Annotated in this window: 47 protein-coding genes, 3 tRNA genes and 1 pseudogene; 10 read left to right on the top strand and 41 right to left on the bottom strand. The window is 58.8% G+C overall.

Annotated elements, in window-relative coordinates; genetic code table 11:
- Nucleotides 1-192: 192 nt before the first annotated feature.
- Nucleotides 193-390 carry a preprotein translocase subunit SecE gene (gene secE, locus ACTRWG_RS09275; protein WP_008554326.1) on the bottom strand — a complete coding sequence of 66 codons (198 nt, stop codon included), beginning with the start codon at nt 388-390 and terminating at the stop codon, nt 193-195.
- Between the two features lie 204 nt (nt 391-594).
- Between secE and ACTRWG_RS09270 the strand changes: the two genes are divergently transcribed.
- Entirely contained in the window at nt 595-2,745 is a 2,151-nt protein-coding gene (locus ACTRWG_RS09270) for a tetratricopeptide repeat protein (protein WP_027236241.1), read from the top strand.
- 59 nt (nt 2,746-2,804) lie between these two features.
- Here the strand turns inward: ACTRWG_RS09270 and ACTRWG_RS09265 are convergent.
- Nucleotides 2,805-2,880 (bottom strand) — tRNA-Trp (locus ACTRWG_RS09265).
- Nucleotides 2,881-3,056: 176 nt separating this feature from the next.
- Between ACTRWG_RS09265 and ACTRWG_RS09260 the strand changes: the two genes are divergently transcribed.
- Nucleotides 3,057-3,767, top strand: coding sequence for a lysophospholipid acyltransferase family protein (locus ACTRWG_RS09260; protein WP_027236240.1), 711 nt, complete (start codon nt 3,057-3,059; stop codon nt 3,765-3,767).
- Between the two features lie 197 nt (nt 3,768-3,964).
- The gene (locus ACTRWG_RS09255; protein ID WP_027236239.1) at nt 3,965-4,468 is read left to right on the top strand and encodes a hypothetical protein; all 504 of its coding nucleotides are present in this window, start codon (nt 3,965-3,967) and stop codon (nt 4,466-4,468) included.
- A gap of 298 nt (nt 4,469-4,766) precedes the next feature.
- On the opposite strand, the gene tuf is transcribed toward ACTRWG_RS09255, so the two are convergent.
- From tuf to rpsL, 4 genes are all read right to left on the bottom strand, one after another.
- Nucleotides 4,767-5,942 carry an elongation factor Tu gene (gene tuf / locus ACTRWG_RS09250; RefSeq protein WP_027235550.1) on the bottom strand — a complete coding sequence of 392 codons (1,176 nt, stop codon included), beginning with the start codon at nt 5,940-5,942 and terminating at the stop codon, nt 4,767-4,769.
- Nucleotides 5,943-6,005: 63 nt separating this feature from the next.
- On the bottom strand, nt 6,006-8,123 hold the full coding sequence (fusA, locus tag ACTRWG_RS09245; RefSeq protein ID WP_027236238.1) for an elongation factor G: 2,118 nt from the start codon (nt 8,121-8,123) through the stop codon (nt 6,006-6,008).
- A gap of 18 nt (nt 8,124-8,141) precedes the next feature.
- A complete protein-coding gene (gene rpsG / locus ACTRWG_RS09240) occupies nt 8,142-8,612 on the bottom strand; it encodes a 30S ribosomal protein S7 (RefSeq protein WP_027236237.1) in 471 nt (156 codons plus the stop codon).
- A gap of 15 nt (nt 8,613-8,627) precedes the next feature.
- Nucleotides 8,628-8,999 carry a 30S ribosomal protein S12 gene (rpsL, locus tag ACTRWG_RS09235; protein ID WP_005621086.1) on the bottom strand — a complete coding sequence of 124 codons (372 nt, stop codon included), beginning with the start codon at nt 8,997-8,999 and terminating at the stop codon, nt 8,628-8,630.
- A gap of 387 nt (nt 9,000-9,386) precedes the next feature.
- On the opposite strand from rpsL, the gene ACTRWG_RS09230 reads away from it, so the two are divergent.
- Nucleotides 9,387-10,193 (top strand): putative rhamnosyl transferase, encoded by an 807-nt coding sequence (locus tag ACTRWG_RS09230; RefSeq protein ID WP_027236236.1) that lies wholly within the window; start codon nt 9,387-9,389, stop codon nt 10,191-10,193.
- 5 nt (nt 10,194-10,198) lie between these two features.
- Here ACTRWG_RS09230 and ACTRWG_RS09225 read toward each other — a convergent pair whose 3' ends face one another.
- From ACTRWG_RS09225 to ACTRWG_RS09170, 12 genes are all read right to left on the bottom strand, one after another.
- Nucleotides 10,199-11,074 (bottom strand): DMT family transporter, encoded by an 876-nt coding sequence (locus tag ACTRWG_RS09225; RefSeq protein ID WP_462829241.1) that lies wholly within the window; start codon nt 11,072-11,074, stop codon nt 10,199-10,201.
- A 141-nt stretch (nt 11,075-11,215) separates the two neighbouring features.
- Nucleotides 11,216-15,460, bottom strand: a complete 4,245-nt coding sequence (gene rpoC / locus ACTRWG_RS09220; protein ID WP_027236234.1) for a DNA-directed RNA polymerase subunit beta' — start codon at nt 15,458-15,460, stop codon at nt 11,216-11,218.
- 54 nt (nt 15,461-15,514) lie between these two features.
- Complete coding sequence (rpoB, locus tag ACTRWG_RS09215) at nt 15,515-19,651, bottom strand: DNA-directed RNA polymerase subunit beta (RefSeq protein WP_027236233.1); 4,137 nt, start codon at nt 19,649-19,651, stop codon at nt 15,515-15,517.
- A 249-nt stretch (nt 19,652-19,900) separates the two neighbouring features.
- Nucleotides 19,901-20,275, bottom strand: coding sequence for a 50S ribosomal protein L7/L12 (gene rplL / locus ACTRWG_RS09210; protein WP_027236232.1), 375 nt, complete (start codon nt 20,273-20,275; stop codon nt 19,901-19,903).
- 80 nt (nt 20,276-20,355) lie between these two features.
- Nucleotides 20,356-20,874, bottom strand: a complete 519-nt coding sequence (gene rplJ / locus ACTRWG_RS09205; RefSeq protein ID WP_027236231.1) for a 50S ribosomal protein L10 — start codon at nt 20,872-20,874, stop codon at nt 20,356-20,358.
- Between the two features lie 368 nt (nt 20,875-21,242).
- Nucleotides 21,243-21,941 (bottom strand): 50S ribosomal protein L1, encoded by a 699-nt coding sequence (gene rplA, locus ACTRWG_RS09200; RefSeq protein ID WP_027236230.1) that lies wholly within the window; start codon nt 21,939-21,941, stop codon nt 21,243-21,245.
- A 1-nt stretch (nt 21,942) separates the two neighbouring features.
- Nucleotides 21,943-22,368, bottom strand: coding sequence for a 50S ribosomal protein L11 (gene rplK / locus ACTRWG_RS09195; RefSeq protein WP_027236229.1), 426 nt, complete (start codon nt 22,366-22,368; stop codon nt 21,943-21,945).
- A gap of 524 nt (nt 22,369-22,892) precedes the next feature.
- Nucleotides 22,893-24,221: a hypothetical protein gene (locus tag ACTRWG_RS09190; RefSeq protein ID WP_462829240.1), complete on the bottom strand. Its 1,329-nt coding sequence runs from the start codon at nt 24,219-24,221 to the stop codon at nt 22,893-22,895.
- Nucleotides 24,222-24,283: 62 nt separating this feature from the next.
- Entirely contained in the window at nt 24,284-26,218 is a 1,935-nt protein-coding gene (locus ACTRWG_RS09185; RefSeq protein ID WP_462829239.1) for a hypothetical protein, read from the bottom strand.
- Between the two features lie 44 nt (nt 26,219-26,262).
- Complete coding sequence (locus tag ACTRWG_RS09180; protein WP_462829238.1) at nt 26,263-28,218, bottom strand: hypothetical protein; 1,956 nt, start codon at nt 28,216-28,218, stop codon at nt 26,263-26,265.
- Nucleotides 28,211-28,843 (bottom strand): hypothetical protein, encoded by a 633-nt coding sequence (locus tag ACTRWG_RS09175; protein WP_462829237.1) that lies wholly within the window; start codon nt 28,841-28,843, stop codon nt 28,211-28,213. The genes ACTRWG_RS09180 and ACTRWG_RS09175 overlap by 8 nt, the downstream gene beginning before the upstream one ends.
- Nucleotides 28,844-29,069: 226 nt before the next feature.
- Nucleotides 29,070-29,327 carry a helix-turn-helix domain-containing protein gene (locus ACTRWG_RS09170; protein WP_462829236.1) on the bottom strand — a complete coding sequence of 86 codons (258 nt, stop codon included), beginning with the start codon at nt 29,325-29,327 and terminating at the stop codon, nt 29,070-29,072.
- 153 nt (nt 29,328-29,480) lie between these two features.
- On the opposite strand from ACTRWG_RS09170, the gene ACTRWG_RS09165 reads away from it, so the two are divergent.
- Nucleotides 29,481-30,110 carry a hypothetical protein gene (locus ACTRWG_RS09165; RefSeq protein ID WP_462829235.1) on the top strand — a complete coding sequence of 210 codons (630 nt, stop codon included), beginning with the start codon at nt 29,481-29,483 and terminating at the stop codon, nt 30,108-30,110.
- Between the two features lie 147 nt (nt 30,111-30,257).
- A complete protein-coding gene (locus ACTRWG_RS09160) occupies nt 30,258-30,914 on the top strand; it encodes a recombinase family protein (RefSeq protein ID WP_462829234.1) in 657 nt (218 codons plus the stop codon).
- A 46-nt stretch (nt 30,915-30,960) separates the two neighbouring features.
- Here the strand turns inward: ACTRWG_RS09160 and ACTRWG_RS09155 are convergent, their stop codons facing one another.
- From ACTRWG_RS09155 to ACTRWG_RS09080, 16 genes are all read right to left on the bottom strand, one after another.
- Nucleotides 30,961-31,938, bottom strand: coding sequence for a DUF4435 domain-containing protein (locus ACTRWG_RS09155; protein WP_462829233.1), 978 nt, complete (start codon nt 31,936-31,938; stop codon nt 30,961-30,963).
- Nucleotides 31,931-33,355: an AAA family ATPase gene (locus tag ACTRWG_RS09150; protein WP_462829232.1), complete on the bottom strand. Its 1,425-nt coding sequence runs from the start codon at nt 33,353-33,355 to the stop codon at nt 31,931-31,933. The genes ACTRWG_RS09155 and ACTRWG_RS09150 overlap by 8 nt, the downstream gene beginning before the upstream one ends.
- 174 nt (nt 33,356-33,529) lie before the next feature.
- Complete coding sequence (locus ACTRWG_RS09145; RefSeq protein ID WP_462829231.1) at nt 33,530-36,298, bottom strand: DNA polymerase; 2,769 nt, start codon at nt 36,296-36,298, stop codon at nt 33,530-33,532.
- Nucleotides 36,299-37,193: 895 nt separating this feature from the next.
- Nucleotides 37,194-37,559 (bottom strand): hypothetical protein, encoded by a 366-nt coding sequence (locus ACTRWG_RS09140; protein WP_462829230.1) that lies wholly within the window; start codon nt 37,557-37,559, stop codon nt 37,194-37,196.
- Nucleotides 37,560-37,632: 73 nt separating this feature from the next.
- Nucleotides 37,633-38,343 (bottom strand): hypothetical protein, encoded by a 711-nt coding sequence (locus tag ACTRWG_RS09135; protein WP_462829229.1) that lies wholly within the window; start codon nt 38,341-38,343, stop codon nt 37,633-37,635.
- A 128-nt stretch (nt 38,344-38,471) separates the two neighbouring features.
- A complete protein-coding gene (locus ACTRWG_RS09130; RefSeq protein WP_462829228.1) occupies nt 38,472-39,659 on the bottom strand; it encodes a tyrosine-type recombinase/integrase in 1,188 nt (395 codons plus the stop codon).
- A 99-nt stretch (nt 39,660-39,758) separates the two neighbouring features.
- A tRNA-Phe gene (locus ACTRWG_RS09125) sits at nt 39,759-39,833 on the bottom strand.
- Nucleotides 39,834-39,914: 81 nt separating this feature from the next.
- Complete coding sequence (locus ACTRWG_RS09120; RefSeq protein ID WP_027236228.1) at nt 39,915-40,118, bottom strand: DNA gyrase inhibitor YacG; 204 nt, start codon at nt 40,116-40,118, stop codon at nt 39,915-39,917.
- Nucleotides 40,115-41,137, bottom strand: coding sequence for a ribonuclease E/G (locus ACTRWG_RS09115; RefSeq protein WP_027236227.1), 1,023 nt, complete (start codon nt 41,135-41,137; stop codon nt 40,115-40,117). The genes ACTRWG_RS09120 and ACTRWG_RS09115 overlap by 4 nt, the downstream gene beginning before the upstream one ends.
- A complete protein-coding gene (locus ACTRWG_RS09110; RefSeq protein WP_027236226.1) occupies nt 41,134-41,715 on the bottom strand; it encodes a Maf family protein in 582 nt (193 codons plus the stop codon). Before ACTRWG_RS09110 ends, ACTRWG_RS09115 begins: the two co-directional genes overlap by 4 nt.
- Before the next feature lie 213 nt (nt 41,716-41,928).
- Nucleotides 41,929-42,147 carry a translation initiation factor IF-1 gene (infA, locus tag ACTRWG_RS09105; protein ID WP_005620785.1) on the bottom strand — a complete coding sequence of 73 codons (219 nt, stop codon included), beginning with the start codon at nt 42,145-42,147 and terminating at the stop codon, nt 41,929-41,931.
- 83 nt (nt 42,148-42,230) lie between these two features.
- A complete protein-coding gene (locus ACTRWG_RS09100) occupies nt 42,231-43,109 on the bottom strand; it encodes a carbon-nitrogen hydrolase family protein (protein ID WP_027236225.1) in 879 nt (292 codons plus the stop codon).
- 161 nt (nt 43,110-43,270) lie between these two features.
- Nucleotides 43,271-43,858, bottom strand: a complete 588-nt coding sequence (locus ACTRWG_RS09095; protein ID WP_027236224.1) for a GNAT family N-acetyltransferase — start codon at nt 43,856-43,858, stop codon at nt 43,271-43,273.
- Nucleotides 43,855-44,253: a ketosteroid isomerase-related protein gene (locus ACTRWG_RS09090; protein ID WP_027236223.1), complete on the bottom strand. Its 399-nt coding sequence runs from the start codon at nt 44,251-44,253 to the stop codon at nt 43,855-43,857. The genes ACTRWG_RS09095 and ACTRWG_RS09090 overlap by 4 nt, the downstream gene beginning before the upstream one ends.
- Nucleotides 44,250-44,708: an arsenate-mycothiol transferase ArsC gene (locus ACTRWG_RS09085; RefSeq protein ID WP_027236222.1), complete on the bottom strand. Its 459-nt coding sequence runs from the start codon at nt 44,706-44,708 to the stop codon at nt 44,250-44,252. The genes ACTRWG_RS09090 and ACTRWG_RS09085 overlap by 4 nt, the downstream gene beginning before the upstream one ends.
- 3 nt (nt 44,709-44,711) lie before the next feature.
- Nucleotides 44,712-45,191 (bottom strand): UPF0262 family protein, encoded by a 480-nt coding sequence (locus tag ACTRWG_RS09080; RefSeq protein WP_027236221.1) that lies wholly within the window; start codon nt 45,189-45,191, stop codon nt 44,712-44,714.
- 159 nt (nt 45,192-45,350) lie between these two features.
- Here ACTRWG_RS09080 and ACTRWG_RS09075 point away from each other — a divergent pair, with 159 nt between their 5' ends.
- The gene (locus ACTRWG_RS09075; protein ID WP_036797725.1) at nt 45,351-46,109 is read left to right on the top strand and encodes an SDR family oxidoreductase; all 759 of its coding nucleotides are present in this window, start codon (nt 45,351-45,353) and stop codon (nt 46,107-46,109) included.
- Nucleotides 46,110-46,354: 245 nt separating this feature from the next.
- Here ACTRWG_RS09075 and hisD read toward each other — a convergent pair whose 3' ends face one another.
- The 5 genes from hisD to ACTRWG_RS09050 form a co-directional block, all read right to left on the bottom strand.
- Nucleotides 46,355-47,656 carry a histidinol dehydrogenase gene (hisD, locus tag ACTRWG_RS09070; protein WP_027236219.1) on the bottom strand — a complete coding sequence of 434 codons (1,302 nt, stop codon included), beginning with the start codon at nt 47,654-47,656 and terminating at the stop codon, nt 46,355-46,357.
- A gap of 155 nt (nt 47,657-47,811) precedes the next feature.
- Nucleotides 47,812-48,324 carry a GNAT family N-acetyltransferase gene (locus ACTRWG_RS09065; RefSeq protein ID WP_027236218.1) on the bottom strand — a complete coding sequence of 171 codons (513 nt, stop codon included), beginning with the start codon at nt 48,322-48,324 and terminating at the stop codon, nt 47,812-47,814.
- 3 nt (nt 48,325-48,327) lie between these two features.
- Nucleotides 48,328-48,804 carry a DUF2948 family protein gene (locus tag ACTRWG_RS09060; RefSeq protein WP_027236217.1) on the bottom strand — a complete coding sequence of 159 codons (477 nt, stop codon included), beginning with the start codon at nt 48,802-48,804 and terminating at the stop codon, nt 48,328-48,330.
- On the bottom strand, nt 48,804-50,072 hold the full coding sequence (gene murA / locus ACTRWG_RS09055) for a UDP-N-acetylglucosamine 1-carboxyvinyltransferase (protein ID WP_027236216.1): 1,269 nt from the start codon (nt 50,070-50,072) through the stop codon (nt 48,804-48,806). The genes ACTRWG_RS09060 and murA overlap by 1 nt, the downstream gene beginning before the upstream one ends.
- 6 nt (nt 50,073-50,078) lie before the next feature.
- Nucleotides 50,079-50,234 (bottom strand): hypothetical protein, encoded by a 156-nt coding sequence (locus ACTRWG_RS09050; RefSeq protein WP_167332323.1) that lies wholly within the window; start codon nt 50,232-50,234, stop codon nt 50,079-50,081.
- Between the two features lie 85 nt (nt 50,235-50,319).
- Between ACTRWG_RS09050 and ACTRWG_RS09045 the strand changes: the two genes are divergently transcribed.
- The 3 genes from ACTRWG_RS09045 to ACTRWG_RS09035 all read left to right on the top strand — a co-directional run bounded on the left by ACTRWG_RS09045 (nt 50,320) and on the right by ACTRWG_RS09035 (nt 56,399).
- A tRNA-Thr gene (locus ACTRWG_RS09045) sits at nt 50,320-50,394 on the top strand.
- Nucleotides 50,395-50,866: 472 nt separating this feature from the next.
- Complete coding sequence (locus tag ACTRWG_RS09040) at nt 50,867-53,215, top strand: methyl-accepting chemotaxis protein (RefSeq protein ID WP_027236215.1); 2,349 nt, start codon at nt 50,867-50,869, stop codon at nt 53,213-53,215.
- A 226-nt stretch (nt 53,216-53,441) separates the two neighbouring features.
- Complete coding sequence (locus tag ACTRWG_RS09035) at nt 53,442-56,399, top strand: PAS domain S-box protein (protein WP_462829227.1); 2,958 nt, start codon at nt 53,442-53,444, stop codon at nt 56,397-56,399.
- Nucleotides 56,400-56,451: 52 nt separating this feature from the next.
- On the opposite strand, the gene ACTRWG_RS09030 is transcribed toward ACTRWG_RS09035, so the two are convergent.
- Both ACTRWG_RS09030 and ACTRWG_RS09025 read right to left on the bottom strand, forming a co-directional pair.
- On the bottom strand, nt 56,452-57,291 hold the full coding sequence (locus ACTRWG_RS09030) for an EamA family transporter (protein WP_462829226.1): 840 nt from the start codon (nt 57,289-57,291) through the stop codon (nt 56,452-56,454).
- 39 nt (nt 57,292-57,330) lie between these two features.
- Nucleotides 57,331-57,671 (bottom strand): annotated as a pseudogene (locus ACTRWG_RS09025) (Na/Pi cotransporter family protein); the annotation flags it as partial.

The raw sequence follows: 57,671 nt of genomic DNA, 5'->3' as shown, positions 1-57,671 counted from the left end.
GACGGGCCGGTGCCGCGCCGCTGCTTAATCATCCCGTTGCAGCTCTCAAGCTGCGCTCTCCAACAAAAAGCGGCGTGCAAACCGAATCGCTGCACGCCCGCCTCAATGTTCCTGCTCACGTACCGCCCATCGCCGCCAGAATCAAGTGCTGCGCAGCAACCGCGAACCCGGAACCGTCATACTGCTGCAGGCTTATCCGAACATCCCCAGGAGCCCCTGCAGGCCATAGCGGATCAGCAGATCGACCAGCGCGAAGAACAGCGCCGTCAGGGCCGCCATGATGAACACCATGACCGTGGTCAGCAGCACCTCGCGCCGGGTCGGCCAAACGACCTTGGACACTTCGGCACGAACCTGCTGGATGAACTGAACTGGGTTGATAGTCGCCATGCTGGGGGAGTCTCTCTGCTAGCAGTGAATGCGATGTAACCGGTGCGGCAGCTGAATTCAAGCCCTGCCCCCGCACCAAGCGGGGAGCATGCCCGCAGTCAATCCAATTTTAATCCACTTCCCGCAAAACTGAGTCTAGCAGCCCCGGCGCACGACCCGCGCCGTGCCGGGGCACCCCCGTGTGTTTTAGTGAGACAGGATGCCATGACACCCGCACAGACCCTCTCCCAGGCCGAGCAGCTTGAACGCGATGCCAGGTTCGAAGATGCCGTGCTTGCCTACTCCGGAATTCTTGCCCGCAACCCGAAGAACGCCCGCGCCCTGAAGGCACTGGATTCGCTGCGCGGCCGCCTGCGCGAGCAGCGCGAACCCTCCGCCGACACCAAGGCAGAGCTGGAGGCCGCGCTGGCTGCCGGACGCCCCTTTGAGGCCGCAGAAAGCTGCGGCGCCCTGCTGAAGACCTTCCGGGAGTCACATTTCCTGTGGGATTTTCTGGGCCGCTGCCATCTGGCCGCCGGCCATTTGGACAATGCGGCCACCTGCCTGAACAAAGCGTGCGGTATCGACGCCAAAGAGGCCGGCACCTATGCCGCCATGGGCCGCATTCATATGGCGCGCGGACAGCTGGACAATGCCCTAGCGCTGTACCGGAAGGCCCTGGCGCTGGACGCCGATTGCCTGCTGGCGCTGCGCAGCCTGGCCGAGGCGCTGCCGCTGCAGGGCAGCAGCACAGAGGCCGCGGCAACCCTGCGCCGGGCGGTTGCGCTTGCGCCGGACGATGCCGCGCTGCATTTCACTCTGGCCGGCCTGCTGCACAAGCTCGGCGCCGTGGCGGAGGCCGAGGACCATTACACCCGCGCTGCCAGCCTGCATCCTGGCATGACCGAGGCGCAGTTCCAGCTGGGGCTGCTGATCAAGGCCGAGGGCCGTTATGCCGAAGCACTGCCGTGCTTTGATAAGGTCCTCCGGGTCTCACCCTCTGACGACCGCGCCCGCACGCAGCGCCTGCATGTCCTGGCAGAACTCAGCGACTGGCGCTGGGTAAAGGAATATGAACAATACCGCCGCCTGCTGGGCCTGCGCGGCAGCGGCTGCGACCCCAGCGCGCTAATGCTGATGGAGGACAATCCGGACTTGATGCGGGTTCGCGCGCAAGCCTACGCCAGCGAGCTGTTTCCGGAGGCAGAGCTTCAAACGGCGGCAACCGCGCCGCAGCGCAAGGCACGGCTCCGGGTCGGGTATTTCTTTACTGCCCGCGACGCCGAGGCCGTGCTGAGCCAGCACGCCGCGATACTGGCTGCTCATGACCGCAGCCGGTTCGAAGTCTTTGCCTATGCCACCGGACCAGGTCTTGCGGCAGACGCCGCAGCAGCACTGCGCGACTCGGCCTCCTGCGTGCGGGTACTGGAGGGAACCTCGCTGGACAGCTGCGCCGCTTCGGTCAAGGCCGACGGGCTGGACATTGCCGTTGACCTCTCAGGCTTTTCCGGTGGCAGCCGGAGCGGCCTGTTCAGTGCCCGGCTGGCGCCCCTGCATATTGTCTGGCCCGGATACCCCGGAACCCTGGGAACGGCGGCATATGACTATCTGGTCAGCGACAGCACCACCTGCCCGCCAGGCAGCGAGCGGTATCACAACGAACATCTCTTGCGGCTGCCGGACAGCTGCGTGGCGGTGCCCCCCGCACAGGCCGCCAGCAGCCCGGAACGGGCGGATTGCGGCTTGCCGGACGAGGGTTTTGTGTTCTGCAGTTTTGCCGCAGCCAGCCAGATCACCCCGCAGGAATTCGGGATCTGGATGCGCTTGCTGGACAGCACCCCCGGCAGCGTGCTTTGGCTGCTGGATCACGGCGCGCACTCCGTTTCGAACCTGCGCCGCGCCGCGGCCGCCCGCGGCATCGACCCGGACCGGCTGATCTTTGCCCCGCCTGCCGGCCGCGATGAGCGGCTAGCGCGGCTGCCGCTGGCCGGTCTGTTCCTAGACACCTTCACGGTCAATGCCAGCAGCGCGGCAGGCGAAGCACTGGCGGCCGGGGTGCCGGTGCTCACCCTCCCCGGCCAGCAGTTCGCTGCCCGGACCGGGGCGAGCCTGCTGCAAGCCGCCGGATTGCCCGGACTGATCGCGGACAGCGCCGAAGCATATGAGGCAAAAGCCGCGGCCCTCGCAGCGGATCCGGAGGCCTGCACGGCACTGAAGCGCGAGCTGCGCTTGCAGCATCAGGACGCCCCCCTGTTCTCAACCGCACGGTTCGCCCGGCAGATTGAGAGCGCATATGACGCGGCCTTTGACAGGTTTCTGCAGGGTTTGCCCCCGGGTCACCTGACACTCACAGGCCCGGACATGCCGCAAGGCTGACACACACACCAGCCGTCCGCCCGCTGCGGGCGGCCCTGGTTTTCGGACTTTCGGGAAACTGGCAGGGGCAGCAGGGTTCGAACCCGCGACCTACGGTTTTGGAGACCGTCGCTCTACCAACTGAGCTATACCCCTGTGGTGCGGCATGTCCTACGGCAGCCGCGCCGCTGTGGCAAGAGGGAAATCCGATTTTCTGCGTGCCGCGCAGCGGATTGCGGGCCGCGGGCTTTGCCCGGGCCGGCCCATGCGCTAAGACGGGCCGGAAACGGGCAGCCCAGCCCGCCAATTCCTTGGAAACGAGCCTGAAAACCGTGAGCCTGAGAAAGAAATTCGCCGACAGCCCCCGGGTGAACCGCGCCATCGAGGCGCTGTTCGCCGCCTATGTGCGATTCGCCTTTCGCACCTCACGCTGGACCCGCAGCGGGTTTGAGGACATGGACAACTGCGTGCGCCGCGGCGAGCCGGTGATCTTTGTGCTCTGGCACCAGCGGCTGATTATGGCGCCCTATCTGTTCGACACTTCGCTCGGCCGCATCTGCGCGCTGACCTCCGCCGCCCGCGCCGGGCGGCTGGCCGGGCAGATCCTGGTGCGCCTGGGGTTCGAGACCATCCCGATGTCGAGCCACAAGCGCCATGTGGCGCTGTCGCGTGAAGTCCTGCGCCGCACCCGGGAAGGCTGCTCCATCGGCATTGCCGCCGACGGCCCGCGGGGGCCTGCGCGGGTGTCCTCGACGGTGCCCGTGGTCTGGGCGCGGATGACCGGCTGCCGGGTGTTCACCGTGGCCTTTGCGGAGCGGAAAGTGATCAAGCTGCCGACCTGGGACCAGCAGATGCTGCCGCTGCCGTTTTCGCGCGGCGTTCTGATGTGCCGGGAATGGACGGACGAGGTGCCGAAGAAGCCCAGCGATGAGCAGGTGGAGGCGCTGAGGCTGAGCCTGGAATCCTCGCTGGATTCCATAACGGATGCGGCGGACGCGGTAGCCGGGCGCCGCGGTGAAGATCCGAAAGCACTGACAGATTGATCAGGAGTTTAACGGCGGTGGGCAGATTGCCCGCCCTACGGACGCAAAACAATGTCGCGGGCACGCAGGTTATCTGCCGGCAACTCGCCAGGTTCCTGGCCGGGATTAGACCGTATCAGATTGCATTCAATCACAGGATGCGGAACGCTGGCTGAAACGAGCTTCCCTCAATTCAGTTTGACTTTGCACAGGCCAGAATGCATTCAATTACCCTTCGTTTACTGCGCGCTGCAGCTTTCTTCGCCATATTTACCGCTTACCTGATCTGCGGCGAGGCCCGGGCCGAGGCCGAAATTGATCTTGGATCCCAAAGGACGGTTTCACTGGAAACAAAAGTGCTTTGGCCCAAAGAGTACGGCCTGTACCTGATGCTGCAGAAGCGCCCGGATTTGCACAGTGAACTTAGAAGAAACGGATACGGCGTCAGCCCTCCCAACCAGACAACGGACGATCCCAAGCTTCTCACCTTCACCATAAGAATCTACGAATGGGGGAGTGGCCGAGATGAGCTGATCTTTGAGCAGTCAAACCTACAGCCAAGTCTCCTGATGACTCTTAACGAAGAAGCTGGGCTGGAAATTGCTGCAATCAAGCTTGCCCCGGGAAGATACCGGATTGAGGCAACCCCGGAAAACACAAACCACACCTTAGCGAACATCCCCGCAAGGCTGATAGTCATCAAAGCACTGAGGGGAAAGTAGGCCGCGTACCGGCACTCCGCCGGGACGCCCCGCGTTCGGCCTGCGTCAAACCGGAGGTTTGTCTGCGGCAAAGCGGGCGGGCGCGATTGCATCACTCCCGGAGCTGACGCTCTCTGCGGCCTCAAAACCTCCACCCGAGCTTTTGCAAGACAGCCTCCGGCCCCAAGCCGGCCCCTGCCCTGTTCAAGCGTTGTTCTAAAAGAAAAGGGCCTCCCGAAGGAGGCCCTCTCTGAGATCAGAACCGTGTGGCTCTCGGCGATTTTCTAGCGAAAACCGCCTGCCGCCCACTGGTCCAAAATCACTCGATGATTTTGGACACGACGCCGGCGCCGACGGTGCGGCCGCCTTCGCGGATGGCGAAGCGCAGGCCGTCTTCCATCGCGATCGGGGCGATCAGCTCAACCGCGAACTTCAGGTTGTCGCCCGGCATCACCATCTCGGTGCCTTCCGGCAGGGTCACGGTGCCGGTCACGTCGGTGGTGCGGAAGTAGAACTGCGGACGGTAGTTCGCGAAGAACGGGGTGTGGCGGCCGCCTTCTTCCTTGGTCAGGATGTAGGCTTCGGCTTCGAACTTGGTGTGCGGGGTCACGGAACCCGGCTTGCACAGCACCTGGCCGCGCTCAACACCGTCACGGTCCACACCGCGCAGCAGGGCGCCGATGTTGTCGCCTGCTTCACCGCGGTCCAGCAGCTTGCGGAACATTTCCACGCCGGTGCAGGTGGTCTTCTTGGTGTCGTTGATGCCGACGATTTCGATTTCGTCGCCAACGTTGATCACACCGCGCTCCACACGGCCGGTCACAACGGTGCCGCGGCCGGAGATCGAGAACACGTCTTCGATCGGCATCAGGAACGGCTGGTCAACCGCGCGCTCCGGGGTCGGGATGTATTCGTCCACGGCCGCCATCAGCTCTTTGATCTTCTCTTCGCCGATTTCCGGGTCGCGGCCTTCCATCGCCGCCAGCGCGGAGCCTGCGATGATCGGAATGTCGTCGCCCGGGAACTCGTAGGAGGACAGCAGCTCGCGGATTTCCATTTCCACCAGCTCCAGCAGCTCCTCGTCGTCGACCTGGTCAACTTTGTTCATGAAGACAACCAGGGCCGGAACGCCGACCTGGCGCGCCAGCAGGATGTGCTCGCGGGTCTGCGGCATCGGGCCGTCAGCAGCGTTCACAACCAGGATCGCGCCGTCCATCTGCGCCGCACCGGTGATCATGTTCTTGACGTAGTCGGCGTGGCCGGGGCAGTCGACGTGGGCGTAGTGGCGCGCGTCGGTTTCATATTCCACGTGCGCGGTGGAGATGGTGATGCCGCGGGCTTTTTCTTCCGGCGCGCCGTCGATCTGGTCGTAGGCTTTGAAGTCGCCGAAGTACTTGGTGATCGCTGCGGTCAGCGTGGTTTTGCCGTGGTCAACGTGGCCGACGGTGCCGATGTTGACGTGCGGTTTATTACGTTCAAACTTTTCCTTAGCCATGATGGCCTCCTTTTGTTTCGAGAGGGGCCCGCAGCGGCCGCGAACCCCTCAATTTTCTTTCGCTTACGCGAATTTCGCCTGGATCTCTTCCGAGATGTTCTGCGGAACCGGTTCGTAGTGGTCGAACTGCATGGTGAACTGGGCGCGGCCCGAGCTCATCGAACGCAGGGTGTTGATGTAGCCGAACATGTTCGCCAGCGGCACAAACGCGTCGATCGCGATTGCGTTGCCGCGATTCTCCTGGCCGGACACCTGGCCCCGGCGGGATGTCAGGTCGCCGATGATACCGCCGGTGTATTCTTCCGGGGTGATCACCTCAACCTTCATCACCGGCTCGAGCAGTTTCGCACCAGCCTTGCGCATGCCTTCACGCATGCCCATGCGGGCGGCGATTTCAAAGGCCAGAACCGAGGAGTCCACGTCGTGGAACTTACCGTCGATCAGGGCAACCTTGAAGTCGATCACGGGGAAGCCGGCCAGCGGGCCGCTGTCCATGACGGACTGGATGCCTTTTTCGACGCCCGGGATGTATTCCTTCGGAACCGCACCGCCAACGATACGGGATTCGAAGGAGTAGCCTTCGCCCGCTTCTGTCGGCGAGATGATCAGCTTCACCTCAGCGAACTGGCCCGAACCACCCGACTGCTTCTTGTGGGTGTAGGAATGCTCGACCTCTTTGGAGATGGTCTCGCGGTAGGCCACCTGCGGCGCACCGATGTTCGCCTCAACCTTGAACTCGCGCTTGAGGCGGTCCACCAAGATGTCCAGGTGAAGTTCGCCCATGCCCTTCATGATGGTCTGACCGGACTCGAGGTCGGTCTCAACACGGAAGGACGGGTCTTCGGCGGCCAGACGGGCCAGACCCTGGGACATCTTCTCCTGGTCGGCCTTGGTTTTCGGCTCAACCGCGATCTCGATCACCGGATCCGGGAAGGTCATGGTTTCCAGGACGACCGGGTCGTTGACAGCGCAGAGGGTGTCACCGGTGGTGGTGTCCTTCAGGCCTGCCAGCGCGATGATGTCGCCTGCGAACGCTTCCGTGATTTCCTCACGGTTGTTTGAGTGCATCATCATCATCCGGCCAACGCGCTCTTTACGGCCTTTGGTCGAGTTCAGCAGCGTGTCGCCCTTGTTCAGGACGCCGGAGTAGATGCGGGTGAAGGTCAGCGAGCCGACAAACGGGTCGTTCATGATCTTGAACGCCAGGCCGGAGAACGCCATGTCGTCGTCCGCGCGGCGGGCGATGTCACGGGTTTCAGTCTCGTCGCCGGGTTTGAAGCCCATGTAATCAACAACGTCCAGCGGGCTGGGCAGGTAGTCGATCACAGCGTTGAGCAGCGGCTGAACGCCTTTGTTCTTGAACGCGGAACCGCCCAGGACCGGAACAAATGCCAGTTCCAGGGTGCCCTTGCGCAGCAATTTGCGCAGGGTCGGAACGTCGGGCTCTTCACCTTCCAGATAGGCTTCCATCGCGTCGTCGTCCATTTCGACGGCCGCTTCGATCATCTTGCCGCGCCATTCGTCAGCCATGTCTTTCAGGCTGTCGCGAATCGGAGCTTTAACCCAGGATGCGCCCAGGTCTTCGCCCTGCCACAGCCATTCTTCCATGTTGACCAGGTCAACCAGGCCTTCCAGCTCGTTCTCTGCGCCGATCGGCACACCAACCGGAACCGCGCGGGCGCCGGTACGGTCTTCGATCATGTTGACGCAGTTGAAGAAGTCGGCGCCGATCTTGTCCATCTTGTTGACAAACACCATGCGCGGAACTTTGTAGCGGTCAGCCTGACGCCACACGGTTTCGGTCTGCGGCTCAACACCGGCGTTGGCGTCCAGAACACACACAGCACCGTCGAGAACCGCCAGCGAGCGTTCAACTTCGATGGTGAAGTCAACGTGGCCGGGGGTGTCGATGATGTTCAGGCGGTGCTTCGGCGAGTCAGCGGTCTTGCCGTCTTCGGTGCGTTCCCAGAAAGTGGTGGTCGCAGCCGAGGTGATGGTGATGCCGCGTTCCTGCTCCTGCTCCATCCAGTCCATGGTGGCTGCACCGTCGTGCACCTCACCGATGTTGTGGGATTTGCCGGTGTAATACAGGATGCGCTCGGAGCAGGTGGTTTTACCTGCATCGATGTGCGCCATGATACCGAAGTTACGGTATAGTTCGAGGGGATATTCGCGTGCCATAGGTCTAGGTCCTCTAGCTTACCAGCGGTAATGGCTGAAGGCTTTGTTCGCCTCGGCCATCTTGTGGGTGTCTTCGCGCTTCTTGACCGCGGTGCCACGGGACTGGACGGCGTCCAGCAGCTCGCCAGCAAGGCGCTCTTCCATGGTGTTTTCGTTGCGGTTGCGTGCGGCAGCGATCAGCCAGCGGATGGCCAGCGCTTCGCGGCGCTCGGGGCGGACTTCAACCGGAACCTGGTAGGTTGCACCACCAACGCGGCGCGAGCGAACCTCGACCGACGGCTTAATGTTGTCCAGTGCTTCGTGGAACACTTCAACCGGAGCGCGCTTGATCTTGGTCTCAACGCGGTCAAAGGCGTTGTAGACGATACGCTCTGCGACCGACTTCTTGCCGTCGATCATCAGGTTGTTCATGAATTTGGTCAGAACGCGGTCGCCGAACTTGGCGTCGGGCAGGACTTCGCGCTTCTCTGCGGCGTGACGACGGGACATCTCGCTCTCTCCTTCTTACTTAGGACGCTTCGCGCCGTACTTCGAGCGGCGCTGCTTACGGTCTTTAACGCCCTGGGTATCCAGAACACCGCGCAGGATGTGGTAACGGACACCCGGAAGGTCTTTTACACGGCCGCCACGGATCAGAACCACAGAGTGCTCCTGAAGGTTGTGGCTTTCACCGGGGATGTAGGAGATCACTTCGAAACCGTTGGTCAGGCGCACCTTCGCAACTTTCCGCATAGCGGAGTTCGGCTTCTTCGGGGTGGTGGTGTACACGCGGGTGCAGACGCCGCGCTTCTGCGGGCACTGCTCCAGGTGCATGGACTTCGAGCGTTTAACTTTCGGCTGCCGCGGCTTGCGGATCAGCTGCTGGATCGTGGGCATTCCGGTATATTCCCCGTTTCGCAACACATGTGTCATGCACGCCGGCGCGTGCGGGTGAAATCGCTGCACTTATGCGTCCACAAGCGCAAAAACCGCAATCGCTCCCATTCCGAGGTGAGACGACGCGGTGAGTTTACAGAGGACCCGGGTGGTAAAAGTGCCCAGGCCTTGAGCCACTGCAATTTTGAATTCGGCTTGCGGAGACGCACTCCGGGTGCCGGATAGCCGCGCGTATATGGGGAGTCGCGCAGGTTGTCAACAGCAGGCGGGCGTACGGCCCCTTCCCCGGCAGCCTGTGCCCCATGGCTGGCCCGGCGCACGCTTGCCAGGGAATGGCGCACCCGGCATAGTTGCCGCACACGCCTTTTTCATGAAACGGATTTCAGAATGCAAGTCATCGGATTGTGCCGGTTTTCCTATCCGGCGCTTGGCGGATTCCAGGTCGGGCATGAAACCGTGGAAGAGCGCATTGCTTACCTCTATGCCGAAGAACGGTTGGAAGAACGCTTCCGGCTGTTCGAAACCATTGCCCTGCCCTGTTTGAAAGAGCAAACCGACCAGGATTTCGACCTGATTCTGGTGACTGGCGACAGCCTGCCCCGGGCGCACAGAGACCGGCTGCACGACCTGACCGCTGGCATGCCTCAGGTGCAGATCCGCGCCGAACCGCCGCGCCGCCACCGCGATGTGATGAAGGAGCTCATTAACCAGGCGCGCCGGGATCACGACCAGCCCTGCCTGCAGTTCCGCCATGATGACGACGACGCGGTGTCGGTCGATTTCGTCGAGCGGCTGCGCGCTGTTACCGAAGACTGCCGGCCGCTGATGCGCAAAAACAGGAGCGTGGCCATTGATTTCAACAGGGGCTTCATCGCGCAGGCCGGCCCGGAGGGTATCGCGGCAGCGGAGGGCGTGCACCCCTATTTCGCGGCCGCTCTGGGCATGCATGTGCGCCGGGGCTGCCCGCTGACGATCATGAATTTCGGGCACCACAAGATCAACCGTTTCATGCCGACGGTTACGCTCACCGATGCACCGATGTTCGTGCGCACCCATAACCGGTTCAACGATTCACGGGACATAGACGCATGGCAGCCCGGCCTAAAGCCGCTGACGCCGGAACAGGCGGGCGAGTTTGAGGCCCGCTTTGCGATCCGGACAAGCCATGTGAAGGTGGCCTTCGGCAGCGGGTGAGCGGCTCAGGCCCGCAGCTTGCGCGCCTGGCGGCGTTCCCGGTAGAGCGTGAACATCCCTGCCCCGGCGACAATCGCGGCCCCGGCAATCGTCAGCAGATCCGGCCACTCGCCGAATACCAGCCAGCCCAGGATCAGCGCCCAGACCAGTCCGCTGTAGCGGAATGGCGCAATCGCGGCGATCTCGCCCACCCGCATGGTCATCACCGAGCACAGGTAACCGGCAAAGATGAACAGGGCAGCTCCCATCAATGCCAGCCACTCGAAGCTGCCCATCGGCTGCCACTCCACGGCCGCCGAGGACGCAAGCCCAAAGACAAGCACCGAGAGCGAAGAGGCCAGGGTCACTGTCATCGACGGCACCTCGGGCGGCATCCGCCGGGTGACCAGGTCGCGGGCTGTAATGCAAGCCACCGCCGCCAGCGCATAAAGGCTGCCGTCGGTGAAACCATCCGGCCCGGGGCGCACGATCAGCAGCATCCCGGTAAAGCCTGCGGCAATCGCCGCCAGCCGCCGCCAGCCCACGGGTTCACGCAAGAACAGCGCCGCGCTCAGGGTCACCGCCAGCGGCAGCACCTGCAGCAAGGCCGTGACATTGGCAATCGGCATCAGCATCAGCGCGGTCAGGAACAGATAGGTGGCCGCCACCTCCGCGGCGCCGCGCAAACCGATCATCCCCCAGGCCCGGCCCGGCAGCCGCAGGCGGAGACCGCCCAGCCGGCGGGCCAGAAGATAGATCAGGAAACTAGCGGCAAGGCCGCGGATGGTCAGGATCTGCGGCAGCGGCAGCGCGCTGCCGGTCAGCTTAATCAGCGCGTCGTTGAAGGTATAGGCCGCCATCGCTGCCGTCATCAGCAGCGCCCCGGTCTGATTTGCGGTCATCGCCGCACCTTTGCCGTTGCCCGCAGCCTGCTGTCCATTCCTGCGCCCTCCCTGCCCGGCAACAGATAGCCCCGGCAGCGGAAATGAAAAAGCCCCCGCACCGGTGGTGCGGGGGCTTTTCCTGATCTCATGTGCCTTGGCTTAGTCGCGGCTTTCCGGGGTTTCGACCAGGATATCCGCTTCGTCGCCGCCCATCACGTCCTCGTCCATCACCGGTGCGGCCAGGGCCGCAGCGGCTTCGGCTTCCTCGCGGCGGGCTTCCAGAACCACGTTGTCGCGGCCCTGTGCAATCGAGCGCACAGCCTGGGTGGCACCGCCGGTGCCGGCCGGGATCAGGCGGCCCACGATGACGTTCTCCTTGAGGCCGACCAGCTTGTCCTTCTTGCCCTGCACCGAAGCCTCGGTGAGAACGCGGGTGGTCTCCTGGAAGGAGGCCGCCGAGATGAAGGAGCGGGTCTGCAGCGACGCCTTGGTGATGCCAAGCAGGATCGGTTCGCCCTGAGCCGGACGCTTGCCGCGGGCCAGCGCCTTTTCGTTGGCGGCGTCGAACTCCTGCTTGTCCACATGCTCGCCTTTCAGCAGTGTGGTTTCGCCGGAGTCCGAGATCTCCCACTTCTGCAGCATCTGGCGGACGATCACCTCGATGTGCTTGTCGTTGATCTTCACACCCTGCAGGCGGTAGACGTCCTGGACCTCGTCGATCATGTAGTTCGCCAGAGCCTCGACACCCATGATGGACAGGATGTCATGCGGCGCCGGGTTGCCGTCCATGATGTAGTCGCCCTTCTGGACAAAATCACCTTCCTGAACCGGAATGTGCTTGCCCTTGGGCACCATGTATTCGACGGGCTCCATAGACTCGTCCGAAGGCTCGATCGAGATGCGGCGCTTGTTCTTGTAGTCGCGGCCGAAGCGCACGTAACCATCGATTTCGGCGATGATCGCGTGATCCTTCGGACGGCGGGCTTCGAACAGTTCCGCAACGCGCGGCAGACCACCGGTGATGTCCTTGGTCTTGGCGCCTTCACGCGGGATACGCGCAACAACGTCGCCTGCCATGATCTGCTGGCCGTCTTCGACCGACAGAATGGCGTCCACGGACATCGGGTAGGTCAGCGGGTTGCCCGCATCGCTGCGCACCGGTTCGCCGTTGCCGTCAACCAGAATGATTTCCGGCTTCAGGTCAGAGCCCTTCGGAGCCGCACGCCAGTCGATCACGATCTTCTGGGTCATGCCGGTGGCTTCGTCGGTCTCGTCACGGACGGCCAGGCCCGAGACCAGGTCCACGTATTTCGCGGTACCCGGCTTCTCGGCGATGATCGGCAGGGTATAGGGGTCCCATTCGAACAGTTTGTCGCCGCGGGCCACATTCTGACCTTCCTTGACGAACAGTTTGGAGCCGTAGCCCAGCTTGTGGCTGGCGCGCTCTTCGCCGTGCTCGTCCTGGATGATCAGCTTCATGTTGCGGCCGACAACCAGGGTCTCGCCATTGGCGTTCTCCAGGGTCTGCGGCATCTCGAAGACGATCTTGCCTTCCTGGGACGCTTCCAGGAACGACTGCTGGCCGCCCTGAGCAACGCCGCCGATGTGGAAGGTCCGCATGGTCAGCTGGGTGCCGGGTTCGCCGATCGACTGCGCCGCGATGATGCCGACAGCCTCGCCGGTGTTCACCTGAGTGCCGCGGGCCAGGTCACGGCCGTAGCACATGGCGCAGACGCCCTCTTCGCTTTCACAGGTCAGCGGCGAGCGGATGCGGGTCGACTGCACGCCGGCCTCTTCCACTGCGTCTGCCATCCGTTCGTCGATCAGCTGACCGGCGGCAACCACGATCTCCTCGGTGCCGGGGCGCTTGATGTCATCCGCAGCCACACGGCCCAGGATGCGTTCGGCCAGCGAGGCTACCACTTCGCCGTCGTTGATTGCCGCTTCCGCGGTGATCGCACGCTCGGTGCCGCAGTCGTGCTCGCGCACGATGCAGTCCTGCGCCACGTCCACCAGACGGCGGGTCAGGTAACCCGAGTTCGCCGTCTTCAGCGCGGTATCCGACAGACCCTTACGGGCACCGTGGGTCGAGTTGAAGTACTCGAGAACAGTCAGGCCTTCTTTAAAGTTCGAGATGATCGGAGTCTCGATGATGTCGCCGTTCGGCTTGGCCATCAGGCCGCGCATACCGCCCAGCTGCTTCATCTGAGTAACCGAGCCACGCGCACCGGAGTGGGCCATCATGTAAACCGAGTTCGGTTCCATCACGGCGCCATTCTCGTCGCGCTTGTCAGCGGAGATGGTGCCCATCATCGCTTCGGTGACCTTGTCGTTACACTTCGACCAGGCGTCGACAACCTTGTTGTACTTTTCGCCCTGGGTAATCAGGCCGTCCATGTACTGCTGTTCAAAGTCTTTCACCTGATCGCGGGTGTCATCCACGATGGTCCATTTGGTGTCCGGGATCACCATGTCGTCCTTGCCGAAGGAGATGCCGGCCTTGAACGCTTCGCGGAAGCCCATGGTCATGATCTGGTCACAGAAGATGACCGACTCCTTCTGGCCGCAGTAGCGGTAGACGGTGTCGATGACCTGCTGCACTTCTTTCTTCCGCAGCAGGCGGTTGACCAGCTCGAAGGGCGCCTTGGCGTTCTTCGGCAGCAGCGCTCCCAGGCGGACACGGCCCGGGGTGGTCTCAAAACGCTTGAGAACCTCGTTGCCTTCCTCGTCGATCTGGGTGATCCGCGCGGTGATCTTGGTGTGCAGATGCACTTCGCCGGCGTCCAGCGCGTGCTGAACTTCGTCGATCGTGCCAAAGATCTTGCCTTCGCCCGGCATGCCTTCGCGTTCCAGGGTCAGGTAGTAAAGACCCAGGATCATATCCTGCGAGGGAACGATGATCGGCGCGCCGTTGGCGGGCGACAGAACGTTGTTCGTGGACATCATCAGGACGCGCGCTTCCAGCTGGGCCTCAAGGCTCAGCGGGACGTGCACAGCCATCTGGTCGCCGTCGAAGTCTGCGTTGAACGCCGAGCAGACCAGCGGGTGCAGCTGGATCGCCTTGCCTTCGATCAGCGTGGGTTCGAACGCCTGGATGCCCAGACGGTGCAGCGTCGGTGCGCGGTTCAGCATCACCGGGTGCTCGCGGATCACCTCATCCAGGATATCCCACACTTCGGGACGCTCTTTCTCGACCAGCTTTTTCGCCTGCTTCACGGTGCTGGAAAGGCCCTTGGCCTCCAGACGCGAGTAGATGAAGGGCTTGAACAGCTCCAGCGCCATCTTTTTGGGCAGGCCGCACTGGTGCAGCTTCAGCTCGGGGCCAGTCACAATCACCGAACGGCCGGAGAAGTCGACGCGCTTACCCAGAAGGTTCTGGCGGAAGCGGCCCTGCTTGCCTTTCAGCATGTCGGACAGCGATTTCAGCGGACGCTTGTTGGCACCGGTGATGACGCGGCCACGGCGGCCGTTGTCGAACAGCGCATCCACGGATTCCTGCAGCATCCGCTTTTCGTTGCGGACGATGATGTCCGGCGCGCGCAGTTCGATCAGCCGCTTCAGGCGGTTGTTCCGGTTGATCACGCGGCGGTACAGGTCATTCAGGTCGGAGGTCGCAAAGCGGCCGCCGTCCAGCGGAACCAGCGGGCGCAGTTCCGGCGGGATGACCGGGATCACGGTCATGATCATCCATTCCGGACGGTTGCCCGATTCCAGGAAGGATTCCACGACTTTCAGACGCTTGATGATCTTTTTGGGCTTCAGTTCGCCGGTCGCTTCGGCCAGTTCGGCACGCAGCGTTTCGGCTTCCGATTCCAGGTCGATCTGGGCCAGCATGTCACGGATTGCCTCAGCGCCGATGTTGGCGGTGAAGGCGTCCATGCCATATGCATCCTGAGCGTCCATGAACTCTTCTTCGGTCATCATCTGACCATAGCTCAGGTCGGTCAGGCCCGGCTCGATGACGACGTAGTTTTCAAAGTACAGAACCCGTTCCAGGTCGCGCAGGGTCATGTCCAGCATCAGGCCAATGCGGGACGGGAGCGACTTCAGGAACCAGATGTGCGCGACAGGTGCGGCCAGCTCAATGTGGCCCATGCGCTCGCGGCGCACTTTCTGCAGGGTGACTTCGACGCCGCATTTTTCACAAACGACGCCGCGGTACTTCATCCGCTTATATTTGCCGCACAGGCATTCGTAGTCTTTGATCGGGCCAAAGATCCGGGCGCAGAACAGGCCGTCGCGCTCGGGCTTGAAGGTCCGATAGTTGATGGTCTCAGGCTTTTTGATTTCGCCGTAGGACCAAGACAGGATCCGTTCCGGGCTGGCCAGCGAGACTTTGATTTCATCAAAGACTTTCGGCGGAGTCAGCGGGTTGAACGGGTTGTTGGTGATTTCCTGGTTCATTTTGATACCTCAAATCTTGCGGAAGGGGGGGAACGGGAGAAGGGCGCGGGGCCCTTACTCCTCAACCTCCGCATCCAGGAGTTCCATATTCAGGCCGAGGCCGCGGACTTCTTTCACCAGAACGTTAAACGATTCCGGTACGCCCGCTTCAAAGTTGTCCTCGCCCTTGACGATCGATTCATAGACCTTAGTCCGGCCTGCAACGTCATCCGATTTCACGGTGAGCATCTCCTGCAGGGTGTAGGCGGCGCCATAGGCTTCCAGAGCCCAGACTTCCATCTCACCAAAGCGCTGACCGCCGAACTGCGCCTTACCGCCCAGCGGCTGCTGGGTAACCAGCGAGTACGGGCCGGTGGAACGCGCGTGGATCTTGTCGTCCACCAGGTGGTGCAGCTTCAGCAGGTACTTGATGCCGACGGTGACCGGACGCGCGAACTGCTCGCCGGTGCGGCCGTCGAACAGGATCGACTGGCCGGACTGGTCAAAGCCCGCACGCACCAGGGCGTCGTTCACATCGTCTTCCTTGGCGCCGTCAAATACCGGGGTCGCAATCGGCACACCACGGGACACGTTGCCTGCGGCTTCAACCAGAGCAGCTTCGGACATGTTGGCAATGCCCTCGTCATAGACATCGTCGCCATAGGCGTGGTGCATCGCTTCACGGACCGGGGTCAGGTCGCCGGAACGGCGGTATTCCTGCAGCGCCTCGTCCACCTTGATGCCGAGGCCGCGCGCGGCCCAGCCCATGTGGGTTTCGAGGATCTGACCGACGTTCATACGCGACGGCACGCCCAGCGGGTTGAGGCAGAAGTCGACCGGGGTGCCGTCGGCGAGGAACGGCATGTCCTCCATCGGCACAACTTTCGAGATCACACCTTTGTTGCCGTGACGGCCGGCCATCTTGTCGCCCGGCTGCAGCTTGCGCTTCACGGCGATGAAGACTTTGACCATCTTCATCACACCCGGCGGCAGGTCGTCGCCGCGGCGGACCTTCTCGACCTTGTCCTCGAAACGGGCATCCAGGGCGCGCTTCTGCGCCTCGTACTGCTCGTTCAGGGCCTCGACCACCTGAGCGTCCTGCTCGTCTTCCAGCGCCAGCATCCACCACTGGCCGCGGGACAGGGAGTCCAGCAGGTCCTCGGTGATTTCGGTGCCGGCACGCACGCCTTTCGGGCCTTTGACGGCCACTTTGCCCAGCAGCATGCCGCGCAGGCGGGCATAGATGTTGCGGTCCAGGATCGCCAGTTCGTCGTCCCGGTCACGGGCCAGACGCTCGACTTCCTCACGCTCGATCTGCAGCGCACGCTCATCTTTTTCCACACCGTGGCGGTTGAAGACGCGCACCTCGACCACGGTGCCGTAGTCGCCCGGCTTCACGCGCAGCGAGGTGTCGCGCACGTCCGAAGCCTTCTCGCCGAAGATGGCGCGCAGCAGCTTCTCTTCCGGGGTCATCGGGCTTTCGCCCTTCGGGGTGATCTTGCCGACCAGAATGTCGCCCGGCTCCACATCGGCGCCGATGTAGACGATGCCCGCCTCGTCGAGGTTGCGCAGGGCTTCCTCGCCGACGTTGGGAATGTCGCGGGTGATTTCTTCCGGCCCCAGCTTGGTGTCACGGGCGGCAACTTCGAATTCCTCGATATGGACCGAGGTGAAGACGTCGTCACGCGCGATGCGCTCGGAGATCAGGATGGAGTCTTCATAGTTGTAGCCGTTCCACGGCATAAACGCGACGACCACGTTCTTGCCCAGAGCCAGTTCGCCCATGTCGGTCGACGGACCGTCGGCGATGACTTCGCCCTTGGTCACGGTGTCGCCCACCTTCACCAGCGGACGCTGGTTGATGCAGGTGTTCTGGTTCGAGCGCTGGAACTTGCGCATGCGGTAGATGTCCACGCCCGCGTCGCCCAGTTCCAGGTCCTCGGTGGCCCGGATCACGATACGCTGCGCATCGACCTGGTCGATGATGCCCGCGCGTTTCGCCTGGATGGCCGCGCCGGAGTCGATCGCAACCTTCTCTTCGATGCCGGTGCCGACCAGCGGCGCCTCTGCGCGCAGCAGCGGAACCGCCTGACGCTGCATGTTCGAGCCCATCAGAGCGCGGTTGGCGTCGTCGTTTTCCAGGAACGGGATCAGCGAGGCCGCAACCGAGACCAGCTGCTTGGGGCTGACGTCGATCAGGTCAACGCTTTCGTTCGGCGCCAGGGTGTAGTCACCCGACTGACGGGTGGACACCAAGTCGTTGATGAACTTGCCGTTCTCGTCCAGGGACGCGTTCGCCTGCGCCACGGTGTGGCGCATTTCCTCAGTGGCGGACATGTAGTGGACCTCGTCGGTCACCTGTCCTTCTTTCACCACGCGATAGGGCGTTTCGATGAAGCCGTACTTGTTGACGCGCGCAAAGGTCGCCAGCGAGTTGATAAGACCGATGTTCGGGCCTTCCGGAGTCTCAATCGGGCACATCCGGCCATAGTGGGTCGGGTGCACGTCGCGGACCTCAAAGCCTGCACGCTCGCGGGTCAGGCCGCCCGGGCCAAGCGCCGACAGGCGGCGTTTGTGGGTGACTTCCGACAGCGGGTTGGTCTGGTCCATGAACTGGGACAGCTGCGAGGAGCCGAAGAATTCACGCACGGCAGCAGCTGCCGGTTTCGCGTTGATCAGATCCTGCGGCATCACGGTGTCGATCTCGACGGAGGACATCCGCTCCTTGATCGCCCGCTCCATGCGCAGAAGGCCGACGCGGTACTGGTTTTCCATCAGCTCGCCGACGGACCGCACGCGGCGGTTGCCGAGGTGGTCGATGTCGTCGATATCGCCGCGGCCGTCGCGCAGGTCAACCAGCGCCTTGACACAGGCGACAATGTCTTCTTTGCGCAGGGTGCGCTGGGTGTCCTCGGCGTCGAGCGCCAGGCGCATGTTCATCTTCACGCGGCCAACGGCGGACAGGTCATAGCGCTCAGAGTCGAAGAACAGGGTGTCGAACAGTGCCGACGCGGCCTCGACGGTGGGCGGCTCGCCCGGGCGCATCACACGGTAGATGTCCATGAGCGCGCTTTCGCGGGTCCGGTTCTTGTCCTGCGCCATGGTGTTGCGCATGTAGGGGCCGACGTTGACGTTGTCGATGTCCAGCACCGGGATGTCGGTGATGCCGGCATCCAGCAGCTCTTTCAGGGAGCCGCCGATCAGTTCGCCGTCCTTGTCGTATTCGAGGGTCAGTTCATCGCCGGCCTCGACGTAGATCGCGCCGTTGTCTTCGTTGATGATGTCCTTGGCGACGAACTTGCCGACGATGTGCTCAAAGGGCACCAGCAGCTCGGTGATGGTGCCTTCCTCGATCATCTTCTTAACCGCGCGCGGGGTGACTTTCTTGCCCGCTTCGCAGATGATCTCGCCGGTGGCAGCGTCCACCAGGTCATAGGTCGGGCGGGTGCCGCGCACACGCTCGGGGAAGAAGGGTGTGACCCAGCCGCGGGACTTCTCAAGCTTGAAGTTGACGGTGTTGTAGTAGGCATCCATGATGCCTTCCTGGTCCAGGCCCAGGGCGTACAGCAGGGTGGTCACCGGCAGCTTGCGGCGGCGGTCGATACGGGCAAAGACGATGTCTTTGGCGTCGAATTCGAAGTCGAGCCAGGAGCCGCGGTACGGGATGATGCGGCAGGCAAACAGCAGCTTGCCCGAGGAGTGGGTCTTGCCCTTGTCGTGGTCGAAGAACACGCCCGGCGAGCGGTGCATCTGGGACACGATCACGCGCTCGGTGCCGTTCACAATAAAGGTGCCGTTCGGGGTCATCAGGGGCATGTCGCCCATGAAGACGTCCTGCTCCTTGATGTCCTTCACCGACTTGGCGCCAGTGTCCTCGTCGACATCAAACACGATCAGGCGCAGGGTGACCTTCAGCGGCGCGCTGTAGGTCATATCGCGCTGCATGCACTCTTCGACGTCGTACTTAGGCTTCTCGAAGGAGTACTTCACGAACTCCAGAACGGAGGTCTCGTTGAAGTCCTTGATCGGGAAGACCGACTGGAACACACCTTTGATGCCTTCGCCGTCAAGCGGCTCGACGTCATCGCCGGAGCGCAGGAACAGATCGTAGGAGGATTTCTGCACCTCAATGAGGTTTGGCATTTCCAGCACTTCGCGGATTTTGCCGTAGTATTTACGTAGACGTTTCTGGCCAAGGAACGATTGAGCCATGTCAGATGTCACCTTTCGAGTTCTCACCGGTCAAGGATGCCGCCGGGCCCCGGCACCTTGCCCATACGAGACAGCGTGTTCGGATCAATTCATGGCCACCGTCCCGAATGGCGGCCTCCCGATCCCTTGAACCTCGCCTGAAAAAGCGCCCCTTACCCAAGGCCCTTTTTAAGACAGGTTAGGCTGGGCCCGGAAAACTCCGGACCCAGCCAAATTTCCGATGCATCTGGAATGCACCAGAGGCAGGACTTAGGCCAGCTCGACTTCGGCGCCAGCTGCTTCCAGCTTGGCTTTGATGTCTTCTGCTTCGGCTTTGTCGATGCCTTCTTTGATTTTGCCGCCTGCTTCGACCAGCTCTTTGGCTTCTTTCAGGCCCAGGCCGGTGATGCCGCGAACTTCTTTGATCACATTGATCTTGGAAGCGCCGGCGTTCTTCAGAACGACGTCGAATTCGGTCTTTTCTTCTTCAGCTGCACCGCCGGCGTCGCCGCCAGCTGCCATGACAACTGCGCCGCCTGCTGCGGGCTCGATGCCGTATTCGTCTTTCAGGATGGTTTTCAGTTCTTGTGCTTCCAGCAGGGTCAGACCCACGATGCTTTCTGCGAGTGCTTTCAGATCAGCCATTGTATCAGCTCTTTCCGTTTACAGTATGTGTGTTCCAACGTGCGGGACATGCCCCACGCCAGTCATTCAGTGCCAACCGCTTACGCAGCTTCCGCCTTCTCTTCGATGGTCGAAAGGATGCTTGCGATGTTGCTTGCAGGTGCGCCAATCGCGCCGGCGATGTTGGAAGCAGGTGCGCCAATGCAGCTTGCGATCTGAGCGATGAGCTCGTCGCGGGACGGCATTTTCGACACGGCTTCGACACCGGCACGGTCCAGAGCATTCTCACCCATTGCGCCGCCAAGGATCTCAAACTTTTTGTTATCCTTGGCGAAACCCTCGGCCACCTTGGCGGCGGACACGGGGTCTTCGGAATAGGTCAGAACGGTCATCCCTGTCAGCAGGCCGGCCATGCTTGCACACGGCTTACCCTCGAGGGCGATTTTGGCGAGCCTGTTCTTGGCAACACGCACGGAGCTGTTCGCGTCACGGGCACGTGCGCGCAGATCCTGCATCTCGGCAACTGTCAGACCGGCGTAGTGAGCAACCACCACGACGCCAGAGCTTTCGAAGATCTGGCCGAGTTCCTCGACCACTTTCTCTTTCTGGGCTCTATCCACAGTTCTCTCCAAGTTAGGGATGCTTACACACCCCGGCTCATATTTGCCGGCTCAAATGAACCGGCGTTCAGGTCCGTTTTACGGGATGAGCCAAATCCGCCCGAGGGATTGAAAACCCCCGATCTTCTTGGTCTGTACCCGTCTCAGGAGGGAAATTAAGGTCAGATCGGAGACCACCCACCATCTTGGACGAAATGAAATAAAGCGCACGACGAATCGCACGCTTTACCTCGCAGCCGTAATTAGTCCCATTTGAGGGGATTTCCAAGGGGCAAATTGGAAAATGCGCCTGCCCGCGGCATTCCGCCAGGACACAAAAAGGGCGGCCCTTGCGGTGCCGCCCTTCTGACATCAGCTGTGCGTCCCGATCACTCGGTGACAGCGTTGTCCACGTCAACCGTGATGCCCGGACCCATGGTCGAGGACAGGTTGATCTTTTTCATGTAGGCGCCTTTGGCGCCCGACGGCTTGGCTTTGGCCACAGCCGACACGAAGGCACGGACGTTCTCGACCAGCTTGGCTTCGTCAAAGGACGCTTTGCCGACGCCGGCGTGCACAACGCCGCCTTTTTCCGCTTTGAACTGGACTTCGCCGCCCTTGGCTGCTTCCACGGCCGCTTTCACGTCCATGGTCACGGTGCCGACTTTCGGGTTCGGCATCAGGTTGCGCGGGCCGAGGATCTTACCCAGGCGGCCGACGACGGGCATCATGTCCGGGGTCGCGATGCAGCGGTCAAAGTCGATGTTGCCGGCCTGGATGGATTCCATCAGGTCTTCGGCGCCAACGATGTCTGCGCCGGCTTCCTTGGCTTCGTCCGCCTTGGGGCCGCGAGCGAAGACAGCGACGCGCATGTCTTTGCCGGTGCCGTTCGGCAGGCCAACCACGCCGCGGACCATCTGGTCTGCGTGACGGGTGTCAACGCCCAGGTTCATGGCGATTTCGACGGTTTCGTCGAACTTAGCGTTGGCGTTGGCCTTGATCAGGGCAACAGCCTCTTCCACCGACAGGTTGTCCTTGCCAGCGAAAGCTTCGCGCGCAGCGCGGGTGCGTTTTCCGAGCTTTGCCATCTTACTTCACCTCGATGCCCATGGAGCGGGCAGAGCCCAGGATGATCTGCATTGCCGCTTCGACGTCGTTGGCGTTCAGATCTTTCATCTTGGCTTCGGCGATCTCTTTCACCTGAGCCGCGGTCACGGTGCCGACGGTTTCGCGCGACGGGTTGGTCGCGCCGGACTTAATCTTGGCAGCCTTCTTCAGGTAGTAAGACGCGGGCGGCGTCTTGATGTCCATGGTGAAGGACTTGTCCTGGTAGTAGGTGATCACGGTCGGGCACGGCGCACCGGGCTCCATGTCTGCGGTCTTGGCGTTGAACGCCTTGCAGAATTCCATGATGTTGATGCCGCGCTGACCCAGGGCCGGGCCGACCGGCGGGGACGGGTTTGCCTGACCTGCAGGAACCTGCAGCTTCATCGAACCAACAAGCTTCTTAGCCATTTGGTTTTCCTTTCAACTAGGACGGGACGCGTCCCATCCAATTCAAGTTGCGTGGTCGGATTTCAGGATCGCGATCCCTCAATCTCCCACGAGAGAATCTCGCCCGAAGACGATAGAGGCGGCATGTACAGGGGAAAGGAAGCGGTGGCAAGCCGTTGGCGCGCGCAATCAGACATGAGCTCTTCACGCCCAAATCGTTCGCTGCTGCGCTGAAGGGGCCCTATTCCAAAAAGACAACCCGGGGCGATAAGCGCTCCGAATGCCACCAGGCCTCGCCGTGCATACTGCAGCAGTACAATTATTCAGGCTTGGGAAGTGGTGCCCGGGGGCGGAATCGAACCACCGACACGAGGATTTTCAATCATATTACCAATAATGAAATCAGGTGTTTATATATGAGTGTATCATTTTGTGTATAACTTTTGAGAATCATCGAGAAAACTCACGTTAAGAAGTTGAAATGAAACAATATTTGATGAAATCACACACATCCGAAATCAAACAAGCAAGCCTTGGCGGAATATCTACTGCAGCTTCCGAAGCAAAACTTCTCGAGCAATTCTAACACCGTTTTCCCAAGCCTGAACCGTTTCTCGAAGTCGTTGGGATTTCTTTTCGCCTGATGGGCCATGAATGATCGCTGATCGAACCTCGTAAAAGTGCTTCACCTCTGCCTTCAGGCCCTCTCTTTCTTCTTCACTCTGACCAAGAAGTTCGGCGATCTCATTTTGAAGAAAGTTGCTGATGCCTCTGGCCGGCGGTTGGAACATGCGTTCGAAAACAATTGCCACATCCAAAACCCTGTCGTGTGCAGCAAAACGACCGTCTCGGCTATATGCTTCTGCTAAGCGATATACCTCTGACGCTAGGTCAGCATATGCTGTCTCACTCTTGCGTGAAAACAACAACTTGGCGTCCTCAACTCGTTCTGGACATGCCAGTTGAACTTTTGCAAACGGATCAAACAAATGACTAATCGAACGACCTTTTTGGGCCATGTCTGGATGGTAAGTGTTGCCAAGTAGACCTGCTGCTGTCTGTGAGACACAGCCTTCCAGCGTCCACATCCAAGACACTCTTGTGCCAAGCGATACCGCCAACAAGTTTGCAAACTCTTCCACCCAGCGGTGAAACAGCGGAGGTGGCGTTCGCGGTTCGGAATACCGATACGAATGCTTGGGACGTACCATGGGCTTCCAAACAAACCTGCGAACCACTCCGAAAATACTCTTGGTGTGCCTACGTTCGATATGTTCGGGAGCAACGTCTTTGAGCCAAACCGGATCAACGTAGTCCGATAGATAAGAGAAAGGAATGAGCGAATATCCTTCCCCTAAATCGACCTCGGAATCGATGTAAGCACCGTGGAAAAGAGCGATGTCCATTCCAACATTTAGACCAGTTTGAAGCGCTGAAAACTTCCTGTCAGGTAACAGAAGCAAGGAATTGAGTTTCGCTGCCGTCTCCTGAAAGCCAGCTTCTGTATGGGTTTGGCAATTGGCCATCTGCCCAACGATCAAACCACTTAGACTGGTAAGAGTGCTTCCATTCAGAATGCCCATGTGAAAGTCGTCGTTGCCTGTGCGGATGCCCAGTGCGGATCCGAGACGTGGATGTCCTCGCAAGACTCCCCGCACCGGATCCAAGGCCGCTCGAAGAGGCTGATAGAATTGGTCTCGCCTCTTATCGAACCGATACAGAACATCTTGATAGAGCATGAGCAGATCGTCGCTTGGAAACGGCGTTTCATCTCGACCGTTCCAAGACACTTGGGTCGGATAACCGTTTGCCTGCCAGTAGCGTTCCAAAAACGGTTTTTGAACCTTACGGAGGTTCTCGAGAGCAGCCGCCAAACGTTGCTCCCAAGCTCTTCCTTCAAATTGGTTTGAAGACAAACTCAAAGGTAACAAGCTCACTAATTTGGTATACCCTTCTTTGGTCTCTTTGACAGCTCTGAGGGGGTTACTCGATTTCCTTGCAGCTTAAACAACGTAACTGTGTAACTGGTTTCGCCACCAACCGGCGTCCATCTCGAAACTTGAATACAGTCACGCAAATCGCTCACTTCGCCCCGCACATCATCCAAACTCAAAACGCCTAGAAAACAAAAATTCGTTTGTGCTGTTTGGTATGTCGTTGCTTGAGGTGCAAACTTATTTGTAGTTTCAACAGACGTGTTTTCTTGTTTGGTCCTCTTTAGCTCCAACACGGTCTGAATATTCTCGGAGATTACGACAATATCGGCCCGTCCACCACCAAGCATTCGGGGCTCATATGACAAGTTCACACCGTTTCGGCCTAGCAGGTAGCTATAGAGGTCTTCCTGAAAATGCTCCTCTTTAGCATTCTCAACTTCTTCCTTCATTAAGTAATCGAGGCCACTAAGCGTTCTTCTTGGGGAGTTTAGCCTCTCCGAGATGAATCCTATCAGAACGTCGAGCAAGTAGAAAAATGTTAAAGTCGCGTGTGGGAATTTGAAAATGTCATCTTTTTCATCACATGTCCTGAGGTAACCCGCCACGTGCTCCAAGATTGCCGTACGAGCCGGAGTAGGTGCTTTAGCTCTAAAGTGTTCACCTGCCGACGCCATTGCCTCTTGAATGGCTTCCTCAGTCCAACTAGTCCCTGCGCCATATTTGTGGGCTGCGGTATCTTTTTTTAGCGCCCGGTCTGATACCTTCGTGGGGTTTCTGAGCACTCCGCTCTTAAGTCGAGAGCGAATATCAGAGTAGATAGCTTTCCAGTTAGCGTCACCCTCCTGTTCTCCTGCAGACTTCAACCATCTTGCAGTTGCGGCTAATTGATAGTTCGAAAGCTGAATACGCCCTAAAATTGGTGGGGATACCATGTCTTCGATGCTTCCGGAGCTGCCACGTCCAAAAATCGTTGACGAAGCTGAAAGAAGGAATAGCAGTTCCTCCTCAATTATTCGGGCAGCTTCCAACCAAATTTCGTCTTCCAGAGACACAGATAGATCGCAGAGCTTGGATGCAAATGTTATCCATTGGGTCGCGGCCAATTTTTCCGAACCAACAAACTTGTTATGGGAATAACTCTGGTCGTGATAGGCAAAAAACTGGAATGACAACTTCCTCAAGCTCTCCAAGTCGTCAGCACTCGGAAAAGAATTTTCTCTATGACATTGAAGAAGAAAACTCAGGCACAGGGAAAAAAGCTCCGCCTCGGTTCGTCCAGATTTCACTGAATTGTCAGTCAAAAAAAGAGACCTAGCAGCTTCAAAATTATCAACGGCAGCGCTAGCACTAGAGGAAGCCAAACCTTCTCGAAGTTTGATTAGGCCAAGCTGGAAACGCGCTTCTGCAGCTGCTTCACGCCACTCAAGAAACCTCTCCAAATGTGCTTCTGCCTCACTCAAGTCAGCATGATGCGACAAAGCACCTACTATGGCGGACACATATTTGATGAAGCCTTCGTCCTCGTCGTCAGCGATCGCAAAAAAGGTTGAACGCAAGCGACGAAAGTGAGCCGGGCTATGCAATGCAAGAATGGCAACGGCTTGCAAGGCTTGGCCCCGCAAAGCCGCAAAAAGGCTCCGGTCACTGAAGATCTCAATCAGCTTGTCAACTGCCTCAGGAAAGTTTGAGAGAAACGCAAGACGAAAACTTGGCGAGACAATGAATGCATTTGAAAGAGACGCAAAACCTCCGGGGTCTGTTGCATCTCCTAAAAGCTCACATAACAATGAGCTCTGACCTTCGAATACTGGCGCTTCAGAAAGCCAGTGTAGAAAAGCTCCAGACAACGGGGGGCGGCGGAACCTTGAGGACCATAGCTCCCGAATAGTCGTGATGTCGACTTCGGCAGCCGTGAGCGCGCTATCGTTAAGCAAAGCGTCTATTATTAGCGGCTCCCAAGTTTCATTCGCAGAACCTCTCAAAACAAGTACTCATCACCTTTGGCCAGCTTGTAGTCAGCAAACCTCTTAGCTTCAAAACTGTCTTTCCGCGTCACAGAAGAAATGAAGATTTGAAGATCATCATCTTCGTCCGCCAACTCAGATATTGACCGCATTATCTCATCGAAATCGTTGTCCGAAATTTCTTCGGACTTAGCCGAGTCAAAGAACAATATTCCAGGATGTCGACCTCGGCCTGTTTGCGCTGAAATCTTCGCGATCGTGATTGACGCCGCTATACGGAACCTTAGCTTTTCACCGGGACTGAGCTTTGTGTATGTAGTATCGGTATCAGCAATGTGGATACCTGTTTTACTTGATGTCCACTCCACCTGCTTCAGGTGCTTTACTCCAAGCTTAGTTGCTACGCTCTTAATAACTTCAGATGCGTCTTTGAAGAGCTGCTCTTCTTGCTCCGAAAACATTTGTTTCGTTGCTTTCTGAGTTTCATCCAATATTTTCACCGACAGAAGGTCTGAATCTTGAACTACTTTCGGCGCGCTCGAAATGGCAGCACTAAGCTCCTTGATCGCCAATTCAAGTGCGGAGCGTTTCGCGACTTGAACAGAAAGATGATCCGCTTCAGAGAGTTTTTTTTCCAGTTTACCTTGGTCCGTAATCGTTTTTGACAGTCGACTTTCAAGCCGCTCACGATCCTTTCTTAGACATACTATTTCCTCTTTAATCACGTTTATTTGACCCTCTGCTTCATCAACTTCTGTAGACAGTTGTACAAAATCGGGGTCCTCTAAATCGGCTTTGTTCGGGCTGCTATCTTTGCAGAGAGGGCAGCTATCTCCATGCTGCGCCATCTCAGCAACTTCGCGAAAACTCGTTGATTCACACGACGGGCAGCATACCGGCTCAAGCTTTCGAAAAATCAGACCAGCATTTTGCTCTTCTATCTTCGCCTGAAGCAACCTTTTCAGCTTCACCCATTCTGAACGCAACACCTCCAGCTCAGCTTCTTTTCGACTGATGGATAGATCCGTAGAATTAAGATCGCTTTGAAAGTGTACGGCGTCTTTAGTGAGGGTTTTCATTTCATCTTCATCTAAGCGTGCCTGACGCTCCAACTCCGTTCCTTCAGGCAGCTCACCCAACTGGCGATTTAGTTCTTCTAAAGCTTTGGAAGAACTGTTCTCCGAGTTATTGGCCTTTTTATCGCTGGACTTCTTAAGCAAAATTTTATGCATCGCAGATGCTCGGCTTTGGGTGGAAACCCAAGGCAAACCGATGAATGTTTGCAATAGTCTCTGCGAGTATCCGGCAATGTGGTCACCCACAATTGCTCCTTCGCTACTGGAAACAAAGAGTGCCGAAGCCATGGCAGGCCAACCGTGAGGAACCAGTTTCTCCTTCTTCAGAGTCGTGTACATCTTGTCAAAACTAAGTTCCCTCATGAACAACTGGTCCATAAATTCGCTAAGGTCAGATAAAGGACCTTGAAAAACAACATTGGTATTGTCGCCGCCATCACGAGATAGAATAGCTTGACCAGACACAGGATCGCTCAGAGACTCCACGAGTAGCTTATACTCTGATGCACCTATCGAGAATGCAGCCTCAACCTTATTGATCCAGTGCATCGTCACTGGCGAAACCTTCTCAAAATTCCCTCTTAGAACGCTGTAAAGGAGATTGAGTATTGTGGACTTTCCGACCAAGTTGACCTCTTCAGAAAAAACCCCAAAAAGTCCAGCTCGAAGCCCCTCCCATTCAAAGGCGAACGGCCCATCATCCTCAGTTCCTGTTTTGGTGCCAGAGAATTTGAATCTCTGAAACCGAATTGCTTTCCTTTCTGGGATCGCAGATTGAGGCTCAACACCGTATTCAGAATGAACCTGCTTTACAACATTGACCGCTACGCCTGACTTGCGAGCAATTTCCGCATACCACTCTTCCAGTGAAAGAGCATTCTTCGCTTCAAGCATCTAGCTGCTCCAATAGTTCAATGACCTTATTCCGAATACTCGGTATCGGCTTTCCAATAGCCGCATTCTCATACTCAGGAACGGAATATTGCGCATCCTTCAATGCGCTCCCAGTTGTCTTGGGGAGACACTTGATCGCGTCGATCTGGCGCATGTACCACGCCAAACTGGGTTGTTGATTTATTGCGTCTGCTACGACGCTAAAAGCGCTCGGAAAAATCAGGTATGTCCAAGGTTTCCCGGGAGCCTGAGTGTCCCGAACCGCCCTAATGAGACCCGGTGCCTCCAGAATAGATAGAGCAGTTTCAATTCTTTCATATGCGCCATACCGCCAACGAACCATCAGGATGGTGCGAACGTCAGGCTCTTCTCCGATCATGATTTCTCGAGCAAGATGCAGGAACTTGACGTCTCCGCTCGCTCGGTATTGCTCTAGGAGCTGGTTGGCCAGATAGTCCGGGTACCGAACATAGAAATCGAGTTTCATGAGTTTCAACTCACCACTGAACTTGTGGGACGGGTGGCCATCCGTTTCATCCCCCTCCAGAGCTTCCGACATACTGGTCAGTATAAAAAGTAGCCGCATTGCATCACGGTAGTGAAAATTAGTCTCTGAAATATTCAATGCTATTTAGTCCAAAGGCACACATTTTGTCATTCCCGATCACACTAGCAAACCACACGCCAAACGATAGTGATAATTACCTTTATGCGGTGAGAATTCTCAAATGAGAATCAGCCCAACAGGAGCCAGGCGCCTTGCACTTGTCTTTACCGTCACAAAGCGAATGTTCGATTTTTGGGCAAAAACTTAACCCAAAAACCTTCTTTATTTGAATGAAATCAGGTATTTAAATCCGAGCGTCGAGGGGCGTGCAATCGGCAACCTTCAACAGTACCTCTACTGGATCCACCACCAAAGCGCGGCATAGTATCACAAGTTCAGGGACGTCGATTCGTCGCTGACCACTCTCTATGCGTGCAACGAACGACTGATGACAGCGCAGTCGTTCCGCAAGTTCCGCCTGTGAGAGCCCAGCATCTTTCCGAGCCTGTATCAAAGATTCTACAAGAGCAATCTGCCCTTCAGAGCGAAGTGTTTTTGTCATTTGTCCCCCGCAGCATGCGAGGGTTCCCAATAATCTTGAAATCAGATTATCTAAAAAGTAGATACTCCCTGTCGGCCTCCTACTCGGTTGGTCGTACCAAGGCATTGCGAGCACATCTCGCGCCCGGACAACATCGAACGCAGGCAAACAATTATGACAAAATCTCCAGAAACCAACGACATCGCTGAAACCAAAACAAAGGACGGTGGGAGCATCGTTGACGTTATCAAGCTAATCCTCTTCGTGGGTGTCGGTTACTTCGTATACACTTTTTTCACGACCGACCCTCGAGAAGAGAAATTCATGGCGCACGTGACATCCCAAGCACCAGCGGACCAAAAGGCATTTCTCGATATTGTTGGACGGGCCGTTGCAGCCGCAGACGATGCCGCGAATGATGCAGCCAAGGCCGCGGCATACATCAAAGGCAACAAAGAACTGTGCGGTGGGACAGCCTACAACCCACTTAGCGGCAAGGTCGGCTGGGTCGGAATTTTCGATGAAGCCAACCTGACGGACGACAACAACGACATGTATCTTGAAGTGGAAATCGGCCACGACAACAATATCCGCGCCGAAGTTCCGGCTGCCTACCGTAACGTGGTGCTCGGTTTAGAAGGGGGACAGCCGGTTTCTTTCTCAGGCAGTTTCAATCCCGGCAACATGAACGAGAACCAATGCCTGCGAACAACTTGGTCCCTTGTCACGGGCTCCACGCCAGAACTAACAAGACGGTCTTTCTCTTTTAACCTCACCAGCATTGCGGCAATCCCCGAAAGCTGAACCCAACTGCCGGAGCGGAGAACTGCTCTGCTCCGGCCACGATATTCCCCCCTCAGGATTGTCTTTCTCAAATCCGTTGTCGGCAAATCGAATTTTCTCGATCCCTTCTACGACAAACCAAGATTTGTTTTATACGGAGGGTTCAAATTGACGGAGTACGTTGCCTATTATCGAGTTTCGACGGAACGGCAGGGGCGGTCCGGCCTCGGGCTGGAAGCCCAACGTGCGATGGTCGATCAGTTCCTTCAGCCGCATGACAAAGTGATAGCCGAGTTCACGGAAATCCAGTCAGGCAAACGAGATGACCGGGCCGAACTGTGGAACGCGATCAACCTCGTCAAGAAGACCCGATCCAAGCTGCTAATCCCGAAGCTCGACCGTTTCTCCCGGAAGGTGTCGTTCATCTCGGGGATCATCGACCAAGGGATTGAGTTGGTCGTATGTGAGCACCCAAACGTCTCAACATTCTTTTTGCACCTGTTGGCCTGCTTTGCGGAGGAGGAGCGCCGACAGATTTCAGAACGCACCAAAGCGGCTCTCAGAGCGGCAAAGAACCGTGGGACCGTCCTTGGCCGGAATGCTCATGCCCTGAACGCCAAGCGCCAATCAGAGAAGCGGGATTTCTTCGAGACCATCCGGGATGAGTTTGAACGAGCCTTCAAGGAGGCTGGAACGTTTTCGGGAACCGCACGGCTGCTGAACGAGCGGGGTGTCCGAACGGCCAAGGGCGGTAAATGGTATCCGCAGACGGTCCGGAACTACGTCGCACTTCTACCAGAGGAACGAAAACTAGGACAGCTCTGATACCGGAGCAAAACGCCTTTCGCATACTAAGACAAGCCCTACTCCTCTAGGCGGCTAACTCCTCATCCATTGCTACTGACGCGTCAGGAAATCGAGCATTCAAAAAACGCCACAGTGTCTCTGGAATGCTTGCCTGCGTTCCACAAACAGCGGTGAAGTTGTTGGCTCCAATGGTAACAAAGGTCTTCGGTAACTTTTTCTCGGCACCAATCACCTCAGTAAATATGTGTGGCAATACTTCAAGGTACTTACAGAAAAACCAAGCAAAAAATTTACCTCTCGTAATCTGCCTGAGATCATACTTTCCAAGAATTTGTGTGCGAACAGATGAAATGTCGCTACTATTACATTGAACACTTTTTAGAGCAGCGCATTGTGTAGCCAAACTTTCACGAGGCATTTCTCCTGTTACCAAATCCTGATCCTCACGAATCGCAACTAACGAATTGGGTTTGATTGTTGTGAATTGAACCTCAGTGCCCTTTGCGCGCCAAGAAGCCATCTGAAAAGTGAGTGGCGCAATATGTTCGCAAAAACGCCCACTAGCTCCGTCAAAGTGTTCTTCTAACGCGTTTGCTTCAACTTGAGTAATGTTGGACAACCCGTAGTAGGCTTCCAGAACACCGACTAAGAGTTTCCCTGTGCAAAGTGTGTTTTCGATCGAATATCCATCTGTAATGTAAAATTCTTCCGACAGTGTTTCGTCGACAAAAACACTATGGAAGTCCCTATCCACGATGAATGCAAATCTGCCCAGATCTAGATCGTGAGCAGAAATGTCCTCTTGAGATTTAAAGACCTTCTTTCGGCTCCCTGAAAAGAAGACTTTAACACTCCAGCCGTTCTTTAACTTGGCTGAGATAGCCTGTCGGTAGAATGAGACATCACCACGCCCTTCGACGAACAGGTAAATCAAGTTGTCTTGCGTATAGCCCAAAAGCAAATCGTGTACTGCCGAATCCACATCTTCCATTGCAGCAGCGTGAATCTCCAGCATATCGGGCTCAGGCTGGAGGTCATTCATCGGTCTTAACCTCCGATACATTGCCCCAGTCTGCACCCTTCGCCAATTGTCCAATCGAGCGTGTGCATCCCCGCAACGAATTGTCATAGATGAATGGCGAGTGAGTTACGGCTAACAAACCAGAGCAAGCCGTCAAATTGGAGACTTTTTCAAGGAACTCTCTTTGCCAGGGCACGGAAAGAGATAATTCGGGCTCATCCACAATAATGAAAAATGCCTCATTACCTGAAAGCAACAGATGGCAAAAAAGAGATACAATCTGCTTTTCACCAGAAGACAATTCACTGAGTTCAATTTCGGTTTCATTGCTTTTGATACCGATTGTCCCCGTCAGTATATCGTAGCTAAATTTCTTTCCCTTCATAAAGCTCTCACACACCTCACAGAACGAAGTGATAGATGCTTCTCTTTCATTGAGGTCGTTGTGGAAATCCAACAAGCGCTTGAAATATGACAAAACGATTTTTTCTTGAGTGGAAAGAGACTTCCTAGCCTCACCATCTCGTGAAAGGCTTGTCATGACAGAACGTTTAATTTCACCTACGTCCAAGTTTTGGAGGACCGAACTGTCAATTCTGGCAAGGACGCTATCCACATGTGCTCCATCGATAGATAATTCTTCTATGTCTGGATCATCCTTGAATTTACCCTTCACAATGTCAGACAAAGAAGAAATGGAAAGGCTTAGAGATTGGGTAAGTTGAAAATCTCGGATTTTCCTTAGTGTTTGGGAAACCAGCTCTTGCACATCTCCCATCCCGAATTCCACAAGCTCTAGGTACTGAGCATCCTCGGACTGAGACCGATTTGACCGATACTTCCTGGCTAGCTCAGTGTCCTTCATCTTAAGGACAGCATGCAGTTCTTTTTCAATTCGCCGATAAGTTGGAAGATAAACTACCTGTGAATTGAGTTTTAGTTTCATCTGCTTAGCCTTGTCGGCCAAACGCCTACTACGCTTGCTTTTACTCTCTAAGTTCGATGAATCCCAATGCCTAAAGTGTCTTGAAAGCTCAAAAATAGTCTCGTCAGCCTCCCAAGGTGGTGCATCAGAATATCGCGTGACCAAGTGTCGAGCGTGATCCAATTCACCTCGCTCGAGTAAGCTCCTGATCTTTCTTGAAACACTTGGGCTAACATTTTTCAGAAGCGCGGATCTAAAAGCATCGCGCTCGGGAAGAAGTTCGGAATGCTCGATGATAATCTGAGTTCCATCGTCGAACATTACTGAACAGCTTTCAAAGTCGAAGTCTGAAAGCGCTGACCACCGACATACAAGAAAATTCTGTATAATCTGCAGAATGGTTGTCTTTCCCGCACCATTTTCTCCCACGAGAACAAGACGTCCGTCTTGGAATTTAAGAAAATAGTCCTTTTTTCGAAAGCCTTTGATGGCAATTTCTTTGACGATGGGCAATTGACATTCCTCCAGTAGTGAACCTGCCTATGTCGGGGTGCAGTCTTCAAAGCATCAAACTAACTTCTCATGCACTGCTACTGCCGAGTGCGGAACTCACGGATCAATCGGTAACCTAGCTAGCGGTGTTATTCCATACCCCCTTAAAAAAATCCCTCTGAAACGGTGCGTTAACTACTTCTCTGCATTCACAATACAAAGCTCAGTGAGCCACGAGGGATACGTTATGTCGGCTTGGTCCACATCTAGATTGAACGCCGCCACCGGCGTCAAGAACACATCAATTTCCAGCAGCGGAAACAACTCCTGTTTCACCTGCTCCAAGACAGCCACGGTCTCGGCTGTTCGCGGCACCTGATGCGGGGTGAAGACGGTTTTCTTCCGGGCGTTGTCTAGGTCTTGCTTGGAACAAGGTACGCCAAATTCATCCGACAGTAGTTCGGCAAAATCCCCAACTTTGAGCTTGCCATCTTCGGTCAAACTCTCCCGCCCAAAAGCATGATGCTTCAGCTTGTGTGTTCCCGCCTTTCGCAACTTGTGGGCAATGGCGAGATCACGCCTTAGCCTTTTCATCACACCATCTTCCTTGGCCAGATATTTCCCGGCTTCACCTTGAGCCGCCAGCTTGCCTTCAAAAAACGATGCAAAGCTTTGGTAGTCCGTGAAGGTCTTCAGACAATGGGGGTCGCCCTTGTTGTATTGGGACCAGATCGCGCGCGTGGTGTTGAACTGATCGACGGTTTCCCAAGGCTGTGTGGAGAAGGCCAGATGCTCACAGGTCTTTCCTTTGCCGTAGGAGGCCAGCACCTCGCCCGCTTTGTCGGGCTTCCGCTTCCAGTCGAACTCCATCGACAGCCGTTTGACCATTGTCTTGTCCACGAAGTCCAAGCCCTGTTCGTACATCTCGCGAATACCAGCACCCATTGTCACCGTCAGCGTGTCGGTGGGCTTGCGTTCAAAGAACAGCTTGGTGATCTCGGCATTCTGTTCGGACTTGTTCAGCACCCCCTCAAGCTTGATGCCACCTTTAGCCAAAACAACCTTCTCATCGTCTTTAGGGTACATGCCTGTGACATCCCAATCGGAAGTCTCAGACGGCTTCAAAGTAGCCTGCCCACGGGTGCGCCAGCCCACAGGCTGACGGATGATATGCTTGATCTCGTAGATACCCCATTCACCCGCAAGCCGTCGTCTTGCATCCAGATATCTTTGACCCAAGGGGCCAGCATGAACGACATCCCGCATCTGTTGATCTGTCGCCGTCGTCAGAAAGCCGTCCGTCGTCACGCTGAAGATTTGAACACTTTCGGGAAGAGCGTTCATGATTTCACCCAACACACCCCGACAGAAGGCCGTGATGAAGGCGGCATAGACGGGATTGGTGATCTTGCTTGGTTCAAGTGGCTTAGTCTCGGCATCCCGCAGATCGTATATGCGCCGCTCCCTTAGCCCTTGAGCGGTTTTGCCATAGGTGGAATTCACAAGCTCTTTCCAGAATAGGTTGTCCAACGTCTTCTTGGGATACTTGGAGCGTTCGGCGATACAGTTGCGGGCAAAGCCTGAGAAGGGGCGTTTCGCAGGAGCATATTCCTCTGTCCGGCTGATGATCCTGTCAGAGTCGATCTGCCGCCCTTCAACCAAACTGATCTTGCAACCAAGCTGCTTGGCCAAAAGGATTTCGCTGATGTGGGTTGTGCTGTTGCCCTTCCTTGGAAACAGCAATCCATTCTCGGTTCGCACAGGCAAAACCGGATATCTCACATCTTCCGGAAATTCGAAGTCCACATTGGCAAAGGCCAGATCATCCACGGCAAAGCGGGTAAGCAATTCGTCGGTGCTGCCAATGGCCCTAATTGTGTCCCAGCGAGGCGCACCGATGATCGCCATGGCCGAAGGATAGGCGCTTGTCAGATCGTAATCGTACCAGACGCCTTCTAGCGCAGGGCCAAACCAGAATTGCTCGTTTCGCCCTCCATGATAACACTCGGTAAAAAAGTCCTCGTTCCAATGCAGCTTATTTGTCGAGACAATCCGCTTGCGGGACTGAAAGCGATTGTTCTTCTTGCTCCAGTACTTCTCAATCACCTCTTCCTTCGCCACGATGTCCAGAGGATGAACACCATGACTTGCCCAATATTCTTGGATCAAATCAACGCCGATGGAGGTCAGTGTCACGGGCAGTTTGAACTTGCCGGTCTTATCAAAATACAGCCGGATGATCCGTGAGGTGTAATGCGCACAAATCTCGGCATCGCGAATGGCATAGTCCCGAAACAGCCGCCAATCGCGCTCCATGAACACCGCCATATGCCGCTTCAGATACAGCTCTTCTTCCGGATCATCAGCGAGCTTCAGCTTTTCAAATCCAAGGATGTCACCAAGCTGCGCCAGACTTCTGGCACCCGTAGGAGCCAGCGCAATGGTGTCTCTGATCTTCACACCAAGGCGAATGGGTTTTCGACCTTTGCCCTGAGGCAGCTTGACCGCAATGTCCTTGCTGACATTCATGAACAGGCTTCGGACGTTTTCGAGATTGAGACTGGCGCGTTTGTCCTCATCCTTGAAGTCGCTGAACCCCGGCACATCCGCTCGTGTGAAGTGCGCCACCAGATAGATATCGACGGGCAGCTTTAAACCCGGATGGGCACGGAAGCCCGCCGCCAAAGCATGGGAGACAAACTCAGACAGAGTGAGCCGATCTTCGTCCCGACGCCCTTTCGGCAGAACAATCCCCGACCAGCTTGGCTCTTTCCCCTCATTGCTTCGCGTTATGACCCGACAGCTAAACTGGTAGGACAGAACCTTATTCCTGATCTCCACCAAACCATCAGCATTCACGAACTCTTCCCGCTGATACTCGGTATCAAAGCCAATAATCAGATACCGGGGATAAGCTGATTTTGGATTGTTCTTGGGCAGAAATTGCTCTTTGCTGAATGTCATATTGGCTTGCATGGAAACCTGAATTGCAGTGAGACTGAGGCAACAGCGTTACCAAGTCAAAATGGTAAAAGTTGGGCCGCTACACCCATATGGCACTTTTACTATTTTTGCCATTTCAATTCACAAGACCGGGGGAAATTATGCCCTCAAACACCGGGTTCGGGGCAAAATATCCCTTTTTGCCTTTGACCTCCTGAAAGGCCCGATTAGGACGGCCATCAGCGTATAAATAGCCCACACGACGACACATATCGACCACACACAGCCATATTGAACACAGCTCGCAGCTCTCTCGTATCAGAACAGCGATACAAAAACACACATAGACAGCCCGAAGCGTCATGCGATCAGAAGATAATCTCCGTCGGACGGTGCAGAACCGAATTTAGTAGGTCAGCGGATATGACGTCATCGAAAAGTAGGGTCAGGAGACAGCGAAAGCCGGGGGAAGGATGAAAGCCCCCATCAGAGAGCCAGAGCAAAGAATTGTCATCACGAGACGGGGAAGTGCCGTCGCCGAGCTAGCCAAATTGCCATCCACAGGCGGCTAGTCCATCGGTCCGCTGTATAAGCAGCACGTAGGCTGAGACCGGATAACCGCCAGCCGAGCCATTGAGGGCAATCGTGTGTGGATGGTTTGTCAGATCTTCGGGTCTCACATGCTTCTCCTGAGCGGATAGGAAAAGTATGTCCAAAATCCAAATAATCCCAATCAGATTCAAACGAAGTTCTTGATCATGAAATGATCAAGCCATGGTCCTGAAGTTTGTTTATAGCTTCACTTCGTGAAGTGCTTCGCAGGTGCTTTTGGGTTGATATTGGTTGGTTGGGCTGGGCGGGCTGAGTATTGAGTTCGGCCTTTGGCCAAACAGGCTTCCAGCCCGCCATCAGCCATTCATTTTGTGAACCGGCTGCGGATCGTGGTGGCGGCTTCCATCAACACATCATCCAGCTTGCCCTCATCCGCCAGCGTCTTCAATTTTTGGAGGTTCTTAGCAACGTCGGCCACACCCGCACATTTGATCGCATTCAGACCGGGGGCCAGTTCCAGCGGTGTCCGTCCATAACGGGGCGAGATGAACCAACCCCCATCATCGGATTTCCAAACCCATGTGCTGGTGATCGTACTGGACCCATCACCCGGCACACCGGCCAACTGCTTTTCGACAGCTGCAATGAACTTCTGACGACGCTGGGCAAACGGCTGGATCGCTTTCGGCTTTTCAGCGGCTTCAAGTTTAAACTGTTTTTCAAGTGCCATTGGGGTCTCCTCTTATGACCACAACGGCGTCCCTTGAGGTAAGGGGAGAGGGCAACGTATCTGCAGAGAGAAATTAAGCTTTCTGGTTAATCACATCGATTACGACCTTGCCAAGCTGACGTGTATTTCGTGGACCGCCCGAGCTATTGAATTCCGAAACCCCAATTTGCTTGGCAAGAATACGCAAGCTGTCGATGGTGTTCTTCTGCAAAACTCCATCCACAAACACATCGATGCTTTGGCAAGAATATTGAACAACGCGGGTATTCTTGAGCTTAGCCTCCCGTGAAACCACTGTTCGTTGTCCACTTTTTCTCGGTCTCTGCTCTTTCTTTGCCTCAACCACATGCCTCTTAGCCTGAGGTTGTTGAACTTCACCAGTAATAGCGCTGAAGTCATCAGGACTACTGGTAGACCGGACTTCGCTTGGCGAACAATTTCCACTGCCACCATGAACTCTGTGCACAGCTTTTGCCTGCTCATTGTTCAACAAATAAAACGTCGGCTGCAACGTGGTCACACACAGCTCAACAAACAGAAAAAAGTCTGCTTCCGCTTTCGTCCTCATATCAACCGGCCAGCGACTGATTTCTCCTACGCTGCCAATAAACTGCCTTGTTTTAACTTCAATCGATTTAGGTCCTTCTGGAGTCACCACGACAACATCATGCCCGGGTGCCCCCGGCGGGCTCACATAAGCAGGAACCCCCAAAGAAATGAGCTTGGCCAACGCCAGAGTTTCACCAAGCTCTCCAGCTAATTGATGAGTTAGCTTCTGCACCAAGTCTTTAACCTTCGCTCATAAAGTACAACCTTTTGCACAATTCCAACCATTCAGAGGTGAAAGCATGCTGATTGCAAGTTCAAAGAGCGCCAGCGGACCACAACAACCAAGCGACGGAACAAAGCCCTTCAGACATCCCCATTGGTCTGCAAGTTCTCGATCAGCTCCTTCGTCGGAGCCATCTTCTGTAAATAGAACCGCTCTAGCTGATCCACGGACGTCCCAGCATTCTTGGCCAGCGTGTAAAGGTTTACCCGTCCCTTGGAGCTTCTGAGGCGGGCTTGGATGGCATAGTGGCGAAGAGAATAGGGTGACAGCTTTCTGTCCTCATCGACCAAATCAGCTTTTTCCAAAATGTGGTTGAACAAACGGCGGGCTGTATTGATTGCTGTTCTTCGGTTTGGATACTCCGGCATCCACACATAGGCATCACGATCTGGTTCCACCGGGTTAAGTGGGCTCCGGTCCCCTTTGTAGATCACGACACCCAGTTTCAACGTCACACTGGTACGCTTGCCGGTCTTGCCGCCCCGGACAGAGATTTCCAAATGTGCCGGGTCAGTCATTTCCTGAACGTCTTTGTGCTTCAGGCCGAACAACTCCCCTTCGGTGGGACGAAGAAAGCTGTGAACGACAAAGCGGAACATTCTGACATGGTGGCCCGTGATCTGAACGCCCCGCACCTTATCCCCTCGCTTGGCACAGGCATTCGCGGCCTTCATGAATTGCCGGTACTCGCTGTCTGAGAATGTGTGCCGTGGCGTGTCCACAGTTTTGATCTTCGGCATCACAGGCAGGACATTTAGAATCCCATCCTCGACAGCCAACGCCAATACTTTGCGGATGATGATCACATGTTTCGACTTGGTCGAATGTGCCAGAGGCTTTTTCCGGTTTCCATCCAGATGTGTCAGGTAATCCCGAACCATCCCCGTGGTGATCTTGGTGACGTCATGCTTCCCGAAATAGACGATCAGGCCATCCTTGGAGCGGTTCAAGAGTTTGTTGTCCCCCTCTGACCACTTGGACTGACCCTTCTGCATCGCCATCAGTTTCTTGGCGTAGTGTTCGAAGCTGGTAGCCTTGGTCTTGGCATGATCGCTGTTGGCCTTGCTTCGGAAGCTGTCGGCATACTCATGGGCCACTTCCGCTGCTTCGAGACGAGAGGTCTCCTTGGAAGACTTGGAAACATACTTACCGGCAATCGGATCCCAGAGACGTATCAGCCAGTAAGGGCTCCGAGGCGTCAGGAGAATAGCCAGACCTTTTCGAAGGTGTTTGATCTTGAGTATTCGATTTTTGGATTCTTTGGCCAAATCGGACCCGTCGGAAGAGTGTATAACTGTGTATAACTTTTACGGACGAAATCCGAAGGCTTCAACGAACCAAATAAATCAATAATTTCAGTGATTTAGTGGTGCCCGGGGGCGGAATCGAACCACCGACACGAGGATTTTCAATCCACTGCTCTACCCCTGAGCTACCCGGGCACGGGAAGGCTGTTCGCCTTGGGTGGGGGCCTTCTATGCTTTGGGCGCGGCGGTGTCCAGAGGATTTTTCAAAGAAAATCGCTAATGGCAGGTCTTGGGCTTATTTTCTTCCGACGAATGCGCGCGCTCCGTTTCTTCCAAAGCGTTTTCAATGTCTTCCGGGGCTTGGCTGGGCACCGAATAGGAGCCATTCAGCCATTTCCCAAGGTCGATATCGGCACAGCGCTTGGAGCAAAAGGGCCGGTAAGCCCGTAACGATTCCCCGCCGCAGACCGGACAGCTCATTTCAGCACCTCCTGCAGCAGGGGACGGCCGCGTTTGCGCTGCAATTCGTAATGCCCAAGATTGGTCCAGCCGACCAGAACCGTTTCCTCGGGATCAGCCCGCAATGCGGCCCGCAGCGCGCTCTCGAAGCCCCGCCTGTCCTTCTTTGGCATCGGCGCCAAATCCAGCACGATCTGCCCGCCCAGGCCTCTGACGCGCAGGGCCCGCGGCAAGGCTTTGGCCGCAGCCATATTGGCTTTGATACCTGCGGCCAGCGAAGTGTCGGAGCCAGTGTTCACATCCACTGCGACCAGGGCGCGGGTCGGTTCGATGAACAGGAAAGCGCCGCCCGGCAGCGGTTCGCGGATGCCCTGGGCAATGTCCAGCGCATCCAGAACGCCGAGGCGCTCAAATCCGCCCGGATCGCGCTCCACATCCGCGGGATCCACCCAGTCCCGCCAGGCCAGCAGGTGCGGGCCGTCGCCTTCAGACAGGACCTCCGCCTCAGCCCCCTCATCCTGCATCACCTGAGATGCCAAAGCCGCCATGGCAGCAACATCCTCGGCGATCTCTTCGCGGTCCGCTCCGGCGCAGGCGGAACGCAGGATCAGCCCGTATCCCGTCTCACCCATTTCCTCATGCGCAATTTCCAGCAGCCGGTCCCGCTCGTCCTCGTCGCGGATGCTGCGGGAAATGTTCAGCCCCGGCGCCTCCGGCGTCACAATCGCATAGCGGCTTTTGAACAGCAGCTTCTGAGTGACCGGGATCGCCTTGCCCGGTTCCGCATAGCCGGAGACCTGCACCAGGATCATTTGCCCCGGCGCCAATCCTTTGACCTGGCGCAGGAAGGCCGGTCCGTCAGGCGTGGTCAGGAACATGCCGCCCTGCCCTTTCACCGGCCGGTCGGCGCGGGCGCGGTAGATCGTGCCGGGCGCGGGCGCATCGCTTTCGATCAGGAAGTCTTCCAGCTTGCCATCCACCATCAGCGCAGCGGCTTCACGGTCCTGGATGTGGTCGAGAATAATCGTACGGCCCTTCATGCGGCGGCCTCCTGATACAGCGGCAGCCCGGCGGCGCGCAGAAGATTGGCAGTTTCGGACAGCGGCAGCCCGACAATGCCGGTAAAGGAGCCGCTGATCCATGGAATGAAAGCCCCGGCGGGCCCTTGGATGGCATAGGCGCCGGCCTTGCCTTCCCAATCGCCTGTGGCGAGGTAGGCATTCAGCTCCTCGTCCGACAGGTTTTTCATTTTCACCTGGCTCACCACGTCCTTTTCCCAGATGCGGTCGCCGCGGCGCACGGCAACCGCGGTAATCACACGGTGGCGGCGCCCGGACAGGGCCAGCAGGAACTCTGCTGCCTCGCCTGCGTCCCGCGGCTTGCCGAGGATCCGGCGGCCCAGTGCGACGGTGGTGTCGGCGCAAAGAACGATATCGTCTGCCCCCGCGGGAACAGCCTGCGTTTTTTCCCGCGTCACCCGCGCGCAGTAAGCCCGCGGCAGCTCGCCCTTGAACGGCGTTTCGTCGATTTCCGGCGGGCGCACCGTATCCGGATGCACCCCAAGCTGCGCCAGCAGCTGCAGCCGCCGCGGGCTGCCAGATCCCAGAATAAATGCCATGCCTGGCCCCTCTTACCGGTTTACGCCTGTCATACGGTGAATACCGGCAGCGTTAAAGAGCGGGCCGCCCTATCATCCTGCCGGAAATACCCCCGTCCCGCCGCCTGGCAATCAGCTTCGCCGCCGGGAAGGGAGGCAACGGCCTTCAGACCGCGTCAAAAAACAAAAGCCCGGCGCGGTGCCGGGCTTTGTTTGTCTTGGCAGATCAACGGCTTACTTAAAGCGGTAGTTGATCCGGCCCTTCGTCAGGTCATAAGGTGTCATTTCCACCTGGACCCGGTCGCCAGCCAGAACACGGATGCGGTTCTTGCGCATCTTGCCTGCCGTATGTGCGATGATTTCATGGCCGTTTTCCAGCTCGACCCGAAACGTCGCATTAGGCAGGAGTTCCTTCACGACACCGGGAAATTCGAGCGTATCTTCCTTGGCCATGTTGTCTCCATCATTGGGTTAACCCGCAAACTGCGGGACGTGCGCTTAAATGGGGTCATTTTCCCAATATTTCAAGGGCTCAATCAGCAAAGTGCGGCCTTTGTGACCAAATTTACCCGCGGTGTTTGCTCTTCCCAATGCAGCCGGTTCAGCACCCCGCCATCAGCCCGGACATGTGCGATGGCCTCCAGATCGGCTTCGGCATAGGTCCAGCCCGGCTGGTTCAGCACCCCTTCAGCCAGCACTCCGGTTGCGGGGAAGCCCTTGTCCGGCGGGCCGAAAATGCCGCCCATGCCGGTGTTCGTGTCCACCGCTTCGGACCATGCGTTTGCGCCGACGATCGAGGCCATGGCGGTCACGCACTGGTTCTCCAGTGCCCGCGACATGGCGCCAATGCGCACCCGCCAGTATCCGGCCAGCGCCTCGGTGCAGGAGGGGACGAGAATCACATCCGCCTCCGCCAGGGCACGGCCCAGCAGCGGGAATTCGCTGTCATAGCAGATCAGCACACCGATTCTGCCTAAGCTGGTCTCGAAAATCTTGAGCGGCCCGCCCCCGGCGATGCCCCAGGGCGCGCGCTCGAACCGGGTCATGATCTGCTTGTCCTGATGATCGCGGCTGCCGCCGGGCGTATAGAATTCTGCCCGGTTCACCGGCTGGTCCAGCCCGCTGTGCACCGGGGCGGAGGCCCCGAGGATGTGAACGCCATGTTCGGCGGCCAGCCTCAGGTGCAGCGCCGCCGCATCCTCCATCTTTTCCGAAACCGAGTGAATCGACTGCGCCAGATCGCCGGCCACCGCCGCCCCGTCCAGGGTGGACAGCTCCATCGCACCGTATTCCGGGAACACCAGCAGCTCTGCCCCGTTGCCGGCAGCCTCCGCGACCCAGGCAGCGAGCTTGTCTTCGTACTGCGCCCAGCTATCGAGCCAGTCGAGCGGATAAGCGGCAGTGGCGATTTTCATCCTGTCTTCCCCTTGTGCAAATGCAGACCCTAGGTATTCCGGTTATCTTTTGGCGGCCTCCGGAAGAGGGGGTGACTTCCGTACACCCCCTGTGCACCCTCTGTACACCCCTTCTGCGGCGGCCTGGCAAAACGCTCTTTGGCCGAGCCGCTCCGGCAGGGCTACAAATCCCGGATCCAGAACTGCAGCGGCTTCTTGGTTTCTTCCGCCTGATCCACATCCTTCCAGGAGAAATGCGCGATGGCGCCCGCCAGCGGCTGGTAGCCGCGCTTACGCCAGAACGGATCGAGCGGCGCGTAATCCGCAGGCCGCAGCGGATGGTCCGCCGGACGCTGCACGCCGCAAAAAGCGCATTTGCTGAAACCGTATTTGCGGGCGTGCGCCTCGCGCGCGTCAAAGAACCCGTGGCCAACGCCATGGCCGCGGTATTCCGGCAGCAGCACCGATTCGGCGCAATAGAAGACGTCATTCAGATCAATGCCGGTGCCCGCAAAGGCCGCCGCGAAATCATCTGCATGATCTGCCAGCGGCGCGCCGGTCGAGGCACCGACCAGGGTCTCGCCGTCAAAGGCCCCGACCACCACGGCGTGTTCACTGTCGCGGTAGCTTTGCAGGTACTCGCGCTCATAGGCCAGGTCACCGTCGTACAGATATGGCCAGGCGCGGAACACTTTGATCCGGAGGCGGGCCACATCGTCCAGCGCGGCCTCCAGCGCCGCACCGGTCATCGCTTCGACCCGGATCGTCATCCGGCAGACACCTGGGCGATCCAGTCCGCCAGGTTGTAATAGGTGGTGACGCGGGAAATCTTGCCGTCCTTCAGCTCAAAGAACGATCCGCCCGGCAGGCGGTAGGTCTGGCCCTTGGCTTCCGGCAGGCCCTCGTCGGTTGCCAGGTAGGTGCCGTTGACAATGAACTCCGCCGCCGCACGGGTCACGTCCTCGCTGGCGAAGATCACCAAATCGGTCAGCTCTTCCTTGTAGCAGTGGCTCATATGGGCGCAAAATTCTGCGAATTTCTCCTTGCCCACGCGGATCTGCCCTTCATTCACGTGATGAGCAATCTGCTCGTCCAGGCAGTCCAGCATGGCATCAGTGTCGCCTGCATTGAAGGCTGCAAAATAGCGCGCAATGGTGTCGGTCATGTTCTCTCCGTCGGTTCGCCCCAGCGGTTTTTCAGGTGCTGGATGATTTGGTCCCGTGTTTGCCGGTAGACGTCTAGCTTGGCTTCGCGCGTCTCGCCGAGCCCGGTAGGGTCCATAATCGGCCAATATTCGACATCGAGGTGGAAAAACCGGGTGAGCTCGAGCGCCCGGCGCTGGCTGGCGGGCGACAGCGCCACCACCAGGTCGAAGGACGACAGGTCGTCGCCCCAGCGTTCCATCTCGTCGAAGGAGCGCGAGCGGTGGCGGGACAGCTCGACGTCGATTTCCTGGCAGACGGCGATGGAGAAACCGTCGATTTCCATATCGTTCTTGACGCCGGCGGATTGCACATAGGTGCCGGTGCCATAGAATTTTTTCATGATGCCCTCCGCCATCGGAGAGCGGACCGAATTGTGGTCGCAACAGAACAGAACGGACTGCGGCAGCTCCTCCACCCGTCAGCCTCCGAAATGCAGGACACAGATCAGGGTAAACAGGCGGCGGGCGGTATCGGTGTCGACCTCCGCCTTGCCTTCCAGCCGCTCCTGCAGCACCCGGCTGCCCTCGTTGTGGATGCCGCGCCGGGCCATGTCGATGGTCTCGATCTGGCTCGGCGGCATTGTCTTTACCGCGGTGAAGTAGCTTTCGCAGATCTGGTAATAGTCCTTCACCACCTGCCGGAACGGAGACAGCGACAGGTGGAATTCCGCGGCCTTCTCACCGGATTCGGTGTTGATATCAAAGACCAGCCGCTTGTCGCGGATCGCCAGGCCCAGGTGGTAGGGACCGTCGGGCAGCCCGCGGTCCTCGCGGGACGGCAGGGTAAAGCTGTTCTGTTCGATCAGGTCATAGATCGCCACCTTGCGCTCCTGCTCGATCTCAGGGGTCGGAGGCGGCAGGTTGCGGTCGTCCAGTTCAATGTGGCTGATGCGGCTCATGGGTCTTTGTCTCTAAATGCGCTGAGGCGTCCGGCCATGAGTATCGCACCGGCGCGCCTGGGGCAATGCAGCAGCAGGCGTCACCCCACGGCCGGTATGCGGCAGCGCTTGACAGGCAGAGCCCGCCTGCCCAGCCTGTCCCGGGCAGGAGACAGGATGATGACAGCGCTCGAACAGTTTTCCCTCACAGGCCAGCGCGCGCTGGTGACCGGATCCACCGGCGGGCTGGGCTTGGCCGCCGCCCGGCTGCTGGCTGAGTCCGGGGCCGAGGTTTGGATCAACGGGCGCAGCCAGGCCCGGGTGGCAGCGGCCGTGGCCCGGATGCCCGGAACCGCCCGCCCCCTGGTTCTGGATGTGGCAGACGAAGACGCTTGCGTTGCGGCAATGGAGGAAATCGCGGCAGCAGGCGGTCTGGACATCCTGGTCAACAACGTCGGCCAGCGCGACCGCCGCAGCCTGCCGGAATTCTCCCGCGCTGATCTGCTGGCGCTGTGGGAGGTCGACCTGGTCTCCCCCTTCCGCCTGAGCCAGCTGGCGGCGGTGCAAATGGCCGCCAAGGGCTATGGCCGCATCATCAATATCTCCTCGATTGCGGGCCTTATCGCGCAGGCGGGCGACGCCGCCTATACCACTGCCAAGGCCGGCATCAACGGCATGACCAAGGCGCTGGCGGCAGAGCTTGGCCCCAAAGGCATCACCGTGAACGCAATTGCCCCGGGGTTTTTCAAGACCGCCCCCAACATGGCCGCAGCAGCGGATCCGGCAATTGCGGAAAAGCTCAAGGCCGCCACCTCCCTCGGCCGCTGGGGGGAGCCTGAGGAGCTTGCACCGGCCGTCCTCTTTCTCGCCTCCCCAGCCGCGTCCTACATAACCGGCCAGGTGCTGGCGGTGGACGGCGGCTATACCACGCATTACTGAGGTCTGCGTCATTTTTCCGGGAAAAATGACTTGAGGCCTCCGGCGGGGATATTTCTGGCCAGATGAAGTTACGGATCGTTAACCCGGTTCCGCAACCCTGATCCTGCGGTACAGGCGGGGACGCCGATGACCGCGCCAGGTGAAGCGCCCCGGCGGGCTCCGGGGCGCGGATCCCTTTTCATCTGGCTGAAAACATCCCGGGGTGCATGCGCGGCACGCGCAGAGGGGCAGAGCCCCTGCGCCGCTTACTCGTTCAGCGCATCCAGCCGTGCAGTGACGGACAGCCCGTGCGCCTCCAGGCTTTCGCTTTTCGCCAGCACCTCTGCCGCCGGGCCGATGGCGCGCAGCGAGTCCGGGGTCATCTGGCTGAAAGTTGTGCGCTTGAGGAAATCCATCACCGAAAGGCCGGAAGAGAACCGCGCCGAGCGCGCGGTCGGCAGCACGTGGTTCGGGCCGCCAACATAGTCGCCAATGGCTTCGGGCGTGTACTGGCCCAGAAAAATTGCACCCGCATGCACTGTCTTCTCGCTTAGCGCCGCAGGGTCAGCGACGCAAAGTTCCAGGTGCTCCGGCGCGATGCGGTTCGACAGCGCCGCGGCCTCGTCCAGATCCTGCACGGTGATCACCGCGCCGAAATCGCGCCAGGAGACACCGGCAATCGAACGGCGTTCCAGCGTTTCCAGCCGTTTATCCACCGCCGCGGCCGCCGCGCGGCCAAAGCCCTCGTCATCGGTGATCAGGATCGACTGGGCGCTTTCGTCGTGCTCGGCCTGGCTCATCAGGTCCAGCGCAATCCAGTCCGGATTGTTGTCCTTGTCGGCAATCACCAGGATTTCAGACGGGCCGGCGATCATGTCGATGCCGACCTTGCCGAACACCCGCCGCTTGGCCGCCGCGACAAAGGCATTGCCGGGGCCGGTGATCTTGTCCACCGGCGCAATGGTCTCAGTGCCATAAGCCAGCGCCGCCACGGCCTGCGCGCCGCCGACCCGGTAGATTTCATCCACCCCGGCAATCCGGGCCGCCAGCAGCACAAGCGGGTTGATCTGGCCGTCCGGCGTGGGCACGGTGACCGCCAGCCGCTCCACCCCTGCGACCTTGGCCGGAATGGCATTCATAAGCACGGATGACGGATAGGACGCCAGCCCGCCCGGCACATAAAGCCCCGCAGCCGACACCGCCGACCAGCGCCAGCCCAGCGTTGCGCCGGTCTCGTCCGTCCACTGCGCATCCTCCGGCATCTGGCGGGCATGATAGGCGCGGATCCGTTCTGCTGCCAGTTCCAGTGCAGCGCGTTCTTCTGCAGGCACATCCGCAATCGCCGCATCCGCCTCTGCATCGGTAATGCGCAGCTGCGCGGGCGCCAGCTCCAGCCGGTCGAATTTCGCCGTCAGCTCCACCAGCGCGGCATCGCCGCGGCCGCGCACGTCCGCGATGATCCCGGCAACGATGGAATCCACATCCGGGCTGTCCTCGCGCTTGGCGCCCAGCAGCGCCGTGAAGGATTCTTCGAAATCGGTGTCACGGGTGTTCAGAAACTGCGGCATCGGGATCTCCTTTGGCCTTCGCATAGCTGCATGCCCGGGCAGTCTCAAGATGTATGGCAGCAGGCGGAGCAATTGGACGCAACAGCGGGCATGCTGCGCTTGGGCCGGTTTCCAATTGCCCCGGCGTTTGCTTTAACCAGTCAGAGCCGCCTGCATCAGCCCAGCGGCTTGCGCATCGGAATGCAAGGCAAGCAGCAGGAAGCAGCAGGAGCCTCTGCCTGCCGCCAGCCATGCTTCCGGCAAAAGCCCAGCGCGGCACGGGTTGCGCTCAAACGCCCTTCGCTATGGCCAGCGCTGTGCAGCTCCGCCTCAAGATGCGCCAGCAGTGCCGAGCCTGTGCCCTGCCTTGCGGCGCTGGGGGCAACATAGAGCAATGTCACCGTGCCATCCGGATCCAGCCCACCCACTGCCGCGGCTTGGCCGTTGCGTTCGGCCAGCCAGCACCGCCCGGCCCCGCCTAACCAGGCGCGGATTTGCCCGGGGGCCACGGCGGCGGTCCACGCGTCAATCCGCTGCGGATCGCAGCCATGGCCGGCCTGGCACAAACCTCGGACCGAAGCGGTAAGGACCTGACTCATGGCGAAGACGTCGAAAACAGACGCGGGACGGATCTCCAGGCCGCTCAGCGGGCGGGCGAACGCCTGAGAGATGCCGCGTTTGTTCTGCATAGGTCAGGCTTTGTGGTCCGGCGCCTTCCCCGACGGCGCCCGGTAAGGCCGGGTCACATCGCGCAAGGACACCTCCAGCGCTTCGACCGACAGGCGGATGGCCCCGTCGCCCGCCAGGGTGAGCAGCACGTGGCCGGTGCCGTCTTCACCGGGCTCAAAACTGACGGCAAGCAGGGACAGCACCAAGTCCTTGTCCTTGCGGTCCACTCCTTGAGAGGCGACCCGCAGAACATTGTCCACCACCAGCAGCGACTGCACCCGCTCATAGGCGCGGCCGCGGCGTTCGGCGGCATCCCGGTCCTCCCAGCGGAAGCGGTTCAGCAGCAGGGCAAAGCGGCGCTCTGATGCGCGCCAGCTCATTTCGGTCGCCGGGAAAACAGCATCCTGAACCAGCGAGGAGATGACTTTGAGATCCTCCTCCTCCAATGCGCCCAGATTCAGCGGGACTTCGCGGCCGTCCTCGAAACTTGCATCCGCCATCACTGCTCCTTGATCCGCTCGATTTTGGCACCGACACCGGACAGCTTGCGCACCACATGCTCATAGCCGCGGTCCAGGTGGTAGACACGGCTCACCCTGGTTTCACCTTCTGCCGCCAGACCAGCAAGAATCAGCGAGACCGAAGCGCGCAGGTCGGTGGCCATGACGGGCGCACCTTTCAGCTTTTCGACGCCGGTCACCGTGGCATGGCCGCCATGCACCTCGATCTGCGCGCCCATGCGCACCAGTTCCGGCGCATGCATAAAGCGGTTCTCAAAAATCTTCTCTTCCAGCACCGATGTGCCTTCGGCGGTGCACATCAACGCCATCATCTGCGCCTGCAGGTCGGTCGGGAAGCCGGGGAAGGGTTCGGTCACAACGTCAACCGCCTTTACCCGGCCGTTCTTGCGGCTGACCTTAAGGCCCTTTTCCGTCTCCGTCACTTGAATACCCGCAGCATCCAGTTTTTCGCAGAACGCCCCGAGCAGAGAGATACGGCCGCCCAGAAGCTCCACCTCGCCGCCGCAGATCGCCGGGGCCAGCATATAGGTGCCAAGCTCAATCCGGTCGGTGACCACCTGGTGAGTCGCGCCGTGCAGCCGGTCGACCCCCTGGATGGTGATGTCGGGGGAGCCGTCGCCCTCGATCTGCGCGCCCATTTTCCGCAGGCAGTCCGCCAGGTCGGTGATTTCCGGCTCGCGCGCAGCGTTCTTGATGACTGTGGTGCCCTTGGCAAGGGTTGCGGCCATCATGATGTTTTCGGTAGCGCCAACGGAGGCAAAGCTCAGCTCTACCACCGCGCCCTTGAGGCCGCCCGGCGCCTTGGCGTGCAAGTAGCCGTCTTTCAGCTCAATCTCGGCGCCCAGAGCCTCCAACCCGTGGATGTGCAGATCCATCGGCCGCGCGCCGATGGCGCAGCCGCCCGGCAGCGACACCACCGCCTGGCCCAGCCGGGCCAGCATCGGGCCCAGCACCAGGTTGGAAGCGCGCATTTTCCGCACGATCTCATAATCGGCGACATGGCTTGTCAGATCGTGGCTCGACATTGCCAGCACCTGTCCGTCCTGCAGGCTGGACACCTCGGCGCCCAAAGATTGCAGCAGCAGCGTCATCGTCTTGATGTCGCTGAGCCGGGGCGCATTGGTCAGCGTCAGCGGCTCTTCGCTGAGCAGGGTCGCCGGCATAAGGGTTAAGCAGGCGTTCTTGGCGCCGGCGATCGGGATCTGCCCGTTCAGCGGGCCATTGCCCGTTACCAAAATCGAATCCATCCGCTCTTACTCTCCGCTCTTACCTGTATCCTGGTCCTGCTTTTCAGCCCGCGCCTTGGCCTGCGCCTTGCGCCGGGCCATGTTGGCCTTGAGCGCGGCCTTCAGCCGGTCTTCGCGAGAGGCCGCAGATCCGTCGTTTTTCGGTGTTTTCTTCTCTGCCATAGAACTTCTGTAACTTAGTGCGAAAAAACCGTCCAGAATGCTCTTGCACCCCTCCGCGTTTATGCCTAAAAGCCCCCTCACCGGCGCTGCTGTAGCTCAGAGGTAGAGCACTCCCTTGGTAAGGGAGAGGTCGAGAGTTCAATTCTCTCCAGCAGCACCATCTTCCAAAACATCAATACTTTCACAAGCTTACCGCCCCAGTTCGCGACGTTGCGGCAACTTCTGGGATGACACGCCGCTGCGGGCAGTCTTGGCATCCTGAAAGTCGGGGGTTTATGCGCTTCTTGCGGCACCGGCTGCCTTCCGGGCGGTTTCCAGCCGTGACCGGCCTGGCAGCGCCGCCGCCGCAACCGGCACCGCAGATTCGCAGCGGCCGGAACGCCTGACGGCGGGATTTGGCCGAGCCTCAGCGATTCGCCGCATTTGCGAAGGCCGCAAACAGAATTGAAACGGCTATTTTGCGCCCCGGCCCCCTGCGGGGTGCCGCAAATCGGGGGCTCCGCCGCTGAAATTAACGCAGCGGAAACGAATCCCTCTGAGTGTTTCTCTATCAAGCGCCACCCAGCTGGCACCGCCCGCCGCCCCACTCAGGCTGCCGGGCAGACCGAAATGTTGATGGGAACTGCTCTCTAATGACCCGACTGTCCAAATTCTGGGGCAATATGCGGCTGGGCCGCAAGCTGCCGCTGTCCATCGCCGCGCCGACAATCCTGCTGACCCTTGCCTCGGGCTTTTTCTTTGCCTGGGAAGCCGGGCAAGCGCTGAAAGCCAACCGTGAAGCCGCGTATGCAACGCTGCTGGAGGAACGGAAGGAAGCACTCGAATCCTGGGTGGCAGATCTGCGCTCCCAGACCCGGACGCTGGTCGCCAGCAAAGCCGTCGAAACAGCGCTGCGCGACTTTTCCAACGGCTTCTATTCGCTGGGCGAGGATCCCGGCGGATACCTGCGCGCCACCTACGCCGACGGCAACCCCAACCCCGCTGGCGAACGTTACAAACTGCTGGACGCCAAGGACAAATCCGCCTGGTCTATCCGCCACAAGATGAACCACACCGGCTTTGTCACCTTTCTGGAGGAGCAGGGTTTCCTTGACGCCTACCTTTTGGATGTGCAGGGAAACATGGTCTATTCAGTCCATAAAAACGCCGATTTCGCGCTGAATTACTTAGACGGCGCGTACAAGGACAGCGGGCTGGGCCAGGCCTTCCGGACTGCGCTGGAGCTGGAACAGGGCGATGTGTTCCTTTCGAAGATGGCCGCTTATGAGCCGGGCGGCGGCGCCTCGGCCATGTTCATTTCCTCGCCGGTCTTCAAAAGGGGCGCGATTATGGGGGCCCTGGTCCTGCGCGTGCCCGTAGGCGAAATCGCCGGGATTCTGTCACATTCCGAGCTGCTGGGGGAGACCGGCCAGGCTTATCTGGTGCGCGGCGATGGCGTTGCCCTGACCGCTTCCAGCCGCGCGGGCGGCCACCAGATCCTGTCGCAGCTGCCCCAGCTGCAGCAGATCAATGCTGCAATCGATGGCGAGGAAAGCACGTTCTCCGGCACGCCGGGCCTGTCCGGCCAGCCGGTTGAGGCGATGGCCGGACGTGTCGGCCTGGACGACCGGACCTGGGGAATTGTGCTGGAGGTCGACAGCGCCGAGGCCCTGGCCGCACAGAAAAGCCTGGTCAATGCCGCCATGCTGCAGGCCGTTGGCGTTGCGCTTGCGGTGGCGCTGCTGTCCTGGGTGGCGGCCCGCGGCATCGCCCTCAAGGTTTCCGCCCTGTCCGAGAGCGTCGAACATATCGCGGCCAAGGATTACGAGCATCCGGTCGCGGGCAAGGGCAACGGGGACGAATTCGGCAATATCGCCGGGATATTAGAAGGGTTCAAAACCGATCTTCAGAATGCCCAGATCGCCGAAGAGGAACGGTCCGAGCTGCAGCGCCAGCAGGACCATGTCGTCAGCGAGCTGCGCAACGGTCTGAAGCATCTGGCAAGCGGGGACTTCTCCAGCACGATTGATGAGCCTTTCCCCGAGGCCTACAAAAGCCTGCGCCTCGACTTCAATCAGACGGTCAACACGCTGAACGCTACGGTGCGCGAAGTTGTCGAAGCCACCACCAGCATCCGCAACGGCACCTCGGAGATCAGCCAGGCATCAGACGACCTGTCGCAGCGCACCGAAAGCCAGGCAGCCACACTTGAACAGACCGCGGCGGCGCTGGACCAGATGACCGCCAGCGTCAAAGCGGCCGCCGATGGTGCGCGCCGGGTGGAAACCTCGATGAACGAAGCCCGGGATGAGGCCGAATCCAGCGGCCAGGTGGTTCAGAACGCGGTCTCTGCAATGACCGAGATTGAGCAATCCTCGGCCCACATCTCGCAGATTATCACTGTGATCGACGATATCGCCTTCCAGACCAACCTGCTGGCGCTGAATGCCGGGGTCGAGGCCGCGCGTGCCGGTGACGCCGGACGCGGCTTCGCGGTTGTTGCCTCCGAAGTGCGGGCGCTGGCGCAACGGTCCTCGGATGCGGCGATGGAGATCAAGGCGCTGATTTCCAACTCCGGTGAACAGGTGGCCAAGGGCGTGGACCTGGTCGGCAAGGCCGGCGAGGCACTGAACAGCATCGTCTCGCAGGTCACCCACATTTCGGGGCTGGTGTCGGGCATTGCCGAAGGTGCTGCTGAGCAGTCGACAGGCATTGGCGAGATCAACACCGGCGTGATGCAGCTGGATCAGGTGACCCAGCAGAATGCGGCCATGGTCGAGCAGATGACCGCGGCCGGCCAGCTGCTCAACGGCGACGCGTCCAAGCTGGCCGGGCTGGTGGCGCGGTTCAATGTCGGGCTGGAGATGCCGCCGCCGCGCCAGCCTTCCGAACCGGAACTGCCATCGGCTCATGGCACGGGCTGGAGTGATCTGCCGGAGGCCCCGGCGGCAGCCCCGGCCGCGCATGGCTCCGCGGCTCTGGCGAAATGGCAGGATTTCTGATTTCGCGCCAAGACACCTGTACCGGCTCGGGTCCGGACGCGGTGCCAGGTTTCGGCGGCCTGGCCGGCGGCAGCCTCGCGGCATGACCTGCCCGCCGCTGAAAGAGGTGGTGTTGTGAAAACCAGTTTTTCAGACTTTAAGGAGATCTTGGAGCAGAACCGGACTCCTGACCCGCAAAGCCCGGCGGCTGTCAGAGGAGTTTGGCGTAAATTCAAAAGGTGGCTAGATGGCCCTGAATAAGACTTCCGCAGGCTGGCTGCGCAGGCTCAGCAACCGGACCTACCTGCCCGCTTTGCTTGCTTTGGCAGTTGTCTGCGCCGCCGGGTATTATGCCGAAAGGCAGAACGACACCATCCACCACCAATCCGAACGCGCCCGGATCCAGCAGCAGGCCGGGCTGATCAAGTCCCGGCTGGAAGGCCAGCTGAACGGCGATTACCAGAGGCTGCGCGGGCTTGCTGCGATGCTGGCCACAGAACCGGACATGCCGCAATCCCGGTTCAGCCAGATTGCGGAACAGGTTTTGAAAGGGCAGACCGCGATCCGGCATATTGCTGCTGCCCCGCAACTGGTCGTCTCTTTGATTTACCCGATGAAAGGCAACGAACCGGCGCTCGGGCTGGATTACACCAGGAATGCTGCCCAGCGGGCGGCGGCGCACAGGGTGCGCGACAGCGGTGAAATGGTGCTGGCCGGACCAGTGAACCTGGTGCAGGGCGGCACCGGCTTCATCTACCGGCTGCCGATCTTCACCGGGCCGGAAGAGGAGCGAAAGTTCTGGGGCATTCTGTCCGCCGTTGTCGAAACCGGAACACTTTATGCAGAAACCGGCGTGGCCGGCGCAGATAGCGGGCTGGAAATTGCCCTCACTGGCAAGGACGGCACCGGTGCGGCCGGCCAGCAGTTTCTTGGGTCAGCGGATATTCCCGCCGGCGACCCGGTGCTGATGGAAATTAACCTGCCGGTTGGATCCTGGCAGCTGGCGGCCCGGCCTGCCGGCGGCTGGCAAAGCCGTCCGGGCAATCTGTGGCAGTTGCGTCTGGTGCTGCTGGCGGCCGGCACCCTGATTGTTTTTCCGACTTTCCTGGCCGGCAGGCTGTCTGCCGCACGGCAGACCGTGATCGGCCAGCTGCGGCGCCGGGAAGCGGAACTGGAAGCTGTTTCGCGGCGGCTGGAGATTGCGGTCAAGACCTCCAGAGTCGGCATCTGGGAATGCGATGCGGAAAACAGGCGCGTCACCTGGGACAGCCGGATGCATGAGCTGTACGGCGTGCCCCGGGAAGAGGGCCCGCTGTCGGGCACCGCCTGGAACGCCAGGCTGCACCCGCAGGACCGGGACCGGGTTGCCGAATCCCTGGACGCGGCTGAGCGCGCCAAGACGAATTTTGCCTCTGAGTTCCGGATCGTGCTGGATGATGGCACGATCAAGCATATCCGGGCCCTGGCCAGCCCGTTTACCGACGCGCAGGGCCGCGACTGGATGATCGGCGTCAACTGGAATGTGTCCGAAGACGTCCGCCTGCGCGAGGAGCTGATCCACGCCAACCAGGCCTTGTCGGAACGGAATACCGAGCTGAAAGAGGGGAAGCGGGCACTGGAGGAAGCCCATGCGGAGCTGCAGAAACAGCAGGCGGAACTGTACCGCCTGTCACTGGTAGCCAAACATGCCTCCGACAGCATCATCCTGACAGATGCCAGGCGCAATATCCTTTGGGTCAACGACGCCTTTACGCGGGCCACCGGCTACTCCGCTGAAGAAGCAATCGGCAGCACCCCCTCGGACCTTCTGGACGGGCCCGACACCGACCTCAGTGTCATCCGGGAAATGAACCGCCACAAGGAACGCGGGGTCCGTTACCACAACGAGGTGCTCAACTACACCAAGTCGGGAGAAGAGGTCTGGTTTGACACCAACATCGTGCCGGTGACCGGTGCCGACGGCGAGGTCGACCTGATCATCGGCATCGAGCGCGACATCACCCGCAGCAAGCAGCGCGAGCGTGAACTGGCCGAGGCCAAGCTGGCAGCCGAACACGCAGACCGTGCCAAATCGGAATTCCTGGCCAACATGAGCCACGAAATCCGCACTCCGATGAACGGTATCATCGGGATGGCCGATCTGCTGGCGGAGGCAGACCTGACTGCCGACGACCAGCAGAATGTGGAGACGATCCGCAGCTCGGCGCAGGCGCTGCTGAAAATCATCAATGACATCCTCGACCTGTCGCGGCTGGAGGCGGGCAAATTCGCCATCACCCGGGAGGATTTCAACCTTCGGGACTGCATCGACAGCGCCGCCGATCTGTTCCGCCCGAAGGCTCTGGAAAAGGGCCTGTCAATGCAGGTCAGCTATGCAGCCGGCCTGCCCGTACGGCTGCACGGTGATGACGGGCGGCTGCGTCAGATCCTGGTCAACCTGATCGGCAATGCGGTGAAATTCACGCCCGAAGGCAAGATTGCAGTGCGGGTCTCGCACGCCGGCGCGGATCTCTGCCGCCTCGTGGTTGAGGTTCAGGACAGCGGCATCGGTATTTCCGAAGCCCAGGCCAGCCACATCTTCGACCGCTTCACCCAGGCCGACGCCGCAACCACCAAGGCCTTCGGCGGCACCGGGCTGGGGCTGACGATTTCCAGCATGCTGGCCAAGCGGATGGGGGGCGGTATTTCGGTGCAATCGCAGCAGGGCCAAGGCTCCTGCTTCCGGCTGGAACTGCAAATGGCGCCGGCCGGCGAAGCGATGAGCACAGAGGCACCGGCGCTTGCGGATGCGCCGCCGCAGCTTGGGCCCTGCCGGGTTCTGCTGGCCGAAGACAATCAGACCAACAGGCTGCTGATCCGCAAATTCCTGCGCGGCCAGCCGGTTGATCTGGAAGAGGCCGGGAACGGCCGCGCGGCTGTGGAGATGTGCAAGGAGCTGCAGCCGGACATCATCCTGATGGACATGTCCATGCCGGAACTTGATGGCATTGGCGCCACCCGGGAAATCCGCAGCCTGCCGATTCCCCAGCCGGTGATCGTGGCCTTGACGGCCAATGCCTTCTCCAGCGACCGGCAGGCTTGTTTGGACGCCGGCATGGACCACTTTCTGGCCAAACCAGTGAAAAAGGCTGTGCTGCTGCACACTCTTGCCGCAGTTCTGGCTGAAGCGGCAGAGGCCCAGCAGCGGCCCCGTGCCAGTGCGTGACGGCGCAGTGTGCGGCCCTGTCAGGCAATGAACGGCCAAGCGGGCGCCGGCGCTAGACCGCCATCCCGATCAGCGACACGCCGGCAGCCATCAGCACCGCCGCCCCCAGGCGCCGCATCCAGTAGCCTTCCCTCAGAAAGACAAAACCGATCAGCGCCGCAAATATCACCGAAGTTTCCCGCAGCGCAGACACCGCCCCCAGCGGGGCAAAGTTTTTCGCGTACAGCACCAGACCGTAGGCTGTCATCGACACCAGCCCGCCGGCGATGCCCAAAGCCCAGGTGCTTTTTGGCAGCCCCGCCAGGGTCTTGCGCTTGCGCACGGCAATGAAGCCCGCGATGAAGATGTGCAGGAACGCCCCCCAGGCCCAATAGCTCAGCGTGTTGCCGGACAGGCGCACCCCCATGCCGTCGACCAGCGAATAAACAGAAATGCAAAAACCCGTCCCGGCAGCAAAACCCAGCGCTGCATGCCCCACGCCGGAGCGCAGCGCTTTCCAGCTGCTAAGCTGGATGCCGAGCGCGATCACTCCAATCCCGATCCAGGCCTGCAGCGGCAGCACCTCCCCGGCGAAGATCATCGCCCAGATGCCCACCAGCGCCGGCACGATGCCCCGGGCAATCGGATAGACGACGCTCAGGTCGCCATGCTGATAGGCTCGCCCCAGCATGTAATAATAGCCAAAGTGCACGGCCGTGGAGAGCAGGATGTAGACAAAGCTCTCCGCCGAAGGCAGCGGCAGCACCGCGATCATCACGGAAGCAGGGATGACGTGACCAAAGGCAACCAGCCCCAGTGTGGTGGTGCGGTCGGCCGCAGTTTTGACAATGGCGTTCCACACCGCATGCAACAGCGCCGCTGACAGAATGATGGCAATGATAAAGGGGGTCATGATGGTGATAAGTCTTTTAATAGAAGGCCGGGACGTGCATTAATCGGTTCCTTCCTGCCGCATCTCCTCGATCAGGCGGGTCTCCAGCAGCTGGCCGTTGCGGTAGAGCACCGGATAGGCCACCGCGGCGATGTGGCTGTTGAATTCGCGCAAGGCGCGCAGCGTCTCCAGGTGGATGTCCGAGGTGTCGAAACTGTCGCGGGCGCCGTGCTGCAGCCGCCGCAGGTGGCGCTTGCGGCTGTCGCGCTCCATCCGCTTCAGCTCGGTCTTCTCCAGGCTTAACAGCCGCGCGCTTTCCAGGTCATCGGAAATCAGCACATTGGAGGCCAGCTGCATATTGGCCAGGATCGCCTCATGCATGCGGGTGATCTCCAGCCAGC

This window comes from Leisingera sp. G5_S3_59_S7 (assembly GCF_054968485.1).
Note: the sequence above shows the minus strand (reverse complement) of the source record. Positions and strands in the feature narration are given on the sequence as shown.

Excerpts from the sequence above, each read along its gene's own strand:
- ACTRWG_RS09180 (WP_462829238.1), bottom strand. The coding sequence starts at position 28,218 with ATGCTTGAAGCGAAGAATGCTCTTTCACTGGAAGAGTGGTATGCGGAA.
- ACTRWG_RS09040 (WP_027236215.1), top strand. The coding sequence starts at position 50,867 with ATGACCCGACTGTCCAAATTCTGGGGCAATATGCGGCTGGGCCGCAAG.
- ACTRWG_RS09100 (WP_027236225.1), bottom strand. The coding sequence starts at position 43,109 with ATGAAAATCGCCACTGCCGCTTATCCGCTCGACTGGCTCGATAGCTGG.
- rplL (WP_027236232.1), bottom strand. The coding sequence starts at position 20,275 with ATGGCTGATCTGAAAGCACTCGCAGAAAGCATCGTGGGTCTGACCCTG.
- ACTRWG_RS09050 (WP_167332323.1), bottom strand. The coding sequence starts at position 50,234 with ATGGCAGAGAAGAAAACACCGAAAAACGACGGATCTGCGGCCTCTCGC.
- ACTRWG_RS09170 (WP_462829236.1), bottom strand. The coding sequence starts at position 29,327 with ATGACAAAAACACTTCGCTCTGAAGGGCAGATTGCTCTTGTAGAATCT.
- infA (WP_005620785.1), bottom strand. The coding sequence starts at position 42,147 with ATGGCCAAGGAAGATACGCTCGAATTTCCCGGTGTCGTGAAGGAACTC.
- tuf (WP_027235550.1), bottom strand. The coding sequence starts at position 5,942 with ATGGCTAAGGAAAAGTTTGAACGTAATAAACCGCACGTCAACATCGGC.
- ACTRWG_RS09060 (WP_027236217.1), bottom strand. The coding sequence starts at position 48,804 with ATGGCGGATGCAAGTTTCGAGGACGGCCGCGAAGTCCCGCTGAATCTG.
- ACTRWG_RS09035 (WP_462829227.1), top strand. The coding sequence starts at position 53,442 with ATGGCCCTGAATAAGACTTCCGCAGGCTGGCTGCGCAGGCTCAGCAAC.
- rpoC (WP_027236234.1), bottom strand. The coding sequence starts at position 15,460 with ATGAACCAGGAAATCACCAACAACCCGTTCAACCCGCTGACTCCGCCG.
- ACTRWG_RS09075 (WP_036797725.1), top strand. The coding sequence starts at position 45,351 with ATGACAGCGCTCGAACAGTTTTCCCTCACAGGCCAGCGCGCGCTGGTG.
- ACTRWG_RS09225 (WP_462829241.1), bottom strand. The coding sequence starts at position 11,074 with ATGACCGCAAATCAGACCGGGGCGCTGCTGATGACGGCAGCGATGGCG.
- rpsL (WP_005621086.1), bottom strand. The coding sequence starts at position 8,999 with ATGCCCACGATCCAGCAGCTGATCCGCAAGCCGCGGCAGCCGAAAGTT.
- secE (WP_008554326.1), bottom strand. The coding sequence starts at position 390 with ATGGCGACTATCAACCCAGTTCAGTTCATCCAGCAGGTTCGTGCCGAA.
- ACTRWG_RS09270 (WP_027236241.1), top strand. The coding sequence starts at position 595 with ATGACACCCGCACAGACCCTCTCCCAGGCCGAGCAGCTTGAACGCGAT.
- rplA (WP_027236230.1), bottom strand. The coding sequence starts at position 21,941 with ATGGCAAAGCTCGGAAAACGCACCCGCGCTGCGCGCGAAGCTTTCGCT.
- ACTRWG_RS09110 (WP_027236226.1), bottom strand. The coding sequence starts at position 41,715 with ATGGCATTTATTCTGGGATCTGGCAGCCCGCGGCGGCTGCAGCTGCTG.
- ACTRWG_RS09080 (WP_027236221.1), bottom strand. The coding sequence starts at position 45,191 with ATGAGCCGCATCAGCCACATTGAACTGGACGACCGCAACCTGCCGCCT.
- ACTRWG_RS09065 (WP_027236218.1), bottom strand. The coding sequence starts at position 48,324 with ATGCAGAACAAACGCGGCATCTCTCAGGCGTTCGCCCGCCCGCTGAGC.
- ACTRWG_RS09230 (WP_027236236.1), top strand. The coding sequence starts at position 9,387 with ATGCAAGTCATCGGATTGTGCCGGTTTTCCTATCCGGCGCTTGGCGGA.
- ACTRWG_RS09140 (WP_462829230.1), bottom strand. The coding sequence starts at position 37,559 with ATGGCACTTGAAAAACAGTTTAAACTTGAAGCCGCTGAAAAGCCGAAA.
- fusA (WP_027236238.1), bottom strand. The coding sequence starts at position 8,123 with ATGGCACGCGAATATCCCCTCGAACTATACCGTAACTTCGGTATCATG.
- ACTRWG_RS09090 (WP_027236223.1), bottom strand. The coding sequence starts at position 44,253 with ATGACCGACACCATTGCGCGCTATTTTGCAGCCTTCAATGCAGGCGAC.
- ACTRWG_RS09145 (WP_462829231.1), bottom strand. The coding sequence starts at position 36,298 with ATGACATTCAGCAAAGAGCAATTTCTGCCCAAGAACAATCCAAAATCA.
- ACTRWG_RS09095 (WP_027236224.1), bottom strand. The coding sequence starts at position 43,858 with ATGACGATCCGGGTCGAAGCGATGACCGGTGCGGCGCTGGAGGCCGCG.
- rpsG (WP_027236237.1), bottom strand. The coding sequence starts at position 8,612 with ATGTCCCGTCGTCACGCCGCAGAGAAGCGCGAAGTCCTGCCCGACGCC.
- ACTRWG_RS09165 (WP_462829235.1), top strand. The coding sequence starts at position 29,481 with ATGACAAAATCTCCAGAAACCAACGACATCGCTGAAACCAAAACAAAG.
- rpoB (WP_027236233.1), bottom strand. The coding sequence starts at position 19,651 with ATGGCTCAATCGTTCCTTGGCCAGAAACGTCTACGTAAATACTACGGC.
- rplK (WP_027236229.1), bottom strand. The coding sequence starts at position 22,368 with ATGGCTAAGAAGCTTGTTGGTTCGATGAAGCTGCAGGTTCCTGCAGGT.
- ACTRWG_RS09155 (WP_462829233.1), bottom strand. The coding sequence starts at position 31,938 with ATGAATGACCTCCAGCCTGAGCCCGATATGCTGGAGATTCACGCTGCT.
- hisD (WP_027236219.1), bottom strand. The coding sequence starts at position 47,656 with ATGCCGCAGTTTCTGAACACCCGTGACACCGATTTCGAAGAATCCTTC.
- ACTRWG_RS09115 (WP_027236227.1), bottom strand. The coding sequence starts at position 41,137 with ATGAAGGGCCGTACGATTATTCTCGACCACATCCAGGACCGTGAAGCC.
- ACTRWG_RS09030 (WP_462829226.1), bottom strand. The coding sequence starts at position 57,291 with ATGACCCCCTTTATCATTGCCATCATTCTGTCAGCGGCGCTGTTGCAT.
- murA (WP_027236216.1), bottom strand. The coding sequence starts at position 50,072 with ATGGATTCGATTTTGGTAACGGGCAATGGCCCGCTGAACGGGCAGATC.
- ACTRWG_RS09255 (WP_027236239.1), top strand. The coding sequence starts at position 3,965 with ATGCATTCAATTACCCTTCGTTTACTGCGCGCTGCAGCTTTCTTCGCC.
- ACTRWG_RS09120 (WP_027236228.1), bottom strand. The coding sequence starts at position 40,118 with ATGAGCTGTCCGGTCTGCGGCGGGGAATCGTTACGGGCTTACCGGCCC.